Annotated in this window: 47 protein-coding genes (2 of these 47 only partly in view); 18 read left to right on the forward strand and 29 right to left on the reverse strand. The window is 69.2% G+C overall.

Features of this window, described 5'->3' with window-relative positions:
• Both AB0I29_RS02505 and AB0I29_RS02510 read right to left on the reverse strand, forming a co-directional pair.
• Nucleotides 1-780, reverse strand: partial view of a sugar ABC transporter permease gene (locus AB0I29_RS02505; RefSeq protein ID WP_357477624.1) — the 5' portion only. Its footprint begins 162 nt before the window's first position; the window shows 780 of its 942 coding nt (coding positions 1-780); it begins with the start codon at nt 778-780; its stop codon lies beyond the left edge, outside the window.
• On the reverse strand, nt 777-2,069 hold the full coding sequence (locus AB0I29_RS02510) for an extracellular solute-binding protein (protein ID WP_357477627.1): 1,293 nt from the start codon (nt 2,067-2,069) through the stop codon (nt 777-779). Before AB0I29_RS02510 ends, AB0I29_RS02505 begins: the two co-directional genes overlap by 4 nt.
• 139 nt (nt 2,070-2,208) lie before the next feature.
• On the opposite strand from AB0I29_RS02510, the gene AB0I29_RS02515 reads away from it, so the two are divergent.
• Both AB0I29_RS02515 and AB0I29_RS02520 read left to right on the forward strand, forming a co-directional pair.
• Complete coding sequence (locus AB0I29_RS02515; protein ID WP_357477630.1) at nt 2,209-2,916, forward strand: TMEM175 family protein; 708 nt, start codon at nt 2,209-2,211, stop codon at nt 2,914-2,916.
• Nucleotides 2,917-2,926: 10 nt separating this feature from the next.
• Entirely contained in the window at nt 2,927-3,529 is a 603-nt protein-coding gene (locus AB0I29_RS02520; protein ID WP_357477634.1) for a VOC family protein, read from the forward strand.
• A gap of 58 nt (nt 3,530-3,587) precedes the next feature.
• On the opposite strand, the gene AB0I29_RS02525 is transcribed toward AB0I29_RS02520, so the two are convergent.
• On the reverse strand, nt 3,588-5,081 hold the full coding sequence (locus AB0I29_RS02525; protein WP_357477637.1) for a M15 family metallopeptidase: 1,494 nt from the start codon (nt 5,079-5,081) through the stop codon (nt 3,588-3,590).
• Between the two features lie 46 nt (nt 5,082-5,127).
• Complete coding sequence (locus AB0I29_RS02530; RefSeq protein ID WP_285104119.1) at nt 5,128-5,718, reverse strand: uracil-DNA glycosylase family protein; 591 nt, start codon at nt 5,716-5,718, stop codon at nt 5,128-5,130.
• A gap of 130 nt (nt 5,719-5,848) precedes the next feature.
• Between AB0I29_RS02530 and AB0I29_RS02535 the strand changes: the two genes are divergently transcribed.
• The 4 genes from AB0I29_RS02535 (at nt 5,849) to AB0I29_RS02550 (ending at nt 9,073) form a co-directional block, all read left to right on the forward strand.
• Complete coding sequence (locus tag AB0I29_RS02535; protein ID WP_285104117.1) at nt 5,849-6,682, forward strand: CPBP family intramembrane glutamic endopeptidase; 834 nt, start codon at nt 5,849-5,851, stop codon at nt 6,680-6,682.
• Nucleotides 6,679-7,884 carry a histidine kinase gene (locus tag AB0I29_RS02540; protein ID WP_357477642.1) on the forward strand — a complete coding sequence of 402 codons (1,206 nt, stop codon included), beginning with the start codon at nt 6,679-6,681 and terminating at the stop codon, nt 7,882-7,884. The genes AB0I29_RS02535 and AB0I29_RS02540 overlap by 4 nt, the downstream gene beginning before the upstream one ends.
• 95 nt (nt 7,885-7,979) lie before the next feature.
• Nucleotides 7,980-8,618: a response regulator transcription factor gene (locus AB0I29_RS02545; protein WP_357478119.1), complete on the forward strand. Its 639-nt coding sequence runs from the start codon at nt 7,980-7,982 to the stop codon at nt 8,616-8,618.
• A gap of 146 nt (nt 8,619-8,764) precedes the next feature.
• Entirely contained in the window at nt 8,765-9,073 is a 309-nt protein-coding gene (locus AB0I29_RS02550; RefSeq protein ID WP_285104113.1) for a hypothetical protein, read from the forward strand.
• A 111-nt stretch (nt 9,074-9,184) separates the two neighbouring features.
• On the opposite strand, the gene AB0I29_RS02555 is transcribed toward AB0I29_RS02550, so the two are convergent.
• Together AB0I29_RS02555 and AB0I29_RS02560 are read right to left on the reverse strand one after the other, a co-directional pair.
• Complete coding sequence (locus tag AB0I29_RS02555; RefSeq protein ID WP_357477645.1) at nt 9,185-12,154, reverse strand: glycoside hydrolase family 43 protein; 2,970 nt, start codon at nt 12,152-12,154, stop codon at nt 9,185-9,187.
• A 226-nt stretch (nt 12,155-12,380) separates the two neighbouring features.
• Nucleotides 12,381-12,920, reverse strand: coding sequence for a hypothetical protein (locus tag AB0I29_RS02560; protein WP_285104109.1), 540 nt, complete (start codon nt 12,918-12,920; stop codon nt 12,381-12,383).
• Between the two features lie 134 nt (nt 12,921-13,054).
• Here AB0I29_RS02560 and AB0I29_RS02565 point away from each other — a divergent pair, with 134 nt between their 5' ends.
• Nucleotides 13,055-13,867: an NAD(P)-dependent oxidoreductase gene (locus AB0I29_RS02565; RefSeq protein ID WP_357477649.1), complete on the forward strand. Its 813-nt coding sequence runs from the start codon at nt 13,055-13,057 to the stop codon at nt 13,865-13,867.
• 10 nt (nt 13,868-13,877) lie between these two features.
• On the opposite strand, the gene AB0I29_RS02570 is transcribed toward AB0I29_RS02565, so the two are convergent.
• Nucleotides 13,878-14,660, reverse strand: coding sequence for an SDR family oxidoreductase (locus AB0I29_RS02570; RefSeq protein ID WP_357477652.1), 783 nt, complete (start codon nt 14,658-14,660; stop codon nt 13,878-13,880).
• Nucleotides 14,661-14,817: 157 nt separating this feature from the next.
• Here AB0I29_RS02570 and AB0I29_RS02575 point away from each other — a divergent pair, with 157 nt between their 5' ends.
• Complete coding sequence (locus AB0I29_RS02575) at nt 14,818-15,765, forward strand: DUF2797 domain-containing protein (RefSeq protein ID WP_357477655.1); 948 nt, start codon at nt 14,818-14,820, stop codon at nt 15,763-15,765.
• A 69-nt stretch (nt 15,766-15,834) separates the two neighbouring features.
• Here the strand turns inward: AB0I29_RS02575 and AB0I29_RS02580 are convergent, their stop codons facing one another.
• Together AB0I29_RS02580 and AB0I29_RS02585 are read right to left on the reverse strand one after the other, a co-directional pair.
• Nucleotides 15,835-16,572 (reverse strand): hypothetical protein, encoded by a 738-nt coding sequence (locus AB0I29_RS02580; RefSeq protein ID WP_357477658.1) that lies wholly within the window; start codon nt 16,570-16,572, stop codon nt 15,835-15,837.
• Nucleotides 16,573-16,663: 91 nt separating this feature from the next.
• A complete protein-coding gene (locus tag AB0I29_RS02585; protein ID WP_357477661.1) occupies nt 16,664-17,236 on the reverse strand; it encodes a CGNR zinc finger domain-containing protein in 573 nt (190 codons plus the stop codon).
• A gap of 97 nt (nt 17,237-17,333) precedes the next feature.
• Here AB0I29_RS02585 and AB0I29_RS02590 point away from each other — a divergent pair, with 97 nt between their 5' ends.
• The 3 genes from AB0I29_RS02590 to AB0I29_RS02600 all read left to right on the forward strand — a co-directional run bounded on the left by AB0I29_RS02590 (nt 17,334) and on the right by AB0I29_RS02600 (nt 20,435).
• Nucleotides 17,334-18,608 carry an MFS transporter gene (locus AB0I29_RS02590; protein WP_357477664.1) on the forward strand — a complete coding sequence of 425 codons (1,275 nt, stop codon included), beginning with the start codon at nt 17,334-17,336 and terminating at the stop codon, nt 18,606-18,608.
• Nucleotides 18,609-18,676: 68 nt separating this feature from the next.
• Nucleotides 18,677-19,888 carry an MFS transporter gene (locus AB0I29_RS02595; RefSeq protein WP_357477667.1) on the forward strand — a complete coding sequence of 404 codons (1,212 nt, stop codon included), beginning with the start codon at nt 18,677-18,679 and terminating at the stop codon, nt 19,886-19,888.
• A 103-nt stretch (nt 19,889-19,991) separates the two neighbouring features.
• Nucleotides 19,992-20,435 (forward strand): hypothetical protein, encoded by a 444-nt coding sequence (locus AB0I29_RS02600; RefSeq protein WP_357477670.1) that lies wholly within the window; start codon nt 19,992-19,994, stop codon nt 20,433-20,435.
• Nucleotides 20,436-20,480: 45 nt separating this feature from the next.
• Here AB0I29_RS02600 and AB0I29_RS02605 read toward each other — a convergent pair whose 3' ends face one another.
• The 5 genes from AB0I29_RS02605 to AB0I29_RS02625 form a co-directional block, all read right to left on the reverse strand.
• Entirely contained in the window at nt 20,481-20,936 is a 456-nt protein-coding gene (locus AB0I29_RS02605) for a hypothetical protein (RefSeq protein ID WP_357477673.1), read from the reverse strand.
• Nucleotides 20,929-21,363 (reverse strand): DUF4259 domain-containing protein, encoded by a 435-nt coding sequence (locus tag AB0I29_RS02610; RefSeq protein ID WP_357477676.1) that lies wholly within the window; start codon nt 21,361-21,363, stop codon nt 20,929-20,931. The genes AB0I29_RS02605 and AB0I29_RS02610 overlap by 8 nt, the downstream gene beginning before the upstream one ends.
• A 30-nt stretch (nt 21,364-21,393) precedes the next feature.
• Entirely contained in the window at nt 21,394-22,446 is a 1,053-nt protein-coding gene (locus tag AB0I29_RS02615; RefSeq protein WP_357477679.1) for a phosphotransferase, read from the reverse strand.
• A 61-nt stretch (nt 22,447-22,507) separates the two neighbouring features.
• Entirely contained in the window at nt 22,508-23,134 is a 627-nt protein-coding gene (locus AB0I29_RS02620) for a hypothetical protein (protein ID WP_357477682.1), read from the reverse strand.
• A 110-nt stretch (nt 23,135-23,244) separates the two neighbouring features.
• Nucleotides 23,245-23,556, reverse strand: a complete 312-nt coding sequence (locus tag AB0I29_RS02625; protein ID WP_357477685.1) for a hypothetical protein — start codon at nt 23,554-23,556, stop codon at nt 23,245-23,247.
• 178 nt (nt 23,557-23,734) lie between these two features.
• Here AB0I29_RS02625 and AB0I29_RS02630 point away from each other — a divergent pair, with 178 nt between their 5' ends.
• Entirely contained in the window at nt 23,735-24,868 is a 1,134-nt protein-coding gene (locus AB0I29_RS02630) for a PrsW family glutamic-type intramembrane protease (protein ID WP_357477688.1), read from the forward strand.
• 851 nt (nt 24,869-25,719) lie between these two features.
• Here the strand turns inward: AB0I29_RS02630 and pglZ are convergent.
• From pglZ to AB0I29_RS02655, 5 genes are all read right to left on the reverse strand, one after another.
• Nucleotides 25,720-28,401, reverse strand: coding sequence for a BREX-2 system phosphatase PglZ (gene pglZ / locus AB0I29_RS02635; RefSeq protein WP_357477690.1), 2,682 nt, complete (start codon nt 28,399-28,401; stop codon nt 25,720-25,722).
• Nucleotides 28,398-32,264, reverse strand: a complete 3,867-nt coding sequence (locus AB0I29_RS02640; protein ID WP_357477693.1) for a DUF6079 family protein — start codon at nt 32,262-32,264, stop codon at nt 28,398-28,400. Before AB0I29_RS02640 ends, pglZ begins: the two co-directional genes overlap by 4 nt.
• On the reverse strand, nt 32,219-35,956 hold the full coding sequence (pglX, locus tag AB0I29_RS02645; protein WP_357477695.1) for a BREX-2 system adenine-specific DNA-methyltransferase PglX: 3,738 nt from the start codon (nt 35,954-35,956) through the stop codon (nt 32,219-32,221). Before pglX ends, AB0I29_RS02640 begins: the two co-directional genes overlap by 46 nt.
• On the reverse strand, nt 35,953-40,119 hold the full coding sequence (gene pglW / locus AB0I29_RS02650; RefSeq protein ID WP_357477698.1) for a BREX system serine/threonine kinase PglW: 4,167 nt from the start codon (nt 40,117-40,119) through the stop codon (nt 35,953-35,955). Before pglW ends, pglX begins: the two co-directional genes overlap by 4 nt.
• A 413-nt stretch (nt 40,120-40,532) precedes the next feature.
• On the reverse strand, nt 40,533-40,697 hold the full coding sequence (locus AB0I29_RS02655; protein ID WP_357477701.1) for a DNA/RNA helicase domain-containing protein: 165 nt from the start codon (nt 40,695-40,697) through the stop codon (nt 40,533-40,535).
• Between the two features lie 36 nt (nt 40,698-40,733).
• On the opposite strand from AB0I29_RS02655, the gene AB0I29_RS02660 reads away from it, so the two are divergent.
• Nucleotides 40,734-41,402 (forward strand): UTRA domain-containing protein, encoded by a 669-nt coding sequence (locus AB0I29_RS02660; RefSeq protein WP_357477704.1) that lies wholly within the window; start codon nt 40,734-40,736, stop codon nt 41,400-41,402.
• The gene (locus tag AB0I29_RS02665; RefSeq protein WP_357477707.1) at nt 41,402-41,911 is read left to right on the forward strand and encodes a GNAT family N-acetyltransferase; all 510 of its coding nucleotides are present in this window, start codon (nt 41,402-41,404) and stop codon (nt 41,909-41,911) included. The genes AB0I29_RS02660 and AB0I29_RS02665 overlap by 1 nt, the downstream gene beginning before the upstream one ends.
• Nucleotides 41,912-42,145: 234 nt before the next feature.
• Here the strand turns inward: AB0I29_RS02665 and AB0I29_RS02670 are convergent, their stop codons facing one another.
• On the reverse strand, nt 42,146-43,993 hold the full coding sequence (locus AB0I29_RS02670; protein WP_357477710.1) for a DUF262 domain-containing protein: 1,848 nt from the start codon (nt 43,991-43,993) through the stop codon (nt 42,146-42,148).
• A gap of 669 nt (nt 43,994-44,662) precedes the next feature.
• Between AB0I29_RS02670 and AB0I29_RS02675 the strand changes: the two genes are divergently transcribed.
• Nucleotides 44,663-45,109 carry a hypothetical protein gene (locus AB0I29_RS02675; protein ID WP_357477713.1) on the forward strand — a complete coding sequence of 149 codons (447 nt, stop codon included), beginning with the start codon at nt 44,663-44,665 and terminating at the stop codon, nt 45,107-45,109.
• A 220-nt stretch (nt 45,110-45,329) separates the two neighbouring features.
• Here AB0I29_RS02675 and AB0I29_RS02680 read toward each other — a convergent pair whose 3' ends face one another.
• The 8 genes from AB0I29_RS02680 to AB0I29_RS02715 all read right to left on the reverse strand — a co-directional run bounded on the left by AB0I29_RS02680 (nt 45,330) and on the right by AB0I29_RS02715 (nt 52,915).
• Complete coding sequence (locus tag AB0I29_RS02680; protein ID WP_357477716.1) at nt 45,330-45,785, reverse strand: hypothetical protein; 456 nt, start codon at nt 45,783-45,785, stop codon at nt 45,330-45,332.
• A 275-nt stretch (nt 45,786-46,060) separates the two neighbouring features.
• Nucleotides 46,061-46,999, reverse strand: coding sequence for a hypothetical protein (locus AB0I29_RS02685; RefSeq protein ID WP_357477719.1), 939 nt, complete (start codon nt 46,997-46,999; stop codon nt 46,061-46,063).
• Between the two features lie 72 nt (nt 47,000-47,071).
• The gene (locus AB0I29_RS02690; protein WP_357477722.1) at nt 47,072-48,181 is read right to left on the reverse strand and encodes a hypothetical protein; all 1,110 of its coding nucleotides are present in this window, start codon (nt 48,179-48,181) and stop codon (nt 47,072-47,074) included.
• Nucleotides 48,174-48,614 (reverse strand): hypothetical protein, encoded by a 441-nt coding sequence (locus AB0I29_RS02695; RefSeq protein WP_357477725.1) that lies wholly within the window; start codon nt 48,612-48,614, stop codon nt 48,174-48,176. The genes AB0I29_RS02690 and AB0I29_RS02695 overlap by 8 nt, the downstream gene beginning before the upstream one ends.
• A gap of 423 nt (nt 48,615-49,037) precedes the next feature.
• Nucleotides 49,038-50,951 (reverse strand): DUF2075 domain-containing protein, encoded by a 1,914-nt coding sequence (locus tag AB0I29_RS02700; protein ID WP_357477728.1) that lies wholly within the window; start codon nt 50,949-50,951, stop codon nt 49,038-49,040.
• Between the two features lie 144 nt (nt 50,952-51,095).
• Nucleotides 51,096-51,434 carry a nucleotide pyrophosphohydrolase gene (locus AB0I29_RS02705; protein WP_357477731.1) on the reverse strand — a complete coding sequence of 113 codons (339 nt, stop codon included), beginning with the start codon at nt 51,432-51,434 and terminating at the stop codon, nt 51,096-51,098.
• Nucleotides 51,435-51,522: 88 nt separating this feature from the next.
• The gene (locus AB0I29_RS02710; RefSeq protein WP_357477734.1) at nt 51,523-51,810 is read right to left on the reverse strand and encodes a DUF1330 domain-containing protein; all 288 of its coding nucleotides are present in this window, start codon (nt 51,808-51,810) and stop codon (nt 51,523-51,525) included.
• A gap of 184 nt (nt 51,811-51,994) precedes the next feature.
• A complete protein-coding gene (locus tag AB0I29_RS02715) occupies nt 51,995-52,915 on the reverse strand; it encodes an HIT family protein (protein WP_285104019.1) in 921 nt (306 codons plus the stop codon).
• A 181-nt stretch (nt 52,916-53,096) separates the two neighbouring features.
• Between AB0I29_RS02715 and AB0I29_RS02720 the strand changes: the two genes are divergently transcribed.
• Complete coding sequence (locus tag AB0I29_RS02720; RefSeq protein WP_357477738.1) at nt 53,097-54,650, forward strand: TIR domain-containing protein; 1,554 nt, start codon at nt 53,097-53,099, stop codon at nt 54,648-54,650.
• A gap of 172 nt (nt 54,651-54,822) precedes the next feature.
• Here AB0I29_RS02720 and AB0I29_RS02725 read toward each other — a convergent pair whose 3' ends face one another.
• Entirely contained in the window at nt 54,823-55,785 is a 963-nt protein-coding gene (locus tag AB0I29_RS02725) for an NADP-dependent oxidoreductase (protein WP_357477742.1), read from the reverse strand.
• Nucleotides 55,786-55,908: 123 nt separating this feature from the next.
• Between AB0I29_RS02725 and AB0I29_RS02730 the strand changes: the two genes are divergently transcribed.
• On the forward strand, nt 55,909-56,913 hold the full coding sequence (locus tag AB0I29_RS02730) for a helix-turn-helix domain-containing protein (RefSeq protein ID WP_357477745.1): 1,005 nt from the start codon (nt 55,909-55,911) through the stop codon (nt 56,911-56,913).
• Nucleotides 56,910-57,671 carry the 5' portion of a histidine kinase gene (locus AB0I29_RS02735; RefSeq protein WP_357477747.1) on the forward strand. It continues 414 nt past the right edge of the window, so 762 of the gene's 1,176 nt are visible here — the first part of the coding sequence; its start codon is at nt 56,910-56,912; its stop codon lies beyond the right edge, outside the window. Before AB0I29_RS02730 ends, AB0I29_RS02735 begins: the two co-directional genes overlap by 4 nt.

Raw genomic sequence — 57,671 nt, forward strand, 5'->3', positions numbered from 1 at the left:
TCCGCCGCCGGTCAGGCCGACGATGACGTCGTACACGCCGAGGTAGCCCTTCACACCGAGGATGGTGTTGATCAGGATGAAGCCCGCGATGAGCGGCACGGTGACGGACCGGAACTGCCGCCAGGGCGTGGCGCCGTCCAGCGCGCTCGCCTCGTACAGATCGCTCGGGATGGACGTCAGCCCGGCCGTGTAGACCAGGAGCGCGCCCGGGATCGTCTGCCACGCGGACACGATCACGATGGACAGCCAGGCCAGGTCAGGGTTGCCGAGGATGCTCTCCTCCAGCGGCCCGAAGCCCACCGCCGTCGCGATGGCGGGCAGCGAGTTGGAGAACAGGAAGTTGAACACGTACGCCACGACGATCCCGGAGACCACCATCGGGATGACGAACACCGTGCGCAGCGTGGTCGCGAACCGGATGCGCCGGGTCAGGGCGACGGCGAGCGCGAGCGCGATCACCTGCGCGACGACGACGGTGACCAGCGCGAACCCGAGCGTGAACCCGTACGACTCGAGGATGCGCGGGTCGCTGAACAGCGCGGCGTAGTTGCGCAGGCCCAGGAAGGACCAGTCACCGAACCCCACGTAGTCGGTGAGGCTGTAGAAGATGCCGATCAGCGCGGGGACGATCACGAACGCCGTGAAGATCAGCAGCGTCGGGACCAGGAACACGTAGTACAGCGGCTCGACCCGCCGTCCGGTCGCGCGACGGCCCGTGCGCCGGGCCGTCGTCGGGCGTCCGGCCGTCGTCGAGCCCTGGTACATCGTTGTGTCAGTCATACGGTGGCCTCCCGTCCGGCGAGCCGGCGCCAGTCGGCGTCGAGCTGGCGGAGCATGCCCTCGAAGTTGCCGGAGCGGATCGCGGACTGCAGGTAGTTGCCGAGCGGGATCGACGTCGGCACGAACGTCCCGGCCCCCTGGTAGAAGGCGGCGCGGTCCACGTAGTCCTGGAGCCCGGCCAGGCGCTCGTCCTGCTGCGGCGGGGCGTCCTTGAGCGTCGAGTACGCGAGGTTGTCTCTGTTGTAGGCGTTGATGACGTCGGGCCGCATGAGGAACTCGACCAGCTCGCGCGCCTCCTCCTGGTGGGCCGACGCCGTCGGGATCCACAGGCCCAGGTCGATGTTGACCCGCGCCTGTCGCTCCTCGGGGTTCTCGGAGACCGGCAGCGCGAAGGTGCCGATCTCCAGGTCGGGGTCGACCAGCGCGATCTGGCTGAGCGCCCACGGACCCTGGAGGTACATGGCGGCCTCGCCCTTGCCGAACGCGAGGTTGCCGTCGGCGTAGGCCCGCACCGCGTGGTCCTTGTTGAAGTACGACGAGATCGTCTTGGCGCGCTCCATCGGCAGGGCGAAGTCCTTCTCGAAGGAGACCTCCGAGTCCGGCCCGACGTCGGTGCCCAGCTCCTTGAGCCGGCGGAAGAACTCGCCCGGCGCCACGAGGCTGCCCACGGAGTAGTCGAACAGGCCCTGCCAGAGCGTCCAGGTGTCCCGGTCGGTCGCGTAGACCGGCGTGATCCCGGCGCGGGTCAGCTCCTCGCAGACGTCGACGAACTGCGTCCACGTCTCCGGGACGGGCAGCTCGTGCTCCGCGAAGATCGCCTTGTTGTAGATGACGCCGGCCGCGGCGAGCGAGTACGGCAGCACACTGGTGCGGCCGGGGTACGTGGCGTACTGGTCGGTGAGCTCGCCGATGTCGGTTCGGACCGTCCGCGCCGAGGGCAGGTCGGACAGGTCCCCGAGCACGCCGCGCTTGATGTACCGGGCCAGCTCCAGGTTGTCGTTGAAGCAGCCGACGTCGGCGGGCTCGTTGCGCACGAACTGCGGGGCGATCGCGACGGTGCTGTCGTGCACCACGGTGATGCCCGGCCGCTCCTTCTCGAACCGCCGCAGCAGCTCGTCGAAGTAGGCGATGACCTCCTGCTTCTGCTCGTAGAAGCGCAGGGTGGTGCCCCCGCCGGACCCCGCCGAGGCCGACGCGCACCCCGCCACGCCGAGCGCGACCAGTGCGGCCGAGCCGGTGAGAAAGGACCGTCGGCTCAGTGATGAGGGACGACCTGAACCTGGACTCACGCTGCATCTCCCATGCTCGAACTCCGTTGCTCGCTGCGACCGTCGGAATTTACAGCGCTGTAAATGATCCGTCAAACGTCCGGGGGTTCGATTCGGCCTGACGTGGCAGGATCACCGGCGAGGGTCCAGGGAGGTCCAGATGAATACCGCGCCACCGCCCGTGCGCACCAGCGAGCGCCTCATCGCGTTCCTCGACGCCGCGATCGCCATCGCGCTGACCCTGCTGATCCTGCCGCTGATGGAGAGCGTGTCCGAGGCGGTGGGCGAGGAGCAGACCCTGGGCGACTACGCCGCCGAGCACAGCTGGCAGCTGGTGGCGTTCACGCTCAGCTTCGTGATCATCGCGATGTTCTGGCGCATGCACCACGGGATCCAGGCGCCGGACACGCCGCTGACCCAGCAGCACCTGACGCTGCAGCTCGCGTGGCTGTTCACCATCACGGTGATGCCCGTGGTCACGGCGCTGACGGGCGGTCTGGACACGGACCGGGCGCTGGTGGCGTCGTACATCGGCAACCTGGCGGTGAGCGCGTGGCTGCTGTTCGTGATCGCCGTCGTCGAGCGCCGCGACCGGACGGCGGCCGGGCTGCCCGTGGACGCGACCCTCCCGGCGACGCCGCTGGCCGTCGCGCTGCTGTTCACGCTGACCCTGCTGTTGGCGCTGATCGTCCCGTCGTACACGTGGCTGTTCCTCATGGCGCTGTCCGGTCTGGTCCGCGCCGGGCTGGTGCGGCTCGGCGTCGTGGGGCGGGATCGGGCGGCCGACGGCGGCGCCGGCAACCCGGCCGGCGGCGCCGCCGAGCACTCGTCAGGAATCGAGAAGCGCACCCCGCCGTCCGCTCCCTAACGTGGTGGGCATGGCAAACATCGACTCCGTCACCCTCGAGGTGGCCGACCCCAGCACCGCCCGCTCCTTCTACGACTCCGCCTTCGGCCTGGGCGAGGACCGCCTCGACCTGCGCGCCGGCGAGACGCCCAGCACCGGGTTCCGCGGCTTCCACATCTCCCTCGTCGCCGACCAGCCCGGCGACGTCCACGCGCTGTTCGACGCCGCGGTCGCCGCGGGCGCCGCGGTGCTCAAGCCCATGGCCAAGTCCATGTGGGGCCACGGCGGCGTGGTCCAGGCGCCGGACGGCACCATCTGGAAGATGGCGACGTCCGCCAAGAAGGACACGCGCCCGGCCGAGCGGCGGTTCGACGAGATCGTGCTCCTGATCGGCGCCGAAGACGTCTCGGCGAGCAAGAAGTTCTACGTAGGTCACGGCCTGACGGTCGGCAAGAGCTTCGGCTCCTACGTCGACTTCAAGATGGGCTCCAGCCCCATCGGCTTCGGCCTCTACAAGCGCGCCGCGCTGGCCAAGGACGCCGGGGTGCCGCCGGAGGGCACGGGCTCGCACCGGCTCACGGTGGGTGGCGACCTCGGTGAGGTCACGGACCCGGACGGGTTCGCGTGGGCGTGAGCCCGGCTTCGTCGGTGAGGGCGCGCCGGTCGGGCCCGTCGTAGGCGGACCCGACCGGTCAGTAGCTGTTCGGCGCCTTGACCGACTGCCAGTGCCACGGCTCCGGGTTGCGCCCGGAAGGCTCGGCGAACGGCGGGTGCACCCAGCCGTAGGCCTCCGCGTTGGCCTTGAGCCAGTCGTACTGCGCCGACCCGAACGTCGCCACACCTCCGCCGATGTCGATCGCCAGGCCCGTGCCGTGGTTGGAGCAGCCCGGCGGCGCGGCGGTCTTGGACGACGGGTTGTACAGCGCCTCCTGCTCCGCGTAGGTGCGGTAGGAGGAGTTGATGGTCATGTTCACGCCGAACTCCGCCGCGTAAGCGGCGTTCAGCTCGGCCAGGGCGCCGACGACGTCGGAGCGCACGTAGTGCCCCGAGGCGAACGGGATCTGGGCCAGCTCGGACGACGACAGGTGCCCGTTCTCGGCGGACCACACCTGGTCGGGCTCGGGGCACGTGCCGGCCGGAGCGGTGTCGGTGTCGTCGGTCGTGCCCGCGTCGTCGCCCGGGTCGGCGCCGGTGTCGTCCGCACCGGGGTCGGTGGCGTCAGTCTCGGCCTCGGGTGCGTCATCCGCGGTCTCCGCCGACACCGCAGCAGCGGCCTCCTCGATACCGGCCGTCGCCTCGGTCAGGGCCTTGGTCAGCCGGCTGGCGTCGCCAAGCACGTCGGCGCTCGCCTCCGATGCCGCGCCGGCCTCGGCGCCGGCGGCCTGAACGGTGCCGGCCTGCGCCGTCGCAGCGGGAGATGCGTCCGCCTGGATGTCCGCCGCAGTCTGGGCATCTGTCGCGGCCTGGGCCTCCGCCGCCCGCGCGAGCAGCTTGTCCGCCTGGGCGGTCAGATCGCCCCCGTCGTCCAGCGCGGCGCGTAGGGCATCCCGCCCGGCTGCGTCCGCGGTCGACTCCGCGTGCACCTGCTCGCCGTCGACCATCGCCGTCTTCAGAGCATCCCGGGCCGTCTCCAGCCCGGATACGGCTCGGGCCAACCGGGCCTGCCGCCCCGAGGCGGCGACCGCAGCGGTCGCCTCGCGCAGCGCGGCGGTCACGGCGGGCACGTCGACGTCGAGCGCGGCGCTCGCCTTCAGCAGCGCGGTGGCCTCGGCCTCCGTGCCCGACGGCGACGTGGTCACCGACTTCAGGGACGTCACCGCCCGCTCGGCGTCCTCGATCGCCGTGTTGAGCGCACTCCGCGTGGACTTGTCCGCGGCCTTGCCGTCCGGGCTCTTCAGCACGGCCCGGGCGTCGTCCAGGTCGGTGGTGAGGGCGGTCTGGAGCGACACGCTCTCGGCGATCGCCGCCTGCGCCCCGGCCACTGCGGACGGCGGGTTGGTCGCCTCCGGTTCGAACACGTCGAACGCGTAGGCGCTTCCGGCGGCGACGACCAGGCTCGTCACGGCCGCGACGATGCCGATCGTCCACCGCTTGCGCCTCCGCTCCGAGGCGCGCGTGCCCCGCCGAGGCCGCGGCGACGTGGGAGGCGCCGGCGGCTCGGGCCAGAGGGGGGTCTGGGTCAGCACCGACGAAATGTACCGTCGGCGCGAAGCAGGCGCAGGCTAAATGGCGTCACGTCCCCGCGAGCGCCCCCGCCACCAGCGTCCGCAGCGCCGGCACCACGTCCTCCTCGAACCAGGGGTTCTTCGCCTGCCAGCGGAAGTTCAGCGGCGACGGATGCACCAGCGGCACGGTCTCCGGCAGGTACTCCTGGTAGGCCCGCACGGTCTCCGTCAGGCTCTTCTTCGCCCGGCCGCCCAAGTAGTGCTTCTGGGCGTAGCTGCCCACCAGGACCGTGAGACTGCGGCGCGGCAGCTCGGCGAGGATCCGCGGATGCCACCGCTCCGCGAAATCTTTGCGCGGCGGCAGGTCGCCGGACGCCCCCTTGCCCGGGTAGTAGAAGTCCATCGGGAGGATCGCGAACAGGTCAGGGTCGTAGAACTGCTCGTCGGTCACCCCGAGCCAGGACCGCAGCTTCACGCCGCTGGCGTCGTTCCACGGTGTGCCGCTCTCCTGGGCCTTGCGGCCGGGAGCCTGCCCGACGAGCACGATCCGCGCACCAGATGCCACCGAGTAGAGCGGCTCGTAGCCGAGCTCGGCCGCCCACGCGTTGGACGGGTCGGCGACGATCTCCGCGCGGATCAGGTCGAGGGTGCTGGCCACCGGCCCAGTCTGTCCCCCGTGCGAGCTACCCGCGAGTGTCCACCCTGCGGTGACGACCGCGGACCTGGGAATTCATAGCGTTCGGGGTACCCCGCGGCGCCCGGCCGCGGCCCCTTCCCAAGGAGTCATCGTGCGTCTGGTGTGGCAGCTCATCGCGATCCTCGCGGTCTCGTTCCTCGGCGGCCAAGGCCTCGTGGCGGTCCAGGACAGCCCCTGGCTGACGCTCGCCGTCGGCCTCGCCACGGCCGTGGTCGGCGTCGTCGTCTACACGTGGGTGGTGCGGCTGACCGAGCGCCGTCCCGTCATCGAGGTGGCCCTGAAGGGTGCGGCGCCCGCGCTGACCTGGGGCACTCTGCTCGGCCTCGGGCTGTTCGGCCTGGTCATCGTGAACCTCGCCCTTCTCGGCAGCTACACCGTGCACGGCCTCGGCTCGCCGCTCGGCGCCCTGGGGCTGGTCGGCTTCATGGCCGCCGCTGCCGTGACCGAGGAGCTCATGTGGCGCGGCGTCCTGTTCCGGATCGTCGAGGGCTGGACCGGCACCTGGATCGCGCTGACGATCACCGGCCTGCTGTTCGGCCTGGCGCACCTGCTCAACGCCAACGCCACCCTGTGGGGCGCCATCGCCATCGCCATCGAGGCCGGCGGCATGCTCACCGCCGCGTACGTCGCCACCCGCAAGCTCTGGGTGCCGATCGGCCTGCACCTCGGCTGGAACATCGCCGGCAGCGCGATCTTCAGCACCGAGGTCTCCGGCAACGACACCCCGCAGGGCCTGCTCGACGCCACCACGCAGGGCCACGTGCTGGTCACCGGCGGCACCTTCGGCCCCGAGGGCAGCCTCTACTCCGTGGTGTTCTGCGCGATCACCGCCGCGATCTTCCTCGTGATCGCCCACCGGCGCGGCCACATCGTGCCGGTCCGCCGCGCCGCCCGCGCCGAGGTGGCCGCTAGGCTCCCCCGGTGATCGAGCTGAGGCAGGTCCCGGGCCGGTGGCGCCGTCTCGACGTCACGGTCCGGGACCTGCCGCTCGCCCTCGGCCTCGCCTGCGCGGCATTCCTGCCCGCGCTGCGCGACTACGGCACCCAGGTGGGCGAGCTGCCCGCGCGACCCCTGGACGGGTGGGCCGTGCTGGTCATCGCCCTGGAGTGCCTCCCCCTCGCCGTCCGACGGCGGTGGCCGGCCCTCACCATGCTGCTCGTCGCGGCCGGCTTCGCCGCCGGCCAGGTGTTCGGCTACCACTCGTTCGCGGGCAACGCGGTCGGCATCGCGCTCGTCAGCACGGGCGCCCACCTGGGCCGACGGCGGCGCGTGGTCGCCGCCGTCCTGACCGTCGGCTACGTGGCGCTCGCGGTCACCCTCGACCAGCTGACCGGCGCCGAGCGCGTGGACGAGTTCGTGACGTTCTACCTGGCGATGGCCCTCGCCTGGGGCATCGGCGCCTGGCTGCGCTCCACGCGGGCGGCCGAGGCCGAGCGCCGACACCGCGTCGCCGAGGACACGCTGACCGCCGAGCGCACCCGCATCGCCCGCGAGCTGCACGACGTGGTGACGCACCACGTCACGGCGATGGTGGTGCAGACCGAGGCGGCACGCTACCTGACGGCGGCGCCCGACCGGCTGGAGCAGACGCTGGACGCCGTCACCGACACGGGCCGGCGCGCCATCGCCGACCTGCGGCACCTGCTCGATCTGCTCGATCCCGGGCACGACGGCGCCGCCCGGACGCCGTCCGCCGCCGAGGTGCGCGTGCTCGTGGAGCAGACGTGCCGGGCCGGGCAGCCCGTCGACCTGACCGAGGTCGGCGAGCCGGCCGGGTCGGCGGACAGCGCCGGGCTGACCGCCTACCGGGTGGTGCAGGAGGCCCTGACGAACGCGCTCAAGCACGCGCACGGCGCCCCGACGACGGTCGCGGTGCGGCATGCCGAACAGGAGGTCGTCGTGGAGGTCAGCACGGCGGGGCAGGGTGCCGGGGCGGTATCCGGCGGGCTCACGGGAGCGGCACGGCCGCCCGCCGTCCCCGGCGGAAGCGGCCGGGGACTGGCCGGCCTCCGCGAGCGCGTCGAGGCCCTGGGCGGCGAGTTCGGCACCCAGCGGCTGGACGACGGCGGCTTCGTCGTCCGGGCGCGCGTGCCTCGCACGTACTCGGCGGCGGGGAGCCGGTCGTGAGCGCGGGCGAGCCGGCCGCGCCCGTGCAGCCTGTCGACCCGGCCGCGGCGTCCCTCAGCCCGGCCGGTCCCGCCGCGACCCCGCCCGTCCGGGTCCTGGTGTGCGACGACCAGGCGCTGATCCGCACCGGCTTCGCGACGATCATCGACGCCCAGCCCGACCTGGAGGTGGTGGGCGAGTGCGCGGACGGGCGCGCCGCCGTCGACCTCGCCCTCCGCCTGGAGCTGGACGTCGCGGTGATGGACGTGCGGATGCCGGTGCTCGACGGCATCGAGGCGACCCGCCTGCTCGCGGGCGCGGGGGTGGAGCGCCCGGTGAAGGTGCTCGTGGTGACCACGTTCAACCTCGACGAGTACGTCTACGAGGCGCTGCGCGCGGGGGCCAGCGGGTTCCTGCTCAAGGACGCCCCGGCGGGCCAGCTCCTGCAGGGCATCCGGACGGTCGCGAGCGGCGCCGCGCTGCTGGCCCCCGAGGTGACCCGGCAGCTCGTGGGCCGGTACGCCGCCCGGATCCGGCCCGCCGAGAACGCCCCCGCCCACACGACCCTGACGCCGCGCGAGCTGGAGGTGCTGCGCCTGATCGCCGACGGCCGGTCCAACAGCGAGATCGCCGCGACCCTGGTGATCAGCCAGGAGACCGTCAAGACCTATGTGTCGCGGCTCCTGGCGAAGCTCAACCTGCGCGACCGCGTGCAGGCCGTCGTGTACGCGTACCGCACGGGCCTGGTGACCTGAGCGGCAGGGCCGACGTCCGCGGGTCCGGGTGATCTCTCGGCGCCGGGCGGTGGCGCCCACGGCCCGGACGTACGTTGAAGGTCCGGAGGGCGGACCGGGTCCGACCGACCTACCCGGACGCCCTTCACCACAAGGAGGTGGTGAACATGAGGCGTGTCATCCTGACGTGCGTCGTCACAGCGGGGCTGACCCTCGGCGGTGCCATGTCGGCCATGGCGGGCGAGACCAACGGCAACGGTGACCCGATCCCGGGCGCCCACCAGGCCAGCTCGGCCTGCGCGTTCTCGGGTCGGGACCTGCCCGACGCGGAGGAGAACCAGCCGCCCGAGTTCAACGACGACTTCGTCACGGACGGACGGGTCCAGAGCTACGGCAAGTACGTGAGCCACGGGCTGAAGGCCGCCGTGCCCAGTCCCGGCCAGGCGTGCCGCGGCAACGTCGACTTCGAGGGCTGACGTCGACACACGGCCGGCGTCTTGCCCGGCGACCGCCATCACCTTTGAGGCCCGGGTTTCTCCGCTTTCGAACCGTCGAAAGCGGAGAAACCCTGGCCTCAAAGGGGAGTGTCAGGCACAGTCCGCCGCCGGGTAGCCTGCCGTCAGGCCGGGCTCGCCCCGCTTCGCGACCGTGACGCTCCCGGCCTCCAGCGCCGTGGACTTCGTGCTGACCACGGCCGATCCCGTGCGGCCCGGCGCGACGTCCCGCACCACGCGCGTGCCGAACGGCGTCCGGATCTCGACGTCCGCCCTCTTGTCCCCCGTGTTGCGCACCGTGGTCACGAGCTGGGCCTTGTCGGGCCCCACGCACCGCGCCGCCACCCCGGGCACGACGGCGGTGGTGCGCGCCCCGACCCCGAGCGCGGGGATCTTGAGGTACGAGTCCGGGGTCGCGAACGTCAGGCGCACGGCCGACGCCCAGACCGGCTCGAACTCGACCGACACCGGCGTGCCGGTGGCACCGGGCACCACGTCCTGGGCCGTGGTCGGGTGCCAGGCGCCCGCGGCGTCGCGGTACTCGACGCCCACGTGCGCGATCGTGCCCTCGGTGGTCGTGAAGCCGACCCGGTCGACGGCGCGCGGCTCGGCCGGCTCCACCGTCAACGTCACCTCGTCCCGGCCGGCGCTCCCGGACCACGTGGACCAGGACGTCGACGCGTTCCCGTCGCACGCGTTGGCCGCCGGCAAGGTCTCCCACTCCGTCTGGTGGAAGCTCGCCGAGACGGTGGTGCCGTCGGCCCGGCAGAGGTCCTCGACGTCGTCCGCGCCCCAGACCTGCACCTCCGAGACGGACTGCCACGTGTTCGTCGCCGTCGTCAGGCGCAGGCGCAGGCCGTTCGTGCGCGGCAGGCCGGAGACGTCGAGCACGGCGACGGGCGCGGACGACGCGGCGTCCTGGGCCAGGTCGACGCTGATGTCCGTCGCCGTCCAGGCACCCGACGCGTCGAGGTACTCCGCCGCGACGGTGGACGGCCAGGTCGCGCCCGCACCGTCCTTGTACGTGTGCACCACCACCTCCGTCAGGTCCTGCGTGAGCGGCCAGGTGAAGGACAGCCAGCTGTTGCGGGGGTAGCCCGACGACGTCCAGTCGTCCCAGCCCTTGCCCTTGACGTTGCCGTCGACCACGGTCGGGGCGAGGTTCGCCCGGCTGGAGGCCGCTACGGACGCGCCGGGCGCGAGGTTGGCGATGCCGTCCTCGTGCACCTCGACGGTGCGTGTGAAGGTGCGGCCCGCCGTGAAGCCGTCGCCGGCGGCGAGCGTGCCCGTGACGGTCTGGGTGCCGCGCTCGTCGAACGACGTGGCGCTCCAGGTCACCGCGACGTCCGTCGTGACGCCGTCGACCTCGACCGGGACGGCGTCGGGCAGGGCGGCACCGAAGTCCTCGCCGGGTGCCACCTGGTCGGGCACGCCGTCCTCGACCACGCGCCAGATCTCCGTGCCGGCGCCCTTGTCGTCCCAGTAGCTCTCGTCCCAGCCGGCGCCCCAACGTGCCGGGTCCTCGGTGGCGGGGTTACGCATCTCGGCCCGGCCGTTCTCGCCGATCGTGATCGGGAGCCAGACGTAGTTCGAGTTCGCGGCCCCGGCGTTCCACCGGTCCCCCATGTAGACGAACCGGCCGCCGCCCAGGTCGAGCACGTTGGTCGACTGCGAGCCGAAGCTCGTCCGCCGGGTGTCGCCGACCGACAGGAGCCCGTCGCCGCCCTCGGGGATCGCGTTGTACGCGACGTTCTCGTGCTGGTCGCCCGCCTCGACGCCGCGGATCCACGGCCCCAGGACGCTGTCGGCCGTGTAATAGGTCTGCGGGTTGGGGGCCCAGCCCGTCGCGCCCGACGCCACCGTGTAGTACCTGCCGCCGTGCTGGAACAGCGCGGGCGCCTCCAGCACGCCGCACTCCTTGACGATCTGGAAGTCCTCGCCGCGCACCGGAGCGGCGGCGGTGCCGTCCGCGAACAGGTACGGGAAGCGGCCGTCCTCCGAGTACTGCCCGGCGTCCACCATGTCGACGTCGGTGGTGTGCGTGACGTTCGTGTAGTCGGCGTCGAGCTCGGCGATGTAGAGGGAACGGTTCTCCTCGGAGGAGTAGACGATGTACGCCGTGCCGTCGTCGTCCTGGAACACCGTCATGTCCCGCGCCTGTCCGGGCACCGCGGCGGAGATGCACGCCTGGTAGTTGGTCCGGTTCGGCATCCGGTAGACGCCCGTCATCCTGAACGGCCCGGTGGGGCTGTCCGAGACCGCGACGCCCGCCATCGAGCGCGCGTACATGCTGCCGCCCACGGTGCGCTGCCCGTCGGAGTGCCACCACAGCACCCACTGGTTCGTCTGCTCGTTGAACAGCACCTTGGGACGCTCGAAGATCGTCGTGTAGTCGGCGGCCTCATCGGTGTTCAGGTGGTAGTCCAGCTCCGCGATGCGGTCAGCGCGCGGTTCGCCCGCGTCGTCCACCGTGTCGTAGAGGGCGTCGAAGTAGTCCGACTCCAGCTCCGCGGCGTCGGACACCGAGCGCAGGACGACGCCCTCGTCGGTCCAGTTCCTCGTGTCGTACGACTTGTAGGCGTGGACGCCCGGGCTGCCGTAGTAGCCGTTGCTGCGGTCCTCGCCGTACCAGTAGTAGACGGTCTGCCCGGCCTCCTCGCCCTGGACCACGGACCCGGCGTCGACGCCGAGCGCCTCGGCCGAGACGGACACGACCTGGCCGCCGTGGGCCTGGATGTGGTTGCCGGCGTCGTCGAGCCAGGACGGCGTGAAGTAGTCGGCGGCGCCGGAGCCGGGGTCGAGGATGGGCGGGTAGGCGGAGTAGGCAGCGGAGTCAGCGGTTGCCGCGAGGGGTGCGGTGTCGGTCGCCGCGGCTGAGGTGGCCGGGGCTGCCGCGGGCGCGGCGTCGCGCACGGCCGCGTGCCCGACGGCGGGCAGTGCCGGGACGGCGAGCGTCGCGGCCAGTGCGACGGCGAGCGCCGGGCGAACGGGTGCCGAGCGATCCGGGGCCGGGCGAGCGGGTGGTGCGGAGGGGCTGGTGCGCCGAGCGCGGCGAAGTCCCATGTCCGTCTCCTTCATCCTCGAAGTCTGTGGACGTGCGAGGACGGACGGCGCCGGCCTCGCGGAACGCGACCCTGCGTTCCGGCGGGCCCTGCGGGACCGCCGCGCAACAGGCTGGCACCCGCGAAATGTTCACGTCAACAAGATGTCCGAAAGTGATCGACTCGGGCACCGGTTCCAACGTCGCGGGCCGACGCCGCGGGACGCCGTCGTCCACGCCGCTCCGCGCTCAGCCGTGCGCGAGCAGCTTGAGCCCCACCACGCCGACCGCGAGCGCCGCGAGCACGCCGAGCGCCAGGATGCGCGCGAGCCAGGGCAGCTTGGTGCGGCGGATGCCGAGCCAGGCGATGAGCACCAGGGTGGCGATGAGCACGCCGACGCCCACGCGCAGGGCGGTGGTCACCTCCCACCAGCCGAGGCCGGCGGCGGCCAGGGCGAGCAGCGGGATGACGAGCGTCAGGAGGGCACCGCCGCTGGTCCGGGTCATCGCCGCGAGGTGGTGCCGGTCGGGGAACCCGCCGTGCGCGGCGAGGTGGGAGATGAGCTCGGCGAGCCAGGCGGCGGCCACGGTGCCGACGGCGGTGATGGTCAGCGACGCCGCCGCGGTCCCGGCGCCGAGCCCGTGAGCGTGGGCCAGCAGCGTGAGGATGACGGCGAGCGAGGCGAACGTGACGTAGACGCGCTCACGCAGGCGCTCGGCGAAGCTCTCCCGCTCCTCGGGGGTGATCGTCTCGAGATCCGGGTGCGGGGCGCGGCGCGGGGTGCTCATGCGGGTCATTCTCTCGTGGCGCCCTCCTGCCGCCCTCGTGCCACCCTCCCGTGTCACCGCAGGTCGTCGCGGGCGTCCGCCGCCCGATCCCCTACCCTCTCGTCAGAACGCCGACCGGACGAGGGAGCCCGAGCATGTCGAACGACGCACCACAGGTGGTCGCGATCACCGGAGCGGCCGGCCGGATCGGCCGCGCGATCACGCCGCTGCTGCGGCGTCCCGGACGGGAGCTGCGCCTGCTGGACCGGGCGCTGCCCGCCGTGCGCGACGCCCGCGACCGGTGGTTCACGGGCGACATCACCGACCCGGCCTCCCTGGACGACACCGTCCGGGGCGCCGACCTGGTGGTGCATCTCGCGGCCCACCCCTGGGAGCGCCCGTGGCCCGAGATCCTCGCCGTGAACATCGACGGCACCCAGAAGGTGCTCGACGCCGCGCACCGCGGCGGCGTCCCGCGCGTGCTGCTGGCGAGCACCATCCACGCGGTGGGTTACGCGACGCCCGACGAGGCCGGGGCGGCCGACGTGCTCGTCCCGCGGCCCGACACGTTCTACGGCGTGAGCAAGGCGGCCGGCGAGGCCCTCGGCAGCGTCTACGCCGACCGGTTCGGCATGACCGTGGTGAGCGCGCGGATCTGCGCTTTCAGCACCGATGTCGGGGAGGGCCCGTCGGTCGCGCAGTGGCTCTCCCCCGCCGACGCCGCGCGGCTGGTCGAGGCCGTCGCCGCCCTGGACCGGCCCGGGCACCACATCGTGTGGGGCGTCTCGGACAACGCTCCGGGCTGGTTCCCGCTCGGCCCCGGGCACGCGATCGGCTTCCACCCGCAGGACGACGGGGTGCGCCGCGCGACCGAGCGCGACGGCGTCGCACCGCCGATCCCGGAACGCGACGGGGCGCTCGCGGGCATCTTCGCGGACGACGACCACCCGCTGGGCGGCGAGTGGTGACCGCCTGAGCTCATCCGTGGGCGGACACGCCGGCGCGGTGCTCGGCCCCGGCCGGCCAGTCCCGCAGCGCCGTCGGCGCGATCCGGGCGCCGGGCTCGGGCAGGAGCGCGCGGCGGTCGACCACGCCGCCGAAGTACGTCGCGCTCGGGTCGCGGACGACGGCATGGGCCGCGCCCAGCCGGGAGAGCGCCTCGCGCACGAAGGTGTCGAGCTCGTACTGGTCGGGTCCCGCCAGGTCGAGGTCGGTCACGCCCGGCGGCGAGCTCACGAGCCGGACGAGCTCCGCGGCGACGTCCGCCCCCGCGACCGGCTGCACCAGCAGCGGGGCGATCCGGGCGGGCCCGCCCTCCGGCGCCGTCGAGGCCAAGGCGATGGTCGGGGCGAACTCGAAGAACTGGGTCGCGTGGAGGATGGTGCAGTGCGCGTCGCCGCCGCGGACGGCATCCTCGAGCCGCACCTTCGCCGCGTAGAACGGGACGTCGGGCGCCCGGTCCGACCCGACGATGGACAGCATGACGTGGTGTCCCACGCCCGCCTCGCGCTCCGACCGCGTGACGTTCTCCCCGGCACGGGCGAAGAACTCGTCGATGCGGGCCGGGTCCAGCGAGCCGGGCTTGGCGGTGTCGACCACCACCCGGGCGCCGTCCAGCACCTCGCGCAGGCCCTGCCCCGTGACCAGGTCGACGCCGCTGGCGCGCGACGCGACCCGGACGTCGTCGCCCCGCTCTCGCAGGAGCCGGACCACCTGGGTGCCGATGGTGCCGGTGCCGCCCAGCACAACGATCGTCGTCATCCTCGACTCTCCCCTCCGGCCGGTATGCCGCGGCGCTGCGGCGTGACCAGTGCTGACCGCCCAGAGACCCATCGTGTACCGGGAGGCGGTGATCGGCTCGGTCATCCCTTTTTCCGGGCCTTTCGGCTCGCCCCTCGGTTGGCTCTAGAGTCGTGCCGTGTCCGACGAACGCACCACGCCGAGCACCACCCCGCCCGCCTGGCGGCCGACCGGCGTGACCTGGGCCGACGGCGGTGCGGCGCTGGAGTGGCTCTCCCCCGCCGGGGCGACGCGGAGCAGCGCGCTGGACGTCGGGGCGCGGCTCGGGCTGCGGGTCGGCGCCGACCGGCGGTGCCTCGGCCTGTGGTGGGACGGGCGCCGCGTGCCGTGCGTGGCGGGGGCGCGGATCGACGCCGCGGCGAGGTCGGGCCAGTGCGAGTCGTGCGCCGCGATCGCCCGCACCCGGTCGGTCGCGACCGACACCGCACTGGACGACCCACGGGAGTTCCGCGTCTACCTCGCCCACCACGGGAGCGTGATCAAGGCGGGCATCACCGCCTCGGCCCGCGGGCCGGCCCGGCTCCTGGAGCAGGGCGCGCTGTCGTCGCTGTTCCTCTCGGCGGGCACGCTGGTCTCCGCACGGCGGTGCGAGTCCCTGCTCACCGCCGCGCTCGGCCTGCCGCAGCAGGTGCACACCGCGCGCAAGCGGGCGGCCCGCTGGGCACCGGGGACGACGGCGTCCCGCGGGGCCGAGCTGGCCGCCGTCGTCGGGCAGGCGGCCGGGCTGGACTGGCCGCCCGGGCAGGTGTGGGACCCGACGTCGGCGCTGGACCATACCCCTGCATACGGGCTGCCCGAGGGCGGTCTGGCGCCCGCGGGGCAGCTCGACCCGCTGCGGCCGGGGACGACGGTCACGGGCGAGGTGACCTGCCGGATCGGGCGGGACGTGTACCTGAGTACGCCGGGGCGCACGACGTCGGGCGGTGTGCTGCTGGTCGACACCGGGCTGCTGGAGGGCTGGGACCTGACCCGGGCCGATCCGGCAGTGCCCGGGACGGCGAGCACGTCTCCGGTCAGCGCGCCGGGCGGGGCGGGTGCTGGTGTGGAGCAGGACGCGCTCTTCTGATGGGTTGCGGCGTCGCGGCGACGGCTGCGGCGCTGCCGCGAGCGCGGCGGGTCCGGCGGTGCGAGCGGGTCAGAGGCGCAGCAGGTCCCGGGCCAAGCCCTCGCGCAGACCCTCAGGCGGGTCGACGTATCCCTCCGCGTACAAGGCCTCGGGGAACCCGCCGGCCGCGAACGCGGTGTTGAGGTCGTCCACGAACCAGAGCGTCGGGCCGACCAGCCCGTCCACCCCGACTCCCGGGAGCTGGATCCCGTACGGGCCGTCGCCGCTGATGTTGGCCTTGTGCAGGGCATCCGGGGCGAAGTCGAGCTGGAACGGCTGGGAGTCGTCGTCGGCGTCCTCACGCCACATCTCCCACTCGCCCTCGTAGTACTCGCGCGAGCCGCCGCCGTGGAAGCTGTGCTCGAACTCGACCACGAGCGGGTCCGCGAGCACGCTCGCGGCCCACCGCGGGTGCTCGCCCACGAGCCACACGTCCCCGACCTCGCGGATCCACGCCGACACCGTCATCGGGAACGGCGCGAACGTCTCCTCCAGCCAGTCGGCGAGGTCGGCGGCGCCGGCCGACGGCGGGAGGTGCGCCGGACGGGGCGTCATCTCGTCGTCGTTCTCCGCGGCGACAAACCCGTCGGACTGGAGCCGGTCGACGATCGTCTCCACGTTCCGGCGCGCCCGCACGGCCATCTCGCGGGCTACGGCCTGCGCGTCCTCGCGGTGCTGCTCGTCGAACGCCGTCAGCCCCAGGGCACGCAGGTCGCGCCACACGTCGTCGTGCTCCCCGGCCTGGTACCGGGCGAAGTAACTGGTCACGAGGGAAATCCTGGCAGAACCCGGGGCGTCGGTGTGCCGGACGGGCTGGCCCGCGCCCGGGGCGGAACCGTGGCCGGCTGCCGGGCCCGCGCTACGACCGCGCCCGGTCCGCCGACCGCCGCCGCATCTTGATGTAGTTGCCGCAGCCCGCCATGGAGCACCAGCGCCGCGCGTGGTTGCGGGAGGCGTCGTAGAACGCCCAGCGGCAGGTGTCGCGAGCGCAGACCTTGAGCCGTTCCCACTCGCCGGCCGCCTCGCTGCGGCGGACGGCGTCGAGCACGCCGGCGATCCCCTGCTCGAAGGGGCTGCCCGCGGCGGTGAGCCGCAGCCCGCCGTCGGCGTCGAACGAGACGCGCAGCGGGAGACGCGCGAGCTCGGCGTCGAGGGCGCGACGGGCGGCGCCGTCGTCGTCCGCGTCGTGCCCGGCGTGGCCCAGCAGCACGGCACGCAGGCCCTCGCGGATCCGGTGCGCGGCGGCGACGTCGTCCGCCGTCATGCGGGCGTTCGCCGGGACGAGCCCGCGCGCGGCGAACCAGTCGCGCAGGGCGGTCGCGCTGTCGAGGCTCTCGGCGTCCTCCTGCGGCTCGTAGCTGTTCACGAAGTCGCGCACGAGCCCGGGCGACGGCGGCGCCCACGTGTCGAAGCCGTTCTCCTCGAGCTGCATGACACCAGCGTAATGGCTTGACCGGTGTCAGTGCCGTAGGCAACCATGACACCGGCAAACGACTGACGGTGGTGTACAACGATGTGCGGGGGGCACGATGACGAACGCGGCCACGGTGCGGCGCACGGGACTACTGGTCGTGGCGCTGGGACTGCTCACGACGCTCGGCCCGCTCTCGATCGACCTCTACCTCCCCGCCTTCCCCGCGCTGCAGCGCCAGTTCGGCGCCGACGACGGCGCGGTGCAGCTCACGCTCGCCGGCATGACCGTGGGACTCGCGCTCGGCAACCTGGTCACGGGTGCGTGGAGCGACCGGGTCGGACGGCGGCGGCCGCTCCTCCTCGCCTCCGCCCTGCACGTGGCGGTGACCCTCGCCTGCGCGGCGGCCCCGACGGTGGAGGCTCTCGCCGCGCTGCGCGTCGTCCAGGGCGTCGCGGCCGCGGGCAGCTCGGTGCTCGTGCTCGCGATCGCGCGGGACGTCAGCGACGGGCCCGGGCTCGTGCGCCTGGTCTCGCGCATCACCCTGATCACGACGACGGTGCCGCTGCTCGCGCCGGTCGCGGGCGCGGCGCTGCTCCCGCTGGTGGGCTGGCGCGGGATCTTCGCGGTGCTCGGGGCGTTCTCGGCGGTGGTGCTCGTGGTGACGGCGGTGGTGGTGCCGGAGACGCGTGCAGTGGGTCGGAGCGGCAGGGCGGACGACGGAGGCCGGCTGGCGAACGCCGACGACTCGACGGGGCTGAACGGCTCCGCCGACCGCGGCACCCGCGCCCGCCTCCGCGCCGTCCTCCGCGACCGCGGCTTCCGCACCGCGACGCTGCTCGGCGCGATGACCTACGCCGGCGTCTACGCCTACGTCGCGGCGTCGCCGATCCTGCTCCAGGACGTGCACGGCCTGACCGCCGGCCAGTTCGCGGCCGTGTTCCTGGCCAACTCGGTCGGCCTCGTGGTCGGGGTGCAGGCCAGCGCGTCGCTGCAGCGGCGTCGTCCGGACGCGCCGGTCCTCATCGGCTTCGCGGCACTGACCGCTGGCGCGGCGCTCGCGATCGTCCCGCTGGAGCGCGGCGAGGCCGGGCTGCCCGGCCTCCTCCCCTGCCTGTGGCTGTTCGTCGCCGGGTGCGGCGGCTGCTTCGCGGGCGCGGCGGGCCGCGCGCTGCGCGATCAGTCCGCGCAGGCCGGCACGGCGACCTCCCTCTACGGCTTCGGTACCTTCGCCGCGGCGGGGCTGATCGCCCCGGTCGCGGGCCTGATCGGCCTGCACGACGCCGCACCGATCGCGGGCGTGCTGACCGCGACGGCGCTCGTCGGGACGACGTCGGCGGTGCTGCTCCGCCGTCAGGACCGGCGGGCGGTACTACTGCCGGGCCGGGCCTGAGTCCCGCCCCACCCTGGATACTGGCCCGCCCCGGGACGCGGCCCCAACCCCGTCTGGAGACCCGCACCGTGTTCGACCTGCCCGAGCTTCGCCGTCACATCCCCCTCGTGGTCGCCCTCGGCGTGGACTCGATCGGCACCGGGATCAGCGGCCCGCTGCTGCTGCTCTTCCTCACGCGCGTCGCCGACATCCCGCTGCAGCAGGCCGGACTTACGCTCTCGGCGACCTTCGCCGTCGCGCTGGTCGTGCCCGCACTGGTCGGCCAGATCGTGCCCCGGCTGGGCGGACGCAACATCCTGATCGCCGCGCAGGTGCTCCAGGCCGCGGGGCTCGGCGGGCTCCTGATCGCCCGCGACCTCCCGACCGTCGCCGTCTGCACCCTCGTGGCGGCAATCGGGCAGCGGGCGTTCTGGTCGTCGGTCTTCTCCGTCATCGCGGACGCCTCCGACTCCGGCCCCGCCGAGGACAAGGACCGCTGGTTCGCGTTCACCAACATGGTGCAGGCCACGGGCTACGCGCTCGGCGCGCTGACGGCGGGCGCCCTGCTGCTCATCCCCGGCGACCTGCCCTACCTGCTGGCGATCGGCACCAACGCGGTCTGCTTCGTGGTCTCCGCGGTGCTGCTCCTGGGCGACCGTTCGGCCCGACAGAGCGCCGCCGCGGACGCCGCCGCACCGGTCCGGGCACACCGCATACCGACGTTGCCGTACCTCGGCCTCATCGGCGTCGGCGCGCTGTTCGCGTTCTGCAGCACCATCCTGGGTTCGGGCCTCGGCGTGTACGTGGTCGACGGGCTGGCGGCGCCCGCAGCCGTCGTCGGACCGCTGCTCGCGATCAACACGATCCTCAACGCGCTCGGACAGGCCCCGGCGGTCCGACTCACGCGCCGCCGCTCGCGCGTCACCGTCATGGTGGTCGCCGGGATCGTCTGGTCCGTGTGGGGCGTGTACACGGCGGCACTCGGCCTCGCCCCCGCGAGCCTGATCATCCCCGGCCTGGCGCTGTCGGTGCTGGTCTACTCGGTCGCCGAGCTGCTCCACGGCCCGCGCTCGCTCGCCTACGCCGCCGACGCTGCGCCGCCCGGCCAGCGCAGCACCTACCTGTCGTGGTTCCAGTACAGCTTCGCGCTCGCCAACATCGCGGCCCCGGGCGTCTTCGCCGCCACCTTCGGCGTGGACCCGGGCCTGCCGTGGATCGTCACGTCGGTGGTGGCGCTGGTCGCCTGCGTGGGGCTGGCGCTGGTCGCCCGGGCGCTGCCGCGGGAGGCGGCGCGGCCGTGACGCGTCGAGCCGTGTCGTGGCCCCCGCGTCGATCCTGACTGAGAACGGACCGACGGCTGACGGCTGTGCCAGGCGGACGAGGCCCCGCGGTACGGTGCGCACCGTGAGCCTGCTTCTCGACCCCGACTACGACGTCGCGACCTACACCTGTGACTGCGGAAACGTGCACGAACGAGTCACAGGGTTCGTCAACCACGAGACGATCGGAGCCTTCGCTGTCTTCTACGCCGACTGCGTGCACCACGACGGGGAGCACGAGGCATACATCGACGTGATCCTCGACGACGAGTGGGACCCCGAGCACCCGGCCACGGTGGTCGGTGATCGTGTCACCTTCAGCTGCCGATACGGCTTCATCGAGGGCCACGGCTACGCGTGCTCCCTCGTGACTCCTCCCGGCGACAGCTCGAACGCCTTCCGAGGAGTTCAACTCTCCCGTGAGGAGGCACTGCAGCACGAATGGCTTCCGCGGTTCTGGGACGTCGTCGACCTGATCATCGAGAAGGACCCGACCGTGCGGATGCACTTCGGTCTCGACTCTCACTGAGGTCCTGGCGCCCGCGGCCCTCGTGCGGGCTCCGGTCGCCGGATCTCAGCCTGGCTGGAAGGACAGCAGGTCGGACCGCATCCGCTCGGTCTCGGGCTGCGGTCCTTGGAACCGGTCCCGCGCGTCCAGCGCCTTGAGCACCAGCCCGCGGCCGACGTCGTCGATCTGGCCGGTCAGGCGCAGCAGCGCGAAGCCCGCACCGATGGTGAAGTCGGCCATGTCCATGTCGTCGTCGTCGAGACCCTCAGCGACAGCAGCCTCGTCCTCGAACCACTCGGGATCGATCTGCACCAGGGTCGTGCTGCTGTCGAGCTCGTCGAGCCTCTGGGCCGCGCTGACGAGCGTGTCCCACCCCTCGTCATTGCCGAACGGTGCGAAGTCGTCACCCTGGTCGTCGTAGATGGGGTCGCGAAAATGAGCCGCAAAGGCAGAGTGCTTGGGTCCGAGGTGAGCGTCCTCGTCCGGTCCCGCCATGTCAGTGGAGTCGAGGTGGTCAGTCATCGGAGCCTCCGCCCACGGCACCGGCCGACACCGCCGTCCCCAACGCCTGCCGCAGGTCCTCGATCGAGGCCTCGACCTTGCCGAGCCACTCGCTGAGCGACTGCTCGCTCGCCTCCTGCCACAGCTCGTACACCTCGGAGCCCGAGCCGAGCACCCGGTCCGTCTGCTCCAGCAGCCAGGCGGCGCGCTCGTCGTCGAGCACGTCGCGGGCCGCCTCCACCGCCTCGCCGTACGGCAGCTCGCGCAGCCCGCGGGCGGCCAGCGCCACCTCGATGAGGGCGAGGACGGCGGCGCCGGCATCGCTCTCGATGTAGTCGCCCCGCAGCTCGTCGGCGAGGTCGGTGAACGAAAGCTCGCGGTCCGCGAGCGCCCCCAGCGTGTCCAGCGCACTGTCGTTGCCGAGGATCTCGGTGCTCCATGTACCCATGACGAGGAACGTACGCGGAGCCACTGACACTCAGCCTGCCCGCATCAGCTCCCGCAGCCAGGCGATGCTCGCCTCGGCCTGCACCCGCTGGAACCGGCGGAGGTGTGGGATGCCGGACGGCGGCGCCTGGAGCGAACCGTGCACGAAGTACGCCGCCAGCACCGCGACCTGGGTCACCACGGCCTCAGGGTCGGTTCCGGCCGGGAGCGGGGTCCGGTCCAGCACCTCCGACGGCGCGGGTCCGCCCAGCGCGTGCATGGCCGGCAGCATCCCGACGACGTCGAGGAACGCGGCGCCCCGTGCCGCGTGCGGCCAGTCGACCACCACGCCTCGCCGCTGCTCGTCCGGGCCGAGGATCAGCACGTTGTCCGCCCGGAAGTCGGCGTGCACCAGCCGATCACCGGCGCTTGCCTCGGCCTGCCGCTCCGGGGCGGCGACCCGCGCGATCAGGTCGAGGTGCTCGGCGAACCAGGGATCGTAGGTCGCCAACCCCTGCGGGCGCTCGTCGGCCAGGGCCTGCGCCTCCGACCGGACGTGCTCGGCGGAGTCGGGAAACACGTCGCCGTCGGGCGCCGGATGCTCACCGATCTCCAGGGCGAGGCGGGCCAGCAGGTCGACGTCGTCCAGGTCCCACGGCGCGGTGCGCACCGCGCGGCCGTCCACGGGCTCGAAGGCGAGGACGGCCCACTGCTCGGATTCGGCGGACGCGTCCGGGCTGGCCTCAGGGCTGACGGCGGCATCCGGCTCGACGGCGGTGTCCCCGCCGTCCGACCCAACGACGACGGCGAGCCCACCGCAGTCCGGCACGTCGAGCGACCACAGGAACGCGGGCGACGGCACGCCCGCGGGCAGGCTGGCGGCCTTGGCCGCCTCCTTGCGGTGCAGCCGCAGCGCCTCGGTCTGGCCGGGGGCGGCGGTCTTGACGAAGACCGGGCCGCGCTCGGTGGTGAGCACGCTGGCCAGGCCGGGCGAGTATCCGCCGTCGTGCGAGACCCAGGAGGTGACCTTCGCGCCCAGGCGAGCCTCGATCGCCGTCCGGATCGAGGCGGGCAGGTCGGGCCAGGTGGGGCGCACGCGGGTCATGCCAGTGCAGCCTGCCGGAGCGGGCGACACGGCACCAACGGAATTTCTGGACGGCTTCCCGTCAGAAGACGACGGCGGAGAACCAGTCGAACCCGACCTCGCCGTTGCGCTGTATGAAGATGCTCGCGAAGCCCTCGTTCGTCGTCCTGACGCCGACCGGCACCATGAGAGGGAAGGAGCTCTGCCCCACGGTGAGCACGGCCGTGCTGCCCGTGCCCGAGATCCGGACCGTGCCCGCCGAGTAGACCTGGAGGGTCACGTTGACGGTGCGCGCCTGGTTCGGCGGGAACTTGAACAGATAGACGATGTGGTACGGGTTGTGCGAGGAGAAGCTCGGGAGCCGGTGGTACGCGGGCTCCGCCTCCGTGTTGATCAGGCAGTCCTGGACGTACATGCCGAGCACGCGCCCAGCAGAGAGCCTTCGGCGGGACTGGCGGGGGTTGAGCTGCCCGATAGGTGTGGCGTCGAGGGCGGTGGTGTCCTCGTCCTCATCCTCGACGAACGTCGCGGCCAGGTTCGTGCCGTCACGTTCGGCCTCGTAGAGGACGTCGCGCACGGGAAGGCCGTCTCCCAGGTCGACCAGTCCGGCCGCTGTGAGCTGGTCGAGCACGTCGCCGTCGGCGCGGGCCGATGTGATCTCCCTCAGCCGGGTGAGCGGGTCGATCTCCGTGTGGGTCTCATCAGACATGATCGCTCCTCGTCGAGCGTTTCCACGGTTTCTTCTGTTGCTGCGGGCTGATTCGATCGTAAGAGCGGGACGGCGCGGGTTCTTGGCGAGGAAGGCGTGACGTGCGTTGTTCACCCCTTCTGGCCCTTTGACAAGCCGGCGGTTTCAACGGCGCGTTCGAGGGCGTCGACGGACTGGTCGAGGATGTCGCGCAGCAGGCGGGCCTTGTGCAGGGCGTTCCGCGCCTCGGCCGGGGTGTCGGCGTCGAGGTCGAGCGTGACGACGCGGCCGCAGTCAGCGATGGTCAGGCGTGCGCTGACGCGCGTCGACTGGTCGTCCGGGGTGAAGCCGGGTTCAGTGGTGATGTCGGCCAGCGCGTACGCGCCGGCGTGGTGGCCGCGGCGGTTCAGGAAGGTGCGGCGGTAGAAGCGTCGGAACGCCATGGGTACCTCGTCTCAGGACAACTCCCGCCTGAGGGGGCGGGGTCGGTACCCGCTCGCGCTGCTCACCATGTATGAACTGTAGGTCGGTGGGGTTGGGGGACGCACGAGAATTCGGCCGCTCAACACCAACGGGCCCCTTCCGATGGCGCATGAGCATCTCTGCTGATTCTCTCCAGTCATGACACTCGTCGTGGTGGGCGCGATCCTGTTCATGGCGGGCACGGCGGGTGCCTTCGTCGCTGCCCGGCCCCGGGACGGCGTTCCCGCGGCCGGCTGGTACCCGGACCCGAGCACCCGGCCGGCCCGGCAGCGACTCTGGGACAGCCGCGCCTGGACCGGCGAGGTGGCCGACGGCGGCCCGGCTGCGGCACAGGGTCGGCACTTCCGCGGACGGTTCTGGGGCTCGTGGGTCTGGTACCTCGTCGCGGCCGTCGTCGTCCTGGCGGCCGGGTCGATCGTGTACCAGTCGTCAGGAAACACCCACGTGATGGGTGTGGCAAGCCTGCTCGGCATGGCCGGCGTCTGCTGGGCCTTCTACCGGTTCGTGAACCGTCAGCTCGCGCTGGACGACGTCGTAGGCCCGGTCACGGTCCTGGCGGTGGCAGTGGGCACCAGCGGCGCCGTGCTGTTGGTCGCCGCGAACATCAACTCCTGGATCATCAACGGCGCCGGGATCGTGACGGCGACCGCGTGGGTCGGCGTCGTCGAAGAGGGGACCAAGCTCCTGGTGCCGCTGCTCCTCTTCGCGGTGGGCCGTTACCGCGACCCGCGTGCCGGCATCGCGGTGGGCCTGGCGTCGGGTTTCGGCTTCGCGATCACCGAGACCACCCAGTACGCCTACGAGACGGCGGCCGCGTCCGGGCCGAACTTCTGCGGCACCGGCACGCTCGACAGCACGCCCGCCGCGGTGGTGCAGGAGCAGATCTTCCGCGTGTTCACCGTCTCGCCACTGCACTGGCTGTGGACTGCCATCGCCGCGGCGATCGCGTGGCGACTGTGGCATCTGTACGGGTGGCGCGGTACGTGGGGCGCGCTGGGCGGGATCGCGCTGGTGATGGTGGTGCACTCGCTCAACGACAGCTCAGCGACGGCGTTCTGCGACAACCCAGCGGCTAGTACTGGTGCGGTGGTGCTGCGGTGGGTGCTGCTGGTGGTGATGTACGTGGTGTTCCGGGCGTGGGCGCGGAAGTCGGTGCCGCCGCAGCTGGTTGGGGTGGTGAGTCGGGAGTGGACGCCGAGGCATTTACCCGGGAGAACAGCACAGGAGACAACTGGCACGCACAGTCAGGAGCCAACAGGGCAGAGCGAGTAGTGGGTTCGGTATGGGACGTCCTGCGCTATGGCAACGGCAGATGAGCCCAGCGGAGATCAGGCCGCGACACGAGGCAGACCGCAGGAGCCACATTGACCTGCACCGAAACCACATGGAAGTCTCACGTAAGCATACAAAGTTAGTCGAGATCCGGGCGCTGGCGCGAGCTCCAGGACGACATGCGTCGCCGGGTCTGCCCGAACCGCCGTGTCAATCGGGGCGCCTTCGTGCGCCGCCACCCTGCGCTACAGCGCGGGGTTCTGCTATTCCGCGAGAGCCATCGGGGAATCAAGCGATAAACCCAAGCCACATAAGCCCGATCGAGTTCTGAATCCGTCACGCCCCGAAGCCAGCATGGTTGGCGCGGCGAACACAGCCACATCGCGCGGAACTCATCAGCAACGTCGTCCGTTTGAGTACTTGGCGCGGCGATCTCATCGTCCTCGAACTGAAAGGAGGTGTCGCCATGCACGCGAGACTCACGTGCAGTTGGGAGACATGCAAGTGGCATCCAGCACGTCCGGTAAGAGCTTCCCGCGCCCGCCGCGGAACGTCCTCAAGGCGCTGACAAGCCTCGTCATCGCACTGGGGCGCATGTTCAAGCACTGTGCCCGATTCCTAGTGGCGTTGGGGTTCGTACTCCACACCGTCCAGGATCTGATTGAAGTACTGCAGTAACCACGGGCCCCGGTCCCAGACCGGGGCCCGCTGCATGCCCGTGATTACAACGCGCCCGATCTGCTGGAGCAGGTGTACTGACGGCTCAGAAATGGCCGGAAGGGCGGCTCCCGCTACCTGCCACTTCGGAACGCGCCTCCTGATCACCGGGCTTCGATCCATGGTGGTCTCGGTCAACCGATCCCGAACTGGTCTCTGAGCAGTCCTTCGTCAAGCCGTACGGTCGTTCCGCCATCGTCCAGTGCCAGAACCGCGTAGCCGTCGATGTTGAGGGTGCGGCCGACTGCCGTGATCGTAGCGTTGAGCTCGGACGCGGCAATCCCTGCGGCGGCGGCGACCGTATCACGATGCGCACGCCCGTTGCGCAGAGCCAGGCAGCCGAGCACTTCGCCGACGACGGCGTCGGTCACCTCTGTCTTCACAAGTGCCTTCCAGCCGGTGTAGGCGCGGGAGGTCAGGAATGCGTCGATCCACTCGGGACGCGTTCCAGTCAACGCATCCGGCCCAGTACTCAGCACGGGCTCGTGCCTCACATCTGCCTGGTCGAACAGAGCCCCCTGGCCAGTACCGTCCAGTTCAGGCGCAGCTTTACGCTTCGGTTTCGCTAGAGCACCCGGGCTGGCATCCGAGGCGGGCGTCGCGACGGCGGGCTCGACCGGGTCGTGCCACCAGCTGGGGACGGAGGGTGTCGCCGGCCCCCAGCCATCGATACCCTTGCGTTCCATCGCCGACTGGAAGACGAGCACGGGCACTGTCAGCTCCGCCAGGCTCGCACCGCCGTGGTAGCCAGCCCGGACAGGGCCGTAGCGGAGGTCTTCGCGCCACAACAGAACTGCATCACCCGACGACGTCACGACTCGCGGGCCGCGCACCTCGACCTCTCCGGATCGAACAGATCCGCTGCCTACCGAACGCCATCTGGAGTCGGCGTCCACGGCATCGAGCGGAGTGCTGTCCCGTTCGACGACATGCCCGTGGTCGGAGGTCAGGACAACCACCCGCCCTGCGTTCGCCGCGGCGTCGAGCAGGGCCCGCAGCGGCGTCAGACGTTCCAGCGTCCAATCCTGGTCCGAGACATCGTTCTTGTGCACCGTGTCGTCGATCGCATTGATCACGGCACCGACCACGGGCACGTGCGCGCTGGAGATCGCGTCGACGACGTCGTTCGGCAGCGCCGCGCCGGCCTGCCCCCGCAAGCCTCGTTTGAGGAACAGCCGGGCGTTTCGAAATGCCCGTGACAGGCCTCGACGCTCGTCCTCAGCGTCGCCCGAGCACACCCGTCCAGAGAAGAGCGACGTGCGTGAGACATCTGTGGTCGACGGCAACGCCGCAACGGCGCCGAGGCGCCCGTGCGCAGACGCCGGGGTCCATTCGGTCAGGCCGATCCGTGAGATGTCTCCTGCCAGACGGGTCGCGATCGTCGCGCTCATCCCGTCGAGCACCACGATCAGCACTCGAGACCGTGCGCGCCACGGCTTGACCACGCTCTCGAGAACACCCTCGACGCCGAGAGCGAGGCTGCCCAGCTCCGCACTGCTCGGCACGGTCGACGCGACCTCGCTGAGCCGTACGACGGCGGCTTCGTCACGGGCCCGACGTCGCTCCCGCACCCGGTTGATCAGGCGCCCATACGCGGCGGCCAGCTCGGGATCGTGGGACCTGACAAGACCCATGGCCGAGTCGGCCCAGGCGCCGTCGGACATCTGCTTCTGGATGTCGGCCGCAAGGCTCCCGGTCGTCCGCTCCTCCGTCGCGAGCCAACGGGCAAGACGGACCGCATGGAGTGCGGCGTAGCGCTCGCTGGTGTCGTGATGCTCGATCACGTCGTGCAGGGCCTCTTCGATGCCGGTACCGGAGTCGAGCGCCGCGCTCAGAGCGTGCAACCGCCTCCGCAGCCCCGCACGCATGAAGATCGAACGGCTGGCGCCCTCGGCCCAGCCGACGTCGTCGAGCAGGGCCTCGGCCTGCTGGATGGCGACCCTGGCCGCGTTATCCAGTCCTGCGACGTCACGCCGCACGATCGCGGCACGCGCGACGTCGGCTGCTGCGCGCGCAACGACCGGTGTCAGCGATGTCCGGTCGACGTATCGCTCCATGCGCACTCGGGCGGCGACCTGGTCCTCGACCGGCGCCGTCCCGTGTTCGTCCCACAGCACGTCGAACGCGAGCCCGACGGCCAGTGGAGTGACGTGCTCCTGCTGCTGGGCAACCTGCAGTGCAAAAACAGCTGCCTCGCCGACGTCGGCCCTGGCCCAGGCGATCAGGTGCTTGCGGAGCGCCGCGTCCGTGCCTGCCCATGCCGCGCGAGTGGTGGGCTCACCCAGGTCGGCAGTCAGCGTCACCGGGTCTGGTTCGTAGGTGGCCCCGAGTCCGAGGACCTGCCCGAGCAGTGCTCCGATGGCATGGCGCGCGGTCACGGCGGTTTCTCGGGACCGGGGCCAGCCGCCGGGTGGCTGGTGGTCCAGCAGTGCAGTCGCAGCCCAGTCCAGGCGCCGCAGCTCGTTGCTCACCTCACGTGCTCCCGGGAAGAGTCGCGGAACAGCGGCCCATTCGTCCGGCAGATGCAGACGCTGCTGTAGAGCCCGAGACAGGACGGCATCGCTAAGGTCTCGCTCAGATCTGTCGGTCAACACGACGGCCTTCTCGCCGTCCTTCAGTCCCGCGATAGCGTCCAGGATCCCGAGCTGGGAGACGCCGGGGATGACGCGCACCGTGGTCCCGTTCGTATCGATGTCGGGGTGCGGCCATTCCGGCCGGGCACGCAGGAGCAGCACCTGTTCGTCGGCCTCGAGCAGGTCCGCCGCCTTCTGCCGCACCATCGCCGGCGAGACCATGATGGCTCGCAGTGGGCTCATCGCCACCGCCAGGTGACAGTTAGCTTCTTGCCGTCGAGCGGCGACCTGATCGCGTCTGCGAGGTCTCGACCGAGCTGCTCGATCGCGCGGACGTCCGCCAGCACGACCTGGTGCTCCTGGCCGGCCTGCTCGCGGGCTTCCTTCTCGCGACGATCACGTTCGGCTGCCGCTTCTCGCAGCCGCTTGAGCTCGGCACGCGCCTCGACAGCCTGCCGACGTTCCTCCTCTGCCCGGCGACGCTCCTGGGCCAGTGCACGCCGCGCCTCGCGCGCTTCCTGCTGTGCGCGCCGCTGCTCGTCCTGCTGCCGCACGACGTTCGCCGTGGTGGCGGACGACGCTCGCCCCGCCGAAACCCGCTTGCGGGAGACCAGGACAGCCGTCGCCTCCCGTGTCGTCGCATCGAGCGCCGCCTTGATGTCAGCGTGCAGCTGCTCGTTCGCCGCCACACCCCGGAGCTGGGCGACGGCGGTGACAGCGCGATCGTCCTCCAGGTCCGGAAGCTGCCCGATCAGGTCCCAGTTCGTGTTCTCGAGATCGGTCGCTACCTTCCTCGCGGAATCGATCGAACGAGCCAGTGCCCCCACCTCGTCCGGCAGATCAAGCACTGCGAGCACATCGACGGCATCGGCGTCGTCCCGCGCGTCCGTCAGCGCGGTCGTGAGCTCGTGGGCCGTGCGTGCTGTGCGCAGACGCGGGGAGGCCTCATCGAGGGTGAGCACGTCACGGTGCGCGTCGAGTGCATGGACCAGCGCCGACGTCCCCGCCTCAAGCTGCCGTGCCCGTTCCCGAACGGCGTGTCCCACCCGTTGCACGGCGGCCGACGACAGGTGGTGCTCGTTCGCACCGATGCCGAACAGAGCCTTTGCCGCGGTCAGGGCTGCCGTCCAGTCCTCCTGGCTCGGCAGCACCGGCTCGACCAGCGTGACGTCGGGCGCAAGATGGCCTACATCGGGGAGCGGCGACAGCACTGTGCCGCCACGAAGCAGCTGGCGATCGGTCATCGCGGCCCAGGCCAGCACGAGCAGATCCTGCGCCTCCTGCGTCATGCCGAGGCCTGCCAGCTCGTGCCGCAGCTTCCCGACCGTCACCGTCCCGGTCCGGCTGACCTTGGTAAACGTGTCGTTCCACCGGAAGTGCACCGGCGCAAGCACGTACGTGGTCTCGTTCAAAATGCCGACGCCGTACCCGGCGACGACACGACGCACCTTGGTCGCGCGCTGCCGGTCGATGGCTTCGATACGCCCGCCGGTCAACATCGCCTCGCGGGCAAGCTCCAGGACCGCCTGCAGGTCCGCGCGCCGGACCTCCTCGTGCCCGTCAGCCACCTCAGGGTGATCGGGATGCGCCGCAGTCAGGGCATCGCCGAGCACACGTGCTGCCGTCTCGCGGAAGGTGGCCGCCGACGGCTTGTTCGGCGTGAAGCCCTTGGCGAGGGTGTGGAAGACATGGTGCGCAGGAGACGCGTCGGCCACGTTCTCCTCCGTGGCCTTGTCGATGCCGTATGCCTGCCGCAGCGCCGCGCGGATCTGCTCGCGCAGCGCGTCCCGCCGGTTGGTGAGCTGGCGGCGGGCCAGCTCACGCTCGCCGGACGGCAGCTCGGTGGCGTACTGGTCGAACCACTGCGGCCGGAGCAGGTGCTCGAGCGAGACGAGCTTGCCTACCTCCTCCATCCGCGCATGGGTGAAGAACTGCGGGATCCACGCGATCGTCTCGCTCGGAGGCTCCTCCTGCCTCAACGTCGAGATCCGCAGCACATCTTCGGCCGGGCCCACCCGTTCAGGGTCAAACGGGACGTCCACGATCAACCGCCACAGGCCGTCGGCCGCAAGGATCGACTCGCGCGGCAGGCTCACCTCGTCACGGATGTTGCCGAAGAACACGTCGACCTCACGGCGCTGACCGCGCCACACGTGGTGCAGCACGTGGTCGCGTCCCATCTGCCCCTCGGCGCGGACGGCGCCGATCTCCCCGGCGAGCATGGTGCACAGCAACCGGACACGGCTCGCGTCCGTGTCCTCGTTCTGGACCGAGACGAGCAACGCGTCGAAGTCCACACCGGACAGCTGGAGGCTGATGACCGGGTCCTTGGTCTGCGGCCCGACCGTGACTTCGCTGAACTCGGCCGCCCAGCCACGGGCTAACGCCGCGACCGTCGCGGCCTCGCCGGTAGCCAGCATCGAACGGACCGAGCCGAAGTTCAGGGCGGCCAGCTTTGAGGCCGTCAGGTTGCGCAACGACCTCGCCTCGGGGACAAGCGCCGCGATCAGCAGCGTCTTCGCCAACCGGTCCTCGCGCCGGAACGCACTGTGCCGACTCTCCTGCTTCGCCTGGGCCTCAGTCAGGCTGTGATGGTCCAGCAGGTAGGGGCGCATCTTGTTGGTGTAGAAGGCCCGTGCGGCATCGAATTGCTGCTTCATCGCCGCACTCTGCGGATTGGTTCCGTCGAGCACTGCGGCGTCGACCAGGTCACCAGCACCGATCACGTCACCCACGGTCAGCTCGTCCCGGCCGTCGGACAGCAGCTGGCTCATGATCTTCAGCGCAGTGCGCTCGCGCTGCATCACCGTCGACAACCCGATCATCGCGTCCACGAGGGCGGGTGAGAACGGGTACACGAGCTCGAAGTCCACCGCGGAGGAGTTCGCCTCGTCGGTCAGGAGGTGAGCGTACGCACCCCGGTTCGCTCGGACCTTCGCAAGGGCAGCGTGCAGCGCGGCACGGCCTTCCTCGCTCGTCGGCTGCAGCAGCCGCTTGTGCACGATCTGGGGTAGGTCCGCGGCGGCCAGAGTGATCTTGTCGAACCGGTCCTCCCACCACTGGAAGCTGTCGCCGATCGCCACCTGCTCGGCTCCGACCGACCCACCGCCCACGAAGTCCTTCAGGTCGCGCTGCCGCGCCACGAACGAGATCACCGGCACCGCCAACAACCCCGTACCCGTCTCGACCAGCTTGGCGATCTTCGACGTCTCAGACTGCAGGAAGGTGGTGTCGCGCAGGTGCCCAGCCAGCCACAGCACCAGCTCGTCGAGGAACAACACGATCCCCTCGTAGCCGAGCCCCTTCGCGTGCTCGGTCATGACCTGGAGTCCGGAGGACATGTCCAGCCACGTCCCCGTCGACTCGTAGGACTGGAAGTGCACCCGGATCAGCTCGGCGACGAGCCGCTGGCGGGCCGAGTCCGACTCCGGCAGGTGACGTGCCGCGTCGTACTGCTCAGGAGTGACGGCTCCGACGAAGGTCCCCCAGCCCCCGACAGCGCCGGATGTTCCCTCGCCGAAGTGCTCGAAGAACTTCTCGTCCTCCAGCCGGGCGCGCAGCCGGTCGGCGTCCTCCAGGAGCGCCTCCGACCGGTGCAGCACGGGCGGCGCCTGGTCCGGGTGGCGTTCCTTGACCGTGCTGAGGTACCCGCCGAACAACGCCTCCTCGATCGACGTCGCCGTGAGCAGGTGGTAGTCGATGGCCAGCAGGTTACGCCCCAGGACTCCCAGGTGTTTCTGCACCGGACCCTGCAGACCCTTCAGCGCACGCGCCGTAGCGTTCCCTGTCAGCAGAAGGTGCATCACCGCCATGTAGTGCGACTTACCGGCACCGAACGACCCGTGGATGAAGGCACCCTTGGAGGCTCCGCTGGACAGCGCCGAACCAACCAGGCTCAGCCCTTCGTCGAACGCCTCCGCGATCGAGTCTGTCACCACGTAGTCTGCGAGCGTACGCTCCGCGGCCGGCACGCCCTGGTGCAGGCGCATCACGAAGTCGTCGACGTGCACCTCTGCCGGGATGTCGATGACTTCCCGCAGCGGCAGGGACAGGTCACTCATCAGCTCGCAGCCTTCCTTCCACGCTTCCTCGCCGCCGGTACCCACGCCGTCACCTGGTCCCGAGTCATGCCCAGCCCCACAAGATGACCGTCGACCTCCTGCTCGATGACATCCGCTGCGCTAAGGCCGAACTCAGCCTCGATCTCACCGTGCCACTGGCGCAGCCACGGCTCCAGCTCCACCAGGCCGGCGACCAGCGGCACCAGTGCCTCTTCCGTGATACCTCGATCCTGCTGGAGGTGAGCCTCCCGCGCGAGGGCCAGCGCCTGGTCCCGGTGGTTCCAGCCGGCCCAACCGAGCACAGGCGACGCATCCCCGTCGTGGTCGGTCTCCGGATACAGGATGAACCGCTCCTTCGGCATGTCGAGGGTGCCGCGCGCGCTCCAGTATGCATTCTTGCGGAAGTCGCCCGTCACGTAGCGCGGCGGTGTCTCGATGACGACCTTCTCCCCCGCGTCCTCACGCCGCTGTATGTCCCACACCTGCTGCCACTCGCGGAACTTCTCCAGGCCCGACGGCTTGTACCGGTACGCCGCCAGGAACGGGACCGCCTCATCTGCCGCCAGCAGGCCCAGCACGCTCGCCAGATCCGGGTCGGCCAGCCCGCTCAGTGCCCGGCACATCTCCCGCAGCACCTGGTCGTTACGAAGCAGGCCGGCCAGCTCGGCGACGCTCCGCGTGACCGGCCCCTGCTCGTCCTGCCACAGGCCTGGCTCCTCGAGCCGGTCTAGGATCGCCTCGCGCAACGCCGCGTTCTGCAGCTTCGCCCACGGCTCGGTGGCCCAGCGCCGCTTGTTCTCCGGGCGCTCCAGGAGGCGGATCGTCGGATCCTGCTCGATCAGGTGGAGGCGATGCTCCATCCGTGCGCGGTGGGCGGGAGTGAAACGCTCGGGGATCTCCGTGACGGGCATCGAGCTGTGGCGCTTGAACCAGACGGTCTCCTCGGTCCCGGCCGCAACCTCGCGGGCCAGGACGATCTCGAACGCCCGCTCACCTAGTGCAAGCGTGCCCGGTTCGGTCGATGGTGCCGCCAGATCTTCGTCGGTCAGGCCGTAGAGCCGGTAGACCTCCCAGTCGAGCTCTTCCTGCTGCCAGATCATGGCGGCGCGGGTCCCCTGCCACTGCCGTTCGGCGTCGCGCAGCATCGCCGCGAGTGACGGGCCCGCGTGGTCCGCGAGCCATAGCCCGACGACGGCGCGGGGCGCAGTCGAGGCGAGCTGCTGGGCGAGGGCGTCGAGCGACAGTGCCCGGGCGAGCGGGAATTCCGCCGGCAGAGGGAACTTGTTCAGCTTGGTGCCCGTGAATTCGTAGAACACTTCCCACTCGTCGTGCATAAAGCCACCCGTCCCGGACTGGCTGCCCTTGTCGTGGCTCACCTGCTTCAGCCACAGGCACGCCGTCGACGAGTTCAGCACCCCCAACAGCTCCAGGTGCTGCTCCTCGGTCGCTCCATCGGGCAGCTTGATCACCGGAGCTGAACGGTTGAACACCTTCCCGCCCCGGTCCAACACGAAGTGGTTGTGCGTGGCCACGAACGCGAACGCGATCGACAGTGGAATCCGATACCGCCGCTCGAAAAACATCGAGTACTCGAACCACATCAGCCCACGCTCAAGCTGCGACTTTCCGTAGGCGACTCGACTTTTCAGACGGGTGCGTAGTGGCCAAAGAAGCCGAAGCGTGGCCTCGTCGGCGCACGCCGTCAATGTCCCCGGATCGTACGGCCAAGAGCTCTCCAAGGCATCGCCCGACCCTCCAAAATCACGGAGGAACTCCCCCTCCACCAACAGCTTGCGATGCGTGTCCAAGACCCCGTGCCGCCGGAGAGCTCCAGCACCGACCATGTACGCCTCGTCTTCACGCGTCACACCCCCAAACCCGATCTCCGTGATGGATTCAGAAAGTGGAGCCGCCCCGCCTTCGTCGATCGCCTCCTTGACGAACCTCCCGGCCGAAAGCGACAGCGGGTGCTCGGTGAGCACCTCCCGCTTCAGGCTCGTCACCGTGACGTACGTGCCCTCATACTCCTCGTCGTCGATGTGCTCGACGATCTCAGTCCATACGCGCCCCTTGGCCGGGTTTTCCGGCTGCCCGGGCTCGCCGCGGGCGCCGAGGACCGCCCGAACGGTGTCGGAGACCCGGTGCCGGGTGCGACCAATGATGATCACGGTGGGAGTACCGTGCCCGGGGATGAACGCTCCGGACGTATCGACGACCTGGGTGAGGTCGACGGGGCGCCCGTCCTTGGCGTAGTAGCCGGCAAAGAACTCCTCGACCAGCTTGGTGCCGAACTCGCGCTTCATGAAGGAGTTGGCGGTGATCTGCCCCACGTGACCGGCGGGCCGCCCCTGCTCGCCGCGGATCGCAAGGCGGAAGAAGAGCTCCATGAACGGCACGCTGAGCGCGTACTGCCGGTGGGCGGTCTTGTATGCGTCGCGGTACGCCTTGTTGAGTGCCTTGTCCTTCACGGTGATGTACGGCGGGTTACCGACGACGACGTGGTAACGGCCGGGCTGGAGGATGCCGTGGTACTCGGCCAGGTCCTCGTTGCTGTAGGCAAACCCGTCCGAGCCCACATTCCCCGCCGGGTCCTCGTCGAACGGACCGGTTAGCGTGTCGCCCAGGTCGAGCTGCCCCTCGTGCCAGTCACCCACTAGCTCGTCGGTGCTGCCCTGCCGCCCCTGCTCACCGAGCAAGGAGTCGCCGATCGCCAGGTGGTAGCCGAGCTCAGGCACGCCGACGAGGGACGTCTCACCCATGGCACGCAGCCCGGCGACGGTGAGCCGGAACCGGGCAATGGCCACGGCGAAGGGGTTGATGTCGACACCATGGACGGCATCCATGGCGCGCCGTACCCGTTCCTTGACGTCTAACCCTGGCGCCTCGGCCGCCCAGGCGCGGATGAGCCGGTCGAACGCGCCGAGCAGGAAGTGCCCAGACCCACAGGTCGGGTCGATCAGCCGCAGGTCCCCGAGGCTGGTCTCCCGCAGGGCCGGCGTCAGGGTGCGGTCGAGGATAAGCTCCTCTACGAACTCGGGTGTCTGCAGCAGCGCGTACGTGCTCTTCGCGTGCTCGGAGAGCTCCTGGTAGAGGTCGCCCAGGAAGCGGGTGCCGAGCTCGGGATCGCGGAAGTCGTGGACCAGGTTCCCGGCCGGGTCGGTGCGGCGCCAGAACTGCAGCAGCGCGGTGGCGGCCTCCGGGCTAATCTCCGCGGTCCACACGGGATGGTGGGCAGGGTCGACCAGGGCCTTCCCGGCCGGCTGGTCGGCCAGGACGCGCAGCCCCTGCTGGATCCAGTGGCGCCGGTTGTGCATGGGGTTGGCCCGGAAGTAGGCGGTGACGTGTTCCTCGGCTCGAGCCACCCTGACGTCACCCAGCCCGGCCAGATCATCGTCGGCCCTAACGCCGTCGCGGGCGACCAAGCTGGCGGGTGCCACGATCCAACCGACCGGCACCGGCTCGCCGTCGGCCCGTGCCCCGGCCAGGAGGTCGTTGTCCTCGCAGAAACGCAGGAACGCGGTGGCGACCAGCCATGCGACGGCGGCCTGCTCTACCTCGTCCTCCCGCCATACCGACCAGGTGCGCGCGGTGCGACGGTGATCCCGTGCGTCGGCGTGCTCAGCGCGCAGGCGCGCGCCCCAGGGATTGGTTCGGTCCTCGGCGCGCTCGGTCAGGTCAGCACGCAAAGCCTTGAGCTGGGCCTTCAGGTCGGTGAGAAGGGCGGACGAGTTGATCACGAGGAGGCTCCGGCGGACAGGGACGAGAGGTCTGACGGCAGGGTGATCCACCGGCTCGGGCCGAGTGGCACCGGATCACCCTCCAACATCGGTACGGCGTGATCGCCATGCATCGCAACCAAGAGCCAACGGGCCGCGGGTCGCGCGGTGCCGACATCGAGCAGCGTAGCCAGGAGGTCTGACATTCCATACCGCATCAGCGGACCGGGGTTCACGACCAGGAGCGGACTGTCGGCGGCAAGAAGGTCGGCCCAGCGCGGGCGGACAGCCGATTGCACCAGACTCGTCAGGTTCGCCCAGTCTGCGCTCGGACGTTGCCCGGCGTCGACGCCGACCACGAACTGCCAGTCGATGCCGTGCGATGCGGCGACCTCGCGGGTGGCGTCGACGACGAGGGCAGCCACGTCGAGCCGACGGACGTCGAACGCCTTCTCCAACGCATCGGCAGCGCGCATGTAGCGGCGCGGTGGAGCGCACAGTGTGATGCCGGAACGACCACGCAGCGACTCCTTCAGCTGGACGGTGACCTCGGAAACCGGGGTCGCTGCGACCAGGGTTCCAGCGGAGGCACTGTGCGAGCGGGAGCGCGCGGCCGTGGCAATCTCGTAGACGCCGTCGTTATTGACCACCCCGGGCAGCACGTTCGCGACCAGGTCGTCCAGGCCGCGCGATGAGGCCGGCAGGTCCACCGCGCTGAACCGTGCCTCGACGCTCCGCCGGAGGTGAGCGGCGCTGATGCGGCGGCCCGGCTTGCCGCGCACCGCGTACTCGACGGCCGTCTGTGCAGGCAGGTCCCGCGGGTAGAGCTCGTCGAACCCGGAGAGCGCGGCCTTCTCACTCGCGGCCGCGGCCAGGTGCAGCAGCCGGGCATCGTCGATCACGAGGCCATACATCTCACCGGGAGAGTCGTCGACTACCGCGCGCAGCGACTGTCGCCCGGACTCCGGCGGCACCACGCCCTGCGCGACGAGCTCGTCCGCGCGCTGGCCCAGGTCGCCCGCCAGCTCGTTGAGCAGGTCCGCAGGTGGGAACTCGTCGCCCGTCCCCTCGGGGTCGGTGCTCTCGGTCAGAGCGATCAGGTCAGCCCGGTCCGACCGCCGACGCCGCAGGTCCAACGCGCTGTCCGGCATCCGCAGGTCCAGCTCGTAGACCGCGCGCAGCAGCGCGGACGCATGCCGCAGACGCGCGTCACCGCTCAGCAGCGACCCCCGGGTGCCGAGCAGGGCAGCAACCAGCTCCGGCACCGTCATGACGCGTCCCGACCTGGACAGGAGCGCGGTCACCTCCTCGCGCACCGTGTCCAGCGCCCGGGGTGAAGCCTCGCCCCACGCAGTGACCGCGGCCTCGACCGCGCTCGTGGCCGGTCCGCGGTCGAGGCCGAGCGCTTCGCTGATATCGCTAGTCGACGGCCACCACAGGGCGGGACGGTCCGGCTCGGCGAGCCCCAGCACATACTGAACTACGGTGCGTTCCCTGCTTGGCAGGTCCGTTAGAAGGTCCTGCACCAGGATTTCCACGCCCTTGACGTCGGCTCCGTCGGGCTCATGGTCGGTCCGCAGCCGTTCGCGCCACTGCCGGATGCGCAGGTGCAGCTCCCTGCGGTACTGCTGCCCGAGCCCGTGGATGGTGTTCACGTTGACCGCGTGGATACCCAGCAGATCGGCCACCGTGTCGATCGGCTTGTCCAGCTTGACGCCCAGCCGCGCGACACCCGAGACCGCGCGCGCCGACAAGCCGGACTGTTCCAGGCGGGTGTCCAGCCCAGCCTGCGTGGCGAGGTCGTCGTTTGCGGCCGCGCCCTCCTTGCCCGCATCCAAGGTGGCGAAGATCTCGCTCCATGCCTGCGCGAGCTCCTCCACGCTCCCGAACCGCTTGCCGGCGTCCGGATGCAGGGCGCGACGAAACAGCGCCGTGAACTGGGTCGCGACCGACGTCTCGAAATAGCTTGGGTCCAGGTCGGGCTTGTCGCTCGAGGTCGCCGGCGTGTGCGCGCCGCCGGGCCAGATCACCTGCTCACCCGTGGCCATCTCGTACAGGGTCGCCGACACACTCCACAGCTCGGCGGCGCGATCGTACCGCTGGCGCTTACCCCTGCCGAGGTAAGGGTCCGCGTAACCGGGTGTTCCCGACTTGGTCTTCTCCAGCGACTCCTTCGACAGAGAGAAGTCGAACAGCACGAGCGACCTGCGCTTGCTGTGCGGGTCCCTGGCCACGCCGATGTTCGCCGGCTTAACGTCCCGGTGGAAGCGGCCCTGGGAATCGAGGTAGGCCGCTGCCTCCAGGAGGTCGGCCCCGAGGCTCTCCAGCATGCCGAGGCTGCACCGGCCCTCGGTGGAGATGAGGTGGGCGAGGGTGTTGCTTCCGGCGTCGGAAAGGAGCAGGGCCGTCCTGCCATCGACGTCGAGCGGCCCCTCGATCAGGCGCACGACCCGGCGGTGATCAAGCGACCGGAGGATCTCCGCCTCCGCCTCCAGCGTCCGGACAGCGGTGTCTGACCGCGCCACCTTAAGGACCCGGTCGGGGGTCGCATCATCGGCGTCGTGGTCACGTACTCCTAGCGCGACACCACTAGACCCTTCGCCGCGCCTGCTGACCACGACGAAACGATCTGCGACGATGTCGCCGTTCTGCGCGTCCACCGGGTCCGCCACTGGAGTGGGCTCTGCATCGTCGCCGTCAGGTCGGCGCACGGCGTCCCACGCGTCCCGCAGCAACTGGAGCGTGTCGTCGATCGTAGGCGGCCGCTCGGACTCGACGGTCCTCGTTGCCCACGCCACGATGTCGGCTATGTCGTCCGGCATACCTGGGGCAGCCGTGCGCGGGTCCAAGCACCCGGCTGCCTGGTGCTGGTTTTCCAGGTCCACAGGAGACGTCGCTGGTGCCTTGCCCGTCAGGATCAGGTACGCCACAGCCCCGAGCCCGTAGACGTCCAGCGGGATCGGGGCCATGCCCTTCGCGTCCTGCCGAGCCTCGGGGGCAAGGTATGCCTGATCGTCGAGTCCCGACGACCCCAGGTCCGCCGCACCTGCGTTGACCGAGGTCCACCGACTCGTCGCGTCCGTCGAGCGCTCCTTGTGGGCGAAGTACCAGTCGCGGACGACCAGGTTCGGCAGCCCGCGTCGCACCGACGTCACCCACACCCGCGCCGGGGCCAGCGCCCGGTGGATCAGGTGCCGTCGGTGCGCGTAGGACAACGTCTCGCCGAGCTGGATGATCAGGGCCATCCGTTCGTCGAAGCTCAGGTCCGCGCCCTCGTCCCGCAAATAGGAGTCCAAGGGCTGAGCGGCGTCGTCGTGGCTGAACTCCAGAGCCGGGCCGTCGTCGGTCACATACACGCCGCTCGGGGCCGCGATCCGCTCGTGCACCACGCCCAGCGTCAGTTGGAACTCACGTCGGGCCAGCTGCTCAATGCGCTTCCGCTCGCTCGCAGCGGCACGCGGCGGGACATCGAACAACCGCAGACGGCGCGGAACGTCCGGGACGGCGGGATAGCTGACCCGGACGTCCTGCCAGTCCGGGCCCTCGGCGATCGGGGCGGAGTCGGTCACGACGAAGTCGCCGACCATCCGCTGCTTGGGGCGTGGGCGGAAGTCCGCCGCATCGCAGACCCTACGGATCTGTCGGTAGGCGGTCTGGTCGACGACCGGGCGGCGGCTGCCGGTGAAGATGTCACTCACCCGCGGCAGCGCCGGCCTTGCCTGGACCTGGTAGCCGTCCAGGGAGTAGACGTGCTCGCGAGCCTGCCCAGGCAGGTCGACCTGGCTGCCATCTCCGTGCAGCACCACTATCGCTTCGTGGAACGGGACGGCCTCGGCCTGTGCCTTGTTCTTCGCATAGCGGAGCAGCACCGACCGCAACTTCCTCGCCTTCAGGTCGGTGACCAGGTAGGGATTCTTTGCGCTGCGCCTGTTCTGATACCAGGTCTGCGTCGTGCCTCGGATCGTGCCGTGCCAGCCCTTGAGCTCCGCCAGGAAGAAGCCGAAGCGGGTGAGCAGCAGGACGTCGATCTCCGCCGTACGCCCGCCCTCGTCGATGAACGTGAGGTTCGCCCACCCGGTGTTGATCCCGTCGTGCGGGACGACCTCGCGGAACCGTGCCAGAGCCTCCGCCTCCGCTGGCGACGCGGGCTCGCCCATGACAAACCAGTGCGAGTCGGGAAGCATCGACGCGGGACCTCACGGAAATCTGGGGATGGTGGTCGGCAGGCCGTCCAGCCGCCGGCTGCTGCTCACAGCTGGCAGAAGAGACTCGTGGCCAGGAGAGACACTACCTCCGCTCACAGGAACACGCGGCGGATCGTATGGGTGAGTTGTCGTGGGGTGCGCGACTCGGCCCCAGCCCGGTTCGGCCAAGAACCTTCCGCCGTCAGCGCCGGTCAGTGGTGCCGCAAGCCGGCCCCAACCGTCGAACCCACCGCTCCTCGCTCCTGGTGCGGAAACGCCGGATCATCGCGCAATGCGCGGCTCGGTACCAGAGCCGCTAAGCAAACGAACTGCGCCTACTCCCCCCCTCGTCTGGCAGCTCCTGGACCGTCACCTACGCTCAGCACCGCCAGATCGCTCGTGCCGCGTACTCGTCATGAGTCGACCACACCGGAAAAATACGGCCGTAGTCGCTCACGGAGTACTGGGTCGCACACGTAGACGTACGTGCCCCGAATACCTCGGGTCAGCAGAACGGCATAAATATTTCTGATGAAAGTCGTAAGCTGCCGCTCGGTTGGCTGGGCTATGCCGAACATCGGGCTGCCTCATCCATCCCGGGATCGGTCGGGCCCGTGTACGCCCACCGCTTCGGCATCAGCTCCGACCTCCGTTGCCGGCCGGCCGGCCGACCCATCGACCACGCGCGTCGTAGAACTCGGGCCGCTCGACGCGGTGCGCGGCACGGGCCGCACGGCGGATGTCTTCCGGTAGCGGCTTGGCCAGGTCATGCATGCCCTGGATCGATCGGCCGCGCCGAGCGCTCCTGTGCTGTTCAGGACCCGCGCCGCACGGGCCAACGCGTTCACGGCCTGAATCAGGTAGTCGGCGGCGATGGCCAGGTCATCAGCGCGTGTCACTGGGAACCACCTGCCCGGGGCAGGAGGGCCAGGCCGAGGGCGGCAGGCAAGAGCAGGCCGGTTCCGGTCAGAATCGGCATCACGTTCATTCCCTGGTCCATCGCCGAAGGCACTGCCCTCGCGAAAGCCGAGAATCTCGGGAAGCGCGCTCTCTACGGGCACCTCGAAGACCTCGGATACACCATCGCCAGCATCCGGGAGGAGATCACGGCGCGACCCGCCACCCGGGAAGAGGCCGAGGGGCTCGAATTGCCCACGGGCGTGCCCATGATCGATCTGTGGCACACCGGCATGACCGCCGACAAGCAGCCGTTCGAGGTAACGAACTTCTGCATGCGCGCCGACTACTCAGCACTCGACTACGACATGCCCGTGGACTACTGATGAGCCTGACGATCCGCCCTCGACGCGACGACAACCTCCCCGCCCTCGCCGCCGCACTGGTCCGAGTACATGCGCAGGATGGCTACCCCGTCGAAGGCGTCGCGGACCTCGAAGGGTGGCTACGCCACGACCGCGAGCTGCAGAGTTGGACGGCTTTGGAAGATGGTCTCCCCATCGGGCAGGTCACCCTCACTCGCGCCACATCCGACGACGACGCTGCACGAACCTGGCACGACCACAACGGCGGCGACATCGACCGATTGACCATCCCGGCGCGACTGTTCGTGCATCCCGACCACCGGGGTACCGGAGCCGGCCGGCTCCTCATGGAAGCGGCGTTCGAGTTTGCTCAGACGAATGGGCTCTCCGTCGCGTTCGACGTCATGCTCAAGGACCAGGCCGCCATCCGGCTCTACGAAAGCCTCGGAGCCCGACGGATCGCAGACCTCACGCACCACTACGGCGATGGCCTGACTGAACCTGCCGCCGTGTACGTCGTGCCGAGATGACCCGAGCCACTCCGGCACCAGCTGGATCATTTCGGTAAGCGCCGCCGCTCCTCCTATCGCTCGAAGTGCAGACGAGGGAGCCGACTTGCTCGACACAGCAAACCCCCACAGCGCCCCTCCAATTGCGACCTAGTTGCCCAACAGATGGCCGCTACCGAATACACCAAGAATTCCTGTAGCGGTTTGACACAAGCCCGGACAAGCAGAGGTCGGAGCACTCGCGATTGCGAGTAGCTAAACACCTACCGCCCATACGCTCTTTACAGCAAGGCCCGCCAGCAGTTCAGCACGGGCGGTGATGTCGTTGGATAGCAGCTCCACCTTCGTGTCATCTTCGAGCCACGTTGATAATTCGTCGTCTTTCCACGGAACATATGCCCTGAGGCCAGCCCTCTTTTCCGCGAGGTCGCCGTCCCCGAGATTTCCATTGGCTCCACTCGTCAATAGAACTAGATTTCCGATCGAGTATTCCAGAGCACCAATCTCGCCAGAAGCCTGACTCTGAGGCCGTATGTGCTCAATGGTCCACGCGGCCAAGCTCTGACCGGCAGGAAGTGCGTTATTGCCCTGAGCGAACCGTAGTAGGACGTATGCGATAAAGTGCTTGCGCGAACGAAGTTTTTGCGCGCTGTTCAAGCGCACCTTAGGGGCGTAGAACAATCGCGCAAAGGCCTCCTCAGCATCGCTGCTGGCAGGCAGGCTTCCAGCCAGCCTCTCCTTGAGGGACTTGATTGAAGATTGCACTGCAAGCTTCGAAGACGCACGCTCGAGTTCGGCCGCGAAACGATTATAGCGACTCCGCGTACCACCGGTCGAACCGCTATTTTTTAGGGCTGTAAACTGAAAGTGAAAGTTCTCGATCGCTCGGCAGGCGCCGACGAGATCTTTTCTTCGCATCAGCGTGCTCTTCTCGTACTTTCGCACGACGGCCAGTAGCGCTGAGTTGGCGACCGATACGTTGAAAAGCGCTAAAGCTCTAATAGAATCCACGACTTCGGGAACTCTTAGCGCACTCTTAGCCGTCAAGGCACTCGGGTCAATAACGAGGTCTACGTCCTCAAGACATTGATAGGTGACAGAATCAAACTCAAGCTCCTCCAGGTAGGCGAGGTGGCGCCCGGCATCGCCTTTGATCAGCTCAAAAATCTCCTTGTAGAGCTTTGCTTCAGTCACCGCTGGACGCCGGGAATTCCACGATTGCCACATAAACTGGTCGACGGCATCCATGGATCCAACAGCCTTTTGAACTCTGTCGACCATGCGATCCCAACGCTCCGCGATGGTCTTCCTGTTCAGCGCCTCCGTTGCTCCACCGCGCACTAGCAGGTTCTTTACCAGATCGGCTAGCCGCAGATCAGCCCCTCTTGTATTAAGGGTCTCGAAGATCAGGAAGCCGTCCTCCTCGGAGGTGAGTTCGACCTGGATTAGGCGGGCCTTTAAGACATTGTTTCGGATCTCCCGCAACGATCCAATTGTCTCAACGGGAGACTTGCCGGCTAGGGCTTTTTGGACTCTCGTCTCGAAGAAGGCTCGCGCTACACCGATTTGGCGAGCACTGCCATTCCATTCCTTGCCTGAGGGGATGGCGCTCGGGTTCTGCACAACCTCTTTGAAATTTGGCTCGTCCCGCTCGATCACAGGGTATCTATTGCCATCATCGTCAACTGCTATCAAGTAGTTCTGCGTATTGGATGCCTGAGACCGCGCCTGCTCTTGGAGTTCAGCAACGCCTTCGAGGCTTTCGAGATCGCCTGCATTCTCGAGGCTTTCCGCCAGCGCGTTGAATGAGTCCCTGATCACCGAAAGGACGATGGCACTCGTGGTCAGACGTTGCTGACCATCAATAATCGAGTACGAGTTGTTGAAAAGATCGCGAGACTGACTCTCCCATGTAACAGTGGACCCAAAGAAGAAGTCACCTCGAGCGAGAACGACGTCATCCCAGTAATCTTGGAGCTCGTCGACATCCCAGCTATAAGGCCGCTGAAAATCGGGCACCACGTACAGACAGGTCCGAAAGCAATCTTGAACCGTGCGCGTGGTGGACTTGATCGGTATGAGTTCCGAACTCGCAGACGACAATCTAGGCTCCTAAGCTCACTCTTGAAGGAAGTCAATGCATGTGCGTCGATTCTGGGGTGGAACGTCCCTTTCGGAACGTACGCTTCCCGCCGCGATCGGTGAGCGCAATAGCCGACCTCCGCCAGGTTCCGCATGTCGGCAGGTCTGCAGCCGGAGGGTACGGCCTCGCTCACGCCGTCCTGGTCACCTCCTTCAGCCAGCAGGCAAGCGGAAACTGACAAGTCCTGGACCACAGCTTCTACTCGACCGACTTCAGGTGGCAAGATCTCATCTCCGGACTCGAACCACAGCAACATGACCACGACCGCGTGGCCGCTAGGTGGACCTCGCGCGGAGTCTTGTCACACCGGATTCTGACACGCACCTTGAGATACTTGTCCACGGTTGCGGGCGATGCACGGGTGAATCAACTCCGTCACAAGGACAAGCGACGGGCAGCTTCGTGGCTCAGGGGCACATGTGCCCTCGACGCAAGCCCGTCCTGCGACTGCCCTACGAACCGGACTGCCGAATCGACCTCTATAAGATCAAGGGCGCCGCTTCGGGGTCCCCCGCGCTGTGGTCGCTGCGCACCCGCCGCGCACCCCCGCCGCACCCCGGCGCCAATCGGCTCAACGTGCTTCTGATTTGTCAGAAGGGATGTCGCGCGCAGTTGCTGGTGGGGCGGGCGTGTCTGACTCCTCAGATTCCGACCCGCTGGAATCCATTATCACGATCACCGAGATGCTCGGCGTGCGGGGCTGCCACAGGTCGAGGGCCCCTGGCGTGCTGGTACGCCACAACTCCGAAAATCCCAGCGTGCTGGAACGCCACAACTCAGAGAACCTTGGCGCGCAACGACGCAACAAGTCCGAGAATCCCGACACGCCGGGAAGCCATAGCTCCGAGAATTCCGGCGCGCTGGGAAACAGCGGCTGGGGGTGTTTCGGGGTGCTGGAATGCCGCACCTCCGAGGATTCGGGCATACCCCGGCCAGGCACCAGCCAGCGAATGTTCGGGCGATCGTCCAAGGGCCGAACATGGTGCGACAAGAAGGTCGTAGGGGTGTGGGGCAGGGGACCACCAGTCGCTTCGCGCTCCTTCACCAATTCGGCCAAGGTCTGTCCGAGCGATTGAGGTTTCGCGCCAGTCTGGTCGTCGTCAGTGTCGCCAGCAGGCGGGGCGTCTACCTGCTCGCGGGGCGCAGACTCATCTCCGTCGCTAGTGTCAGTTCGGTCGTTCGTGGTTGCCCACTGATCGAGCACCTCGTCCACGCGCTCTACTGCGCGCGCAAGGCGCTTGCGTTCGCCTGGAAAGCCGAACCGGCCCCAGCCCGTCACTCTCAGTCCGTGTTGCATCATCCCCCCGAGGCGTCCGTCAGCATCGCAAGGACGGCCAGCGTGCCCGAGATAGCCGATAGCGCCACCTGGGCGAAGCTCACCCAGAGCACGATGCTGACCACCGATTCATTGAACGTAACCGACTTGTAGAGCCGGCGGAAGAGCTCGTCGGCGGTCTCTTGGTCGCTCCAGCCGTGCAACTTGGCGTCGGCAAGCGCCTCCGTCACGTCCGGGTCACGAATTCGGTCCGCCACGATCGCTACTAGAAGGCCAAGGGTGGCCAGGGCGAGCATGATCGACGACCAGGTGGTCAGACGGGTAGCACCTTCGCTCTGTAGGGCCGGACCCACGAGGCTCGCGGCCGCAGCCGCAGCGAAAATCATGACGACCTTCGCACCATCGACACGCCAGCGTTGACGTGCCAAAGAGCGCTCCAGTGCGAGCTCGATCTCCTCCTGTAGTCGCCGATGCACCGTTGGATGGTGGCGTGGATCAGATCCCTTGTCTACAGAAAGAGTGGATTTGACCTTCGTGGCCTTGGGTACTCGTCTACGGCACGCCCAGCTCGCCTGCTCTATCGAATACGTGGGCCACTTGGGCGTGGATCACCAGCCGGCTCTCACCGCGAGCGGTGAACTAGCCCTCCACTGTGGTCACTTGGCGGTGGCCGCCTCTGACAAGCGCCATGCGACCACGAGCGTGCACGCCGTCGACCTGACGACGGTGCTGGCTTGAGCATTACCTAAGGTCAGCTGTGCCCGTAGCCGTAACGCGAACGAAGCTCCCGTTCTCCCATGTGACGAGCTCGAAGCCGACGCTGTGCACGAGCTCGACGAGGTCCGGAACGGGGAGAACCGGCAGCACGACCGTGCAGTGGGCAACGTCGTCGGTGAAGCGCCGGTAGTCCAAGAGCTGCCCGATCGCGAGCCGCACCACGTTGCGGGTGCTGCTGGCCTTGACCTCGTAGAGCACACCGCTGGATGAGTCGAACGTGTCCGTCAGCAGCCGCACGCTCGACGCCCGGTACCGCGAGTTGCAGGCGACCGACTTTGTGTTCACGTGCAAGCAGGAAGTCCTCAAATTCGTTCATCAGCTCGGCCTCGCGACGCTGCGCGGTCGAGCCCTTCCGGGCCGCCACGTCGAGCTCCTTCACTACGTTGTTCTCTGGCGGCAGGAACTCTTGCGCCGGCGCCGTCGCGGGTGTGCCCGACAAGATTTCGACGTCAGTCGGCGTCTCTGCGTCTATCGGGAGCAGTCGGAATACCAGGACCGTCCGGAGCTCGCCCTTGCGGTCCCGTGCTTCCTCGCGACGCCAGGGTGCGCCAGGGTCTACGCGGAACGAGCCGAGGTACCGCTGCGGCTTGCCACCCTTCTGCGAGACACCCGGCACCGCTTCGAAAACGCGGAGCGTCATCCCACGGGCGGTGTGGTTCATGATCGCCTTGTTGCCCGACACGAAATTTTGATCCCCAAGCTGGCCGTCACCGGTGTAGTAGAACGCACCGTCGTCCGCCCACCCATCGAAGTTGTAGCCGTGGCGACGACCCACCTCCGGGTCGCTGTAGATCATCACGTTCGGCGTCGACGCCGAGGACGAGATCCCGTTCCGAGTTGAACCGCCGAAGCGTTCAGCTACCTCAGCGCGCGTGGTGATCGTTCCAAGCGCGATATCCCACTGCTCGACCATGACGACAAGGTAGCTGTCATCACTGACATCGACCCCTCACCACTGGAACGACGTCCGGCTCTCGGAGGATCTTTATCGACGCGGCACCACGTCAAGGCCGCTCCGCGTCACTGCGTGATGGCGCAAGCGCCAGCCTTGACCCGGCACAACGCCGACAAAGAACGTGGCAGGGAGCCGAACGACGCCCCACCCCGAACGCGCCAGGCGGCGATCGAGCCGGTCGAATGGACTCCTAGAACATCTCGATCTGCTCGACGGACTCGTCTGGCGGGTCGCGATCGGTCCCGATCCCGATCTGCCAGTTTTCATTTCATTGAAGCCCTTGCAGGGTCCGAGGTCTGCGTCGCAGTTGAGGATGCCCTGCTCAGCGGCTGCGCGGACACAAGGATCGTTACCCGTCTCTCCGAGGTCCCTGATCATTTCAACGATGCGCGCTTGCGGATACCGAGGCCGCGCCACAAACGAAGCCTCATGCGCCACGGCGTTGATCGCACTCGCGTACGCGACGGCGAGATATGACTGCCCCATGATGTGCTCGCACTCGGTGCCCTCACAGATCGAGCACTCGCCGCTATCACGCTCCGCCACCTTCGGGTACGGCTCGCCCATCTGGTGATCGCAGTCCTCCACCAGGCGAGCGCAGATCGAGCAAGCAAAGTCGCTGACCAAGCCAACGGACAGCCCCATGCGCAGGTGCGAGATATTGATCGCGCAGTCCTCCCAGTACGCGCCGTCACGCAAGACGATGGGACAGCCGAAAAGGCCCCGCTTCACGAACGCGGCCCTATGGATCGCCCGGTGCGCGTCCTCCTTCAGTTCGTGGTCTTCGAGGTAGTTCAAAGCTGCCACCGCCGAAGTGGTCGCCTTCTTGATACGAGGCGCGATAGCGTCGAGCGTCGCCTGGTCGATGGTCGATCGGAACTGTATCCACTCGCTGCGCTTCTGCCGCTGGATCGCGCGCGCCGCGCCCTCGTCCTCCTCCACCAGCTTGAAATCCAGTGCGGGCATGTCCGCTGCACGATCGCCGAGGATGACGAGCACCGCCTCGTACTCGTCAGAAAATCCCCGCAGCGACTCTCGCCCCTTGTGGTCGAGGTACCGCTCTCGGTTCGGCCCGCCCGATGGTGGGATCGGTCCCCACTGCATCAGGACCGTCTTGAAGTGTGGTCCGCCATCAGCCACGGTTCTTCTTTCCGTTCTTCTTCCGCCTCTTGGCTGACTCGTTCAACTCGCGCAGGGCACCGAGCACATCTTCGCCCTCACCCTCGATCTCGTAGTTGAGGCCGGTCTCTGTCTCCGCCACTCGGACCTTCAGCGGCAACTTCTTTGCCTCTTCCGGCGTCCACCCCTGGGTGTCGGACCGATGGGCGATGAACAGCGACACCGTGAGGATCAGCCAGTCGCTCGCCACGGTGAGGCAGGCCAGGCCCAGGGACCACATCTCAGGGTCGATGCTGAACTCGGACAAGTACTTGCGCGAGCCCTCGGGCATCGAGAACTCGACGGGGAGGTCAGCGGCGCGCGCAGCCTTCGGGAGATATCGGACGTTGTCCGTGTAGCGCAGTTCTCCATCGGCATCATCGCCGGTGGGAACCGCCGTGCGAATCGGGATCACATAGACCTAGCCGGGATCGACAACCTCAGGGATCGCACCCGCCAGGGGGCTCCACTCGCCCACGGTCACCTTGGAAGTCATGCCGGAAGCCTATTCCTGTCCAGGATGCTCCGGAGCAGAGGGCCGGTGATCCGAGCACACGTTGTGATAACGCGGGACACCGTTCGTAGACGTCTCACGCCCCTGGATCACGGAGAACCAGGGACCCCAAGCCTGGAGTTTAGGCGGGTCGCAGACCTACATGGAACGGTCCAGTATGAGCGTGTCGAGGTCGCTGTCGGACACCGGAGGATTACACCCGAGTTACACGGGAGCACGAGAAACGGCGACCAACGCTGCACAACGCCGCAAGGCGAAAGTACAGGTCAGCCGCCGTTTCTGGGTATCGTCGCAGGACGATCCGGTCAGGCGATCAGAAGTTGATCATGTGGCCGGACGCCGCCCAAACACCAACGACCGAAGAAACTCCCGAGTCTCCTCATCCGTGGAGTAGATCAGCGTCCCGACCATCCCCCGAGTAAGCAGAACCTTGTAGGTGTTCCGGGTCAGCCGTTCGAACTGAGCATCGGTGACACTCTTCTTGGTCAGCTCCCCGTCGCGACTCTCAGCCCGCTGCACGACCCACGCCCCTCGACCCGCACCGGCAGCCTGTCGCCACACAAGGTCGGGACCAAGGATCACCCCGTTCCAGTCGTACTCGAACCCCTGCGCCGTATACACGCACCCCACCTGACCGAACCCAGCGGGATCGGTCGCCCACAAAGGAGACGGCGGCGCCCCGCCGACCGCGCGTTCGCCACGGAGATTCCACGGACGCTGCCAGGCGCCGATCGTGACGTCCGGAACGAGCGACCCATCATCGCGGGGATCGGACCACGGCCAGCAGAAGCCGGCCGTCATCCGCGCGCCCTTGCCTGCATTTCGGTAAGCCTGCAGCCGCGACTCGAGTTCCTCGGGCGAGTCCACAACGTCGACCTCGAAGTTCTCATCCACGCCGTCCCACGGCTGCGGGCCATCCTCTACGTCACGCAGACCGAGCAGACGCTCGACCCATTCGATGTACGCGAGGCTGCCACCGGAACGGAACTGATCGGTCAGGTCGATCTGACGCACCTCGAGCCCCTTGGCCTCAGCAGCTAGACGAATGTCGTCAGGTGTTCCCGTCTCACCGGGCCGCACCACCTGGTTCTGGTCCAGCAGGAAGACAGGCACACGAGCGGCGTCGAGCAGTTCGTCGACCTGTGCTCGCGCCCGCTCGCGGAGTTCCTTGCGGGTGTACCGGTCCACCGACTTCTCCCGGATGCGGTGTGCCTCGTCCAGAATCAGCACCTCGAGGCCGTTGCGTTCGGCCTCCATGAAGTTGTTGAAGTACTTGAACAGCCCTTGCGTCCGCGTGGAGCCCTTCCCCGCGACCTTTCGAAGCGTCTGGGTGAAGCTTCGTGAACCCGTCGCATGGATCGCCGTCCGGCCCTCCCGGGCAAGCTCGCCCATGAGCGACAGTGCGATCACGGACTTGCCCGAACCCGGGCCACCCGTCACCAGGACCACCGACTTGGAATCGGCGGTTACCGCCTTCTTCACCTGGTGCAGCACCAGGTCGCGCGCCGTCTTCTGCTCGTCAAGGAGAACGAACTGCTCCTGCTCGCGAATCTCCTTGGCCACGACAGACATGAGCTGCTTGGAAGGTGCGGTCTTGGAGCGAACGAGGCGGTCTGCAGCCTCGGCACCTGACGCGTCCTTGGCAAGCAGCGACTGCAGGTGCGCGATGAACTGGCTTCGGCGCTCTCCCGTGAACATGGGGGCCTGCGCGAGCTCCTTGCTCGCGAGCAAATCGCCGACGCCGAAATCGGTCGCGTTGTGGAGGTACACGACGCCCTGAAGCTGGTCGGGCGTGTGCTCAAAGGCCTTCGCGAAATCACGCAAGTACTGGACGTAACCCGCGACCTGAGTGCTCGGGTGCGACGACAGATAGCCGGCGCCATCAATCTCGACGAGCGCGTCGTCGTCCTCCCACAGGTGCGCCTCGCTCCATTGCTTGAGCTCGACGACCACGTAGGAGTGATCTCCCGTTCGCGGATGGACTCCCGCGAGGATCGCGTCAGTTCGCTTCGACGTCAGCGGCAGGCGGTGCTCCAGCAGCACTTCCACCTGGTCCAGGCCGGCATCGCTCAGGTCGCGAGCGAGAGCCGGTAGCGAGTTGCGCCACGAGCGACGCTCGCCCGCACCGACGTACACGCCTTGGCGAGAGAGCTGGTCTGCGAGATGTGTCTCCACAGCGGATGAGTCTGAGGTGAGCGACGACGACAACGACGCCGCCGAGTAGCGGATGACCGACAAGTACGTCCCCTGAGCAGCACGAATGAACGTGCGGCGGGGACATGTCCGCAGGTCAAGCCGGAAGTCCGTCGATGCCGCGTAGGCAGGTCGAGTCTAGGCAGGTCAGGTGCGTGCGAGTCGACGGCGCACGGGCGATTCGCCCAATCAGGAAGCAGGCTGGGGCGGAGGAAACCGCCCGTCGTTCCGCGAGATCTTCGCGTGGCCGGCCTGTACCAGATCGACGCCGCAGACGTCGGCCAGCTGGACCAGGTACAAGAAGACGTCGGCGAACTCTTCCTCGACCTCGCCTCGCGTGCGAGGGTCGGCCAGCTTTTCGTGGACCTGGTCGTCCGTGAGCCACTGCATCTCTGCGAGAAGCTCGCCCACTTCGCCACCCAGCGCCATCGCAAGATTCTTCGGTGTGTGGAACTGGCCCCAGTCCCGGGCGCGAGCGAAATCGCGGAGTCGGTCCCTGACGGACTCGATGGTGGTGGCGTCGTCCATGAGGTTGATTCTGCCTCGCCCTTACGACTCCCCTACGCCAACCCCGATCGGCGCGGGGGCAATGAAGCAGGGATCGTCGGTCGGCCCCTCAGGCACCTTCCACGAGAACGACGCGGAAGATCGCTCCCTTGAACCGGTGCTCCGCCGCAGCCTGGTAAGCAGGGCTGTCGTACCAGGCACGGGCGGCGGCCGCCGTCGGGAACTCGATCACCACGACCCCCTCCGGCGCAGGGCCTTCGAGGATCTGCTGCTCGCCGTACGCGGCGAGGATCTTGGCGTCATGTCTTTCGAACGACTTCCCGACATTCTCCAAGTAGGCGTCGACCTCGGACTGGTCGTGCGTGCTTTCCTTGAAGAACACGACGTAAGCACTCAAGGCGGGGCCCTTTCGAACGGCTTCTGGCGATGCGTGTCGTTGAGGCGTCCAGCCAACAATCCATCTAACGCCTGTGAGCGCCGAGCATAGCGACTGGTCAGAGATGCCGACCGCGTGCCGTCGTCACACGGCGGCGATCGGGAGCCGCCGGATGTCCACTCGCTGCACGATTCCCCTCCCGGCATCAGGCCCGCCACACCGCACTGATCACAATCACTACACCGATCAACGCAAGCACCCCGTAGAACGGCAGGATCGACCACGACCTCCAGACGTTCCAGCCGGGCAGCCATGGCCTGCGCGCGGCCGCCAGCCGGCCCGGCCGCGAACCCGGCCGCGCCGGTACAGCGACACCGGAAGGGTCCAGCGAGAAGGCTCTGATCGGCGCGGCGTTCCGCGCGACGGCGTCGTAGAGCTGCCGGTACTCACGCTCGACGCGCAGGTAGTTGGCGTCGATGTACATGAGCAGGAGCACCGTAGCCAGCCCGAGCAGCGCCAGGCCGGCGGACCGTTCGGTCACGCCGAACCCGTACAGGGCTGTAACCACCGGGAGCAGCCAGGTCTTCACGTTCGCCGAGGCGCCGGCCATACGGGTCACGACGGCCTGGACGAGCTCAAGATGCTTGCGACGGTCCTCACCGCTCGGTCCGTCACCCACAGCCACCCCGGTCTGGCATGCCGTGCGCAGCAGCGCCCATGCCTCGTCCTTCTCGGCCTCCGAGTACCTCGTCCTGGCGGGCCAGATGCGTCCCATCGCATCCCCGGCCCGTCTCGGCACGAGGTGTACGTGCAGGTGGAACACAGTCTGCGTGGCGGCCGCACCGTTCGACTGGATGACGTTGAGGCCTTCGGGACGGAGCGCCTTTCTGACGACGCCGGCGAGCCGCACGCAGACTCGCCCGAGGTAGGCGGCCTCGCTCTCGTCCAGCGCCCAGATGTCCGGTACGTGACGGCGCGGAACGACGAGGACGTGCCCGACGACCGCCGGCTTGGTCGGGAAGAAGGCCACCACGCGTTCGTCCTCGTAGATCACGCGGGCGGCCGGATCGTCCCCGCGAACGATCCTGCAGAACGAGCACCTGTCGGACGTCGTCAAGGTCGGCACCTCTCCGCGCAGGGCAGGACACGGGCGTCACCACTGTCCGTGTCCCGGATGTCACCTTCGTGACGATCCTTCCAGACGGTTCGCATGACGGAAACACCCGCCAACCGGTGGTGGCGCCGGACGACGCCGGTCGGGAAGGATGACGGGCACCAGGCATCTCCACCCAGGTCAGAGGAGTGCGATGACGCGGGACGTGTACCAGCTAGCCCAGGTCTTCAACGAATCGCAGGCGTCGGGCATCACCTACGTCGCGCCGGCCGAAGCACAACGACTCAAGGGTTCGCTCGTGACGCCGGGAAAGCACGTCACCCTCGTCGGACCGTCCGGGAGCGGCAAGTCGACCGTCGCCGAGCGGGCACTCGCAGCAGCCGGGTTCGACGCGGACCGGGTCCTCTCCTTCAACGCCCGGGCCCATACCGGGGCGCAGAGCATCTTCACCGTCCTCGGCGCCGAGCTCGGCGTCGGGCGGACGGCGAAGGCGGTAGAGCCGAGGCTGCGGGAATTCGACCTGATCAAGATCGAGGACGTCCACCGCCTCTCGCTCAAGGCGCGCACCCAGCTCGCCTCGCGCCTCAAGCTCTGGCACGAGAGCGGCATCCGCGTCTTCATGATCGGGATCGCCAAGACGAGCGACGCGATCCTCGGCCACGACCCGGAGCTCGCGATCCGGAACGACACCTGGTATCTGGGCACGCAGAGCGACACGTTCATGGACACGCTCATGACCCAAGGGGAACGCGCCCTCAACATCAAGTTCGACGACGCGACCCGTGGTGCGGCGATCAGGGCCGCCAGGGGATCACCGTCGATCTTCCAGGCGATCTGTCGGTCTGCTTGTGTCGAGGCCGACGTGATGCGGACGGCCGCGGAGCCGCAGCAGGTCGCCATCGACCTCGCCGTCGTCGCCCCGCAGATCGCCAAGCAGTTCGACGGCCGCTACATCCGGAAGATCGTCCGCCTGACACAAGGGCGGCGTTCTGTGCACGACGTCTATTTCAAGTTCGTCCAGCGCGCCGCAACCAGCGAGGGGTTCCGCACCACCTACAAGGAGCTGGACGCCGCCGTCGTCGGAACCGCCGACCCGGCCATCAAGGGCCGGGTCAGGAGCGCGTTCCGCCGCGCGATCGATTCCCTCCCGGCCGTGATCGAGGAGAGCGGCCTGGACGCGACCCTTACCTACGAGCACCGGACCCTGCGGATCGATGACCCGGCCTTCCGCTTCTACCTCGACCACCTCGACCTCACCCAGGTCAGCTCCGAGGTGGTCCCCCGTCGGTCGAGGTACGAGTACGACGTGGCGGTGTCGTTCGCGGGGAACGACCGGTCGGTCGTTCAAAAGTTCGTCGAGATGCTCGAGGAACGAGACCTCAAGGTCTTCTACGACTTCAACCAGCAGGCGGAGCTCTGGGGAAAGGACCTACGCCGCGGGCTCGCCCGCATCTACGGGGAGCAGGCACAGTTCATGGTCATCTGCTTGTCCGACGACTACCCCGAGCGCGACTGGACGACGTTCGAGTACGAGGTCGGAAGGAACGCGGCGAGCAAGCGGACCGAGGACTATCTGCTGCCCCTCATCGTCGGAAACCGGCCACCCATCACGGGGCTGCCCGCGACCTACGGCTTCCTCAGCCTGCAGGACCAGCCGATGGAGAAGGTGGCGGACCTTCTGCTGGAGAAGCTCGCCGCGGTGCAGGAGATCTCCCCGAGCGCTCTGCGGCTACGTCCGGCGCCCTGACATCGACGCCGACCTCACCGGACCATCCAGATCTTCACGATCCCGAGATCGTCCCTGAACGACGCGCCCTCGGTCCTGAACCCGCACCTCTCGTCGAACCGACCCGCTCATCGACCACCACGGGCTCGGGGAGCTGACCGGCGCGCAGCATCAGGTAAGCAGAAGCACCGCATCACCCCGCCACGTCCAGCACCAGCTTCCCCCGCGTCCGATTCCCCTCCCCCAGCCGATGCGCCTCCGCGACCTGCTCCAGCGCGAAGACCCGCTCCACCTCGACCCGAACCACACCGGAGTCGACCAGCCCACCGATCGTCGTCAGTGCCGGTGCATCAGGCTCCACCAGGAACGCGCTGGCACGCACCCCAGCCCGACGAGCCACGACTGCAAGCCGCTCAGAGACTCCGCTAGGGATCGACACAACCAACCCGCCAGCACGGGTCACCGACACCGACCGCACATCGGTGTCGTCGTGAGCGCCGACCAGGTCGATCACTACGTCGACCTCGCCGGCGACGTCCTCGAACCGCTGCCGGGTGTAGTCGATCACCTGGTCGGCGCCCAGCTCCTTGAGCCAGGCGTGCCTCGGTTCGCTGGCCGTGGCCACGACCTCGGCGCCGAGGTGGCGGGCGAACTGCACGGCCAGGTGCCCGACGCCGCCGGCCGCCGCGTGCACCAGCACGCGCTGTCCGGCCTGCACAGCGGCGGTGTCGACCAGGGCCTGCCACGCGGTGAGCGCGGCGAGGGGCAGGGCCGCGGCCTCGACGTGACCGATCGAGACCGGCTTGCGGGCGAAGTGGCGCGAGGGCGCGGTGACGAACTCGGCGTAGGCACCGGCGGGCCGCGGGAACCACGGCAGCGCATAGACCTCGTCGCCGGGCGCGAGCGTGGTGACGCCGAAGCCCACCTCCTCGACGACGCCGGAGACGTCCCAGCCCAGGATCGCCGGGAACGTCTGCAGGCCCGCCATGCCCTGGCCCGCACGGGTCTTCCAGTCCACCGGGTTGATCCCGGCGGCGTGCACCCGGACCAGCACCTCGGTCGGCAGCGGCTCCGGCCGGGCGACCCGCTCGACGGTCAGCACGTCGGGTCCGCCGAACTCCCTGATGGTGACGGCCCGCATCGTGTCCTCGCTCATGTCCACTCACTCACTGTCCGTTGAAGGTCGATCGCCGGGCCAACGCCCGGCGAGACCCACTCTGGGGCGCACCGACGGCGCCCAGTGAGTGGCCTGAAGGTCACCTGTCGTACCATTCTGGCCATGCCGCATCACGTTGCCGTCCTCGCTCTGGACGGCGTCCTGCCGCTGGACCTGGGCATCCCCGCCCGCGTGTTCAACGAGGCGCGCGCCGCCGACGGCACCCCGCTCTACTCCGTGAGCACCTTCTCGCCCGGGGGCCGGGCGGTCCGTACGCACGAGGACTTCCGCATCGTCGTCGACCACGACGAGTCGGTGCTGCGGACCGCGGACACCGTGGTGATCGCCACCCAGGAGCCCGGCGAGCAAATGCTCGCGACGGGGACGCTGCCGGACGACCTTGCCGCGATCCTGGACCAGGTCCGGCCGCAGACCCGCATCGTGAGCCTGTGCACGTCGGCCTTCCTGCTCGCGGCGGCCGGCCTGCTCGACGGCCGGCGGGCCACCACCCACTGGACGCTGTGCGACACCTTCGCCGAGCTCTTCCCCGACGTCGAGGTCGATCCGGACGTGCTGTTCGTCGACAACGGGCGCATCCTGACGTCCGCCGGCGGCGTCGCGGGCATCGATCTGTGCCTGCACCTGGTCCGCCGGGACCACGGGGCGGCCGTCGCGGCGGCCGCGGCACGCCGGTGCGTGGCGGCCCCGTGGCGTGAGGGCGGGCAGGCCCAGTTCATCGAGCACGCCGTCCCCCGGGAGACCGACCGTTCGACGTCGTCCACCCGGGAGTGGGCCCTGCGGCGGCTGGCCGAGCCGATCACGCTGGAGGACATGGCGCGGCACGCGCACATGAGCGTGCGTACTCTCACCCGCCGGTTCAGCAGCGAGGCGGGCACCAGCCCGCTCAAGTGGCTGAACCAGCGCCGGCTCGCACACGCACGCCTGCTCCTGGAGTCCACCGACCTGCCCGTCGCCCGGATCGCCGCCGCGTGCGGCTTCGGCGACCCGGTCGCGCTGCGCAAGCAGTTCCACGCCTCCCTGGGCCTCTCCCCGGTGGCCTACCGCCGGGCCCACAACGCGCCGGAGCCGACGGTGCGACCCGAGGCCGTCCTAGGCTCAGCACGATGAACGGCCCGACGACCGCCCACGCGCCCCCGTCCCGGCAGCCACTGCGAGACCGCCTGGTCGACTGCGTCCTGATCGCGCTGGCCGTAGCCCTCGCCCTGATCGCCCTCCAGGTCCAGACCACCGAGCCCGACCCACTCCCCACCGGACTCCTCGTCGCCGACCGCCTCACCGGCCTCCTCGGCTGCGTCGCCCTGTGGTGGCGCCGCACGTACCCGGTCCAGATCGGTATCGCCCTGGCCGCGACAAGCGTCTACTCCGAGACAGTCACCGGAGCCGCGATCGTCGCCCTCTTCACCGTCGCCGTGCACAGCTCGATCCGTGCCACGGCAACTGTCTGCGCCATCAGCGTCGCAGCCCTGAGCACCTACCAGCTCGTCTGGCCCGACCAGAGCACCCCGCCACTCACCGTGTTCACCATGATCGCCCTGGGTAACGCCGCGACCGTCGCGTGGGGCCTGACCATCCGCAACCGAAGGGCCCTCGTCACCTCCCTGCGCGAGCGCGCCGCGGCCGCCGAGGTCGAGGCCCAGCTCCGCGCCGAGCGTTCCGAGCGCGAAGCCCGCGAGACCATCGCGCGCGAGATGCACGACGTCCTGGGCCATCGCCTGTCCCTGCTCAGTGTCCATGCCGGCGCCCTCGCCTACGCGCGCACCGCGCCGCCCGACGACGTCGGCCGCGCCGCCGAGGTGGTCCGCGAGAACGCGCACCGCGCCCTCCAGGACCTGCGCGACGTCATCGGCGTGCTCCGCGCGCCCGTC

The sequence above is a fragment of the Promicromonospora sp. NPDC050262 genome, from assembly GCF_040655935.1.
Lineage (GTDB): Bacteria > Actinomycetota > Actinomycetes > Actinomycetales > Cellulomonadaceae > Promicromonospora.

What these genes read in the sequence shown, in the direction of transcription:
- AB0I29_RS02630 (WP_357477688.1), top strand. Translation starts at nt 23,735, where the DNA reads ATGACACTCGTCGTGGTGGGCGCGATCCTGTTCATGGCGGGCACGGCG.
- AB0I29_RS02550 (WP_285104113.1), top strand. Translation starts at nt 8,765, where the DNA reads ATGAGGCGTGTCATCCTGACGTGCGTCGTCACAGCGGGGCTGACCCTC.
- AB0I29_RS02605 (WP_357477673.1), bottom strand. Translation starts at nt 20,936, where the DNA reads ATGACTGACCACCTCGACTCCACTGACATGGCGGGACCGGACGAGGAC.
- AB0I29_RS02565 (WP_357477649.1), top strand. Translation starts at nt 13,055, where the DNA reads ATGTCGAACGACGCACCACAGGTGGTCGCGATCACCGGAGCGGCCGGC.
- AB0I29_RS02570 (WP_357477652.1), bottom strand. Translation starts at nt 14,660, where the DNA reads ATGACGACGATCGTTGTGCTGGGCGGCACCGGCACCATCGGCACCCAG.
- AB0I29_RS02655 (WP_357477701.1), bottom strand. Translation starts at nt 40,697, where the DNA reads ATGTTCGGCATAGCCCAGCCAACCGAGCGGCAGCTTACGACTTTCATC.
- AB0I29_RS02685 (WP_357477719.1), bottom strand. Translation starts at nt 46,999, where the DNA reads ATGGTCGAGCAGTGGGATATCGCGCTTGGAACGATCACCACGCGCGCT.
- AB0I29_RS02610 (WP_357477676.1), bottom strand. Translation starts at nt 21,363, where the DNA reads ATGGGTACATGGAGCACCGAGATCCTCGGCAACGACAGTGCGCTGGAC.
- pglZ (WP_357477690.1), bottom strand. Translation starts at nt 28,401, where the DNA reads ATGAGCCCACTGCGAGCCATCATGGTCTCGCCGGCGATGGTGCGGCAG.
- AB0I29_RS02720 (WP_357477738.1), top strand. Translation starts at nt 53,097, where the DNA reads ATGACGCGGGACGTGTACCAGCTAGCCCAGGTCTTCAACGAATCGCAG.
- AB0I29_RS02620 (WP_357477682.1), bottom strand. Translation starts at nt 23,134, where the DNA reads ATGTCTGATGAGACCCACACGGAGATCGACCCGCTCACCCGGCTGAGG.
- AB0I29_RS02515 (WP_357477630.1), top strand. Translation starts at nt 2,209, where the DNA reads ATGAATACCGCGCCACCGCCCGTGCGCACCAGCGAGCGCCTCATCGCG.
- AB0I29_RS02590 (WP_357477664.1), top strand. Translation starts at nt 17,334, where the DNA reads ATGACGAACGCGGCCACGGTGCGGCGCACGGGACTACTGGTCGTGGCG.
- AB0I29_RS02560 (WP_285104109.1), bottom strand. Translation starts at nt 12,920, where the DNA reads ATGAGCACCCCGCGCCGCGCCCCGCACCCGGATCTCGAGACGATCACC.
- pglW (WP_357477698.1), bottom strand. Translation starts at nt 40,119, where the DNA reads ATGCTTCCCGACTCGCACTGGTTTGTCATGGGCGAGCCCGCGTCGCCA.
- AB0I29_RS02705 (WP_357477731.1), bottom strand. Translation starts at nt 51,434, where the DNA reads ATGGACGACGCCACCACCATCGAGTCCGTCAGGGACCGACTCCGCGAT.
- AB0I29_RS02555 (WP_357477645.1), bottom strand. Translation starts at nt 12,154, where the DNA reads ATGGGACTTCGCCGCGCTCGGCGCACCAGCCCCTCCGCACCACCCGCT.
- AB0I29_RS02725 (WP_357477742.1), bottom strand. Translation starts at nt 55,785, where the DNA reads ATGAGCGAGGACACGATGCGGGCCGTCACCATCAGGGAGTTCGGCGGA.
- AB0I29_RS02665 (WP_357477707.1), top strand. Translation starts at nt 41,402, where the DNA reads ATGAGCCTGACGATCCGCCCTCGACGCGACGACAACCTCCCCGCCCTC.
- AB0I29_RS02625 (WP_357477685.1), bottom strand. Translation starts at nt 23,556, where the DNA reads ATGGCGTTCCGACGCTTCTACCGCCGCACCTTCCTGAACCGCCGCGGC.
- AB0I29_RS02730 (WP_357477745.1), top strand. Translation starts at nt 55,909, where the DNA reads ATGCCGCATCACGTTGCCGTCCTCGCTCTGGACGGCGTCCTGCCGCTG.
- AB0I29_RS02615 (WP_357477679.1), bottom strand. Translation starts at nt 22,446, where the DNA reads ATGACCCGCGTGCGCCCCACCTGGCCCGACCTGCCCGCCTCGATCCGG.
- AB0I29_RS02520 (WP_357477634.1), top strand. Translation starts at nt 2,927, where the DNA reads ATGGCAAACATCGACTCCGTCACCCTCGAGGTGGCCGACCCCAGCACC.
- AB0I29_RS02585 (WP_357477661.1), bottom strand. Translation starts at nt 17,236, where the DNA reads ATGCAGCTCGAGGAGAACGGCTTCGACACGTGGGCGCCGCCGTCGCCC.